This is a genomic window from Phenylobacterium sp. (assembly GCF_004799515.1).
Taxonomy (GTDB): domain Bacteria; phylum Pseudomonadota; class Alphaproteobacteria; order Caulobacterales; family Caulobacteraceae; genus Phenylobacterium.
On record NZ_SSMX01000003.1, the window covers coordinates 1 to 54,893 of the forward strand.

Annotated in this window: 57 protein-coding genes (1 of these 57 running past the window's edge); 21 read left to right on the forward strand and 36 right to left on the reverse strand. The window is 70.1% G+C overall.

The window, feature by feature from the left end; genetic code table 11:
- Window positions 1-316: 316 nt before the first annotated feature.
- The 3 genes from E8A49_RS00735 to E8A49_RS00745 all read left to right on the forward strand — a co-directional run bounded on the left by E8A49_RS00735 (window position 317) and on the right by E8A49_RS00745 (window position 3,468).
- Entirely contained in the window at window positions 317-2,242 is a 1,926-nt protein-coding gene (locus tag E8A49_RS00735; RefSeq protein WP_293375318.1) for a PQQ-binding-like beta-propeller repeat protein, read from the forward strand.
- Window positions 2,243-2,476: 234 nt separating this feature from the next.
- A complete protein-coding gene (locus E8A49_RS00740; RefSeq protein WP_293375320.1) occupies window positions 2,477-3,049 on the forward strand; it encodes a tetratricopeptide repeat protein in 573 nt (190 codons plus the stop codon).
- 50 nt (window positions 3,050-3,099) lie between these two features.
- Window positions 3,100-3,468 carry a hypothetical protein gene (locus tag E8A49_RS00745; protein WP_293375322.1) on the forward strand — a complete coding sequence of 123 codons (369 nt, stop codon included), beginning with the start codon at window positions 3,100-3,102 and terminating at the stop codon, window positions 3,466-3,468.
- A 9-nt stretch (window positions 3,469-3,477) separates the two neighbouring features.
- Here the strand turns inward: E8A49_RS00745 and E8A49_RS00750 are convergent, their stop codons facing one another.
- Complete coding sequence (locus E8A49_RS00750) at window positions 3,478-4,068, reverse strand: DNA-3-methyladenine glycosylase (protein ID WP_293375324.1); 591 nt, start codon at window positions 4,066-4,068, stop codon at window positions 3,478-3,480.
- Between the two features lie 146 nt (window positions 4,069-4,214).
- Here E8A49_RS00750 and E8A49_RS00755 point away from each other — a divergent pair, with 146 nt between their 5' ends.
- A complete protein-coding gene (locus tag E8A49_RS00755) occupies window positions 4,215-5,267 on the forward strand; it encodes a class I SAM-dependent methyltransferase (protein WP_293375326.1) in 1,053 nt (350 codons plus the stop codon).
- Between the two features lie 108 nt (window positions 5,268-5,375).
- The gene (locus tag E8A49_RS00760; RefSeq protein WP_293375328.1) at window positions 5,376-6,587 is read left to right on the forward strand and encodes an amidohydrolase family protein; all 1,212 of its coding nucleotides are present in this window, start codon (window positions 5,376-5,378) and stop codon (window positions 6,585-6,587) included.
- On the opposite strand, the gene E8A49_RS00765 is transcribed toward E8A49_RS00760, so the two are convergent.
- The 4 genes from E8A49_RS00765 to E8A49_RS00780 form a co-directional block, all read right to left on the reverse strand.
- Window positions 6,584-8,446, reverse strand: a complete 1,863-nt coding sequence (locus E8A49_RS00765; protein ID WP_293375330.1) for an ATP-binding protein — start codon at window positions 8,444-8,446, stop codon at window positions 6,584-6,586. The genes E8A49_RS00760 and E8A49_RS00765 overlap by 4 nt on opposite strands.
- Window positions 8,447-8,529: 83 nt before the next feature.
- Window positions 8,530-10,284, reverse strand: a complete 1,755-nt coding sequence (locus tag E8A49_RS00770; RefSeq protein ID WP_293375332.1) for an acyl-CoA dehydrogenase — start codon at window positions 10,282-10,284, stop codon at window positions 8,530-8,532.
- A gap of 39 nt (window positions 10,285-10,323) precedes the next feature.
- A complete protein-coding gene (locus E8A49_RS00775) occupies window positions 10,324-11,430 on the reverse strand; it encodes a membrane dipeptidase (protein WP_293375334.1) in 1,107 nt (368 codons plus the stop codon).
- Window positions 11,427-12,797, reverse strand: coding sequence for an amidohydrolase family protein (locus E8A49_RS00780; RefSeq protein WP_293375336.1), 1,371 nt, complete (start codon window positions 12,795-12,797; stop codon window positions 11,427-11,429). The genes E8A49_RS00775 and E8A49_RS00780 overlap by 4 nt, the downstream gene beginning before the upstream one ends.
- 163 nt (window positions 12,798-12,960) lie before the next feature.
- Between E8A49_RS00780 and E8A49_RS00785 the strand changes: the two genes are divergently transcribed.
- The 5 genes from E8A49_RS00785 (at window position 12,961) to E8A49_RS00805 (ending at window position 18,143) form a co-directional block, all read left to right on the forward strand.
- Window positions 12,961-13,572 carry a YceI family protein gene (locus E8A49_RS00785; protein ID WP_293375338.1) on the forward strand — a complete coding sequence of 204 codons (612 nt, stop codon included), beginning with the start codon at window positions 12,961-12,963 and terminating at the stop codon, window positions 13,570-13,572.
- Window positions 13,573-13,605: 33 nt separating this feature from the next.
- Window positions 13,606-14,928, forward strand: a complete 1,323-nt coding sequence (locus tag E8A49_RS00790) for a YceI family protein (protein ID WP_293375340.1) — start codon at window positions 13,606-13,608, stop codon at window positions 14,926-14,928.
- Between the two features lie 73 nt (window positions 14,929-15,001).
- The gene (locus tag E8A49_RS00795; RefSeq protein ID WP_293375342.1) at window positions 15,002-15,754 is read left to right on the forward strand and encodes a methyltransferase; all 753 of its coding nucleotides are present in this window, start codon (window positions 15,002-15,004) and stop codon (window positions 15,752-15,754) included.
- 32 nt (window positions 15,755-15,786) lie between these two features.
- Window positions 15,787-16,710 (forward strand): L-threonylcarbamoyladenylate synthase, encoded by a 924-nt coding sequence (locus tag E8A49_RS00800; RefSeq protein WP_293375344.1) that lies wholly within the window; start codon window positions 15,787-15,789, stop codon window positions 16,708-16,710.
- A gap of 23 nt (window positions 16,711-16,733) precedes the next feature.
- A complete protein-coding gene (locus E8A49_RS00805; RefSeq protein ID WP_293375346.1) occupies window positions 16,734-18,143 on the forward strand; it encodes an FAD-binding oxidoreductase in 1,410 nt (469 codons plus the stop codon).
- 223 nt (window positions 18,144-18,366) lie between these two features.
- Here E8A49_RS00805 and E8A49_RS00810 read toward each other — a convergent pair whose 3' ends face one another.
- On the reverse strand, window positions 18,367-18,966 hold the full coding sequence (locus E8A49_RS00810; protein WP_293375348.1) for a hypothetical protein: 600 nt from the start codon (window positions 18,964-18,966) through the stop codon (window positions 18,367-18,369).
- A 42-nt stretch (window positions 18,967-19,008) separates the two neighbouring features.
- Between E8A49_RS00810 and yaaA the strand changes: the two genes are divergently transcribed.
- Genes yaaA through E8A49_RS00830 form a run of 4 tightly spaced genes read left to right on the forward strand, consistent with a single transcriptional unit; the run spans window position 19,009 to window position 22,447 of the window.
- Window positions 19,009-19,833, forward strand: coding sequence for a peroxide stress protein YaaA (gene yaaA, locus E8A49_RS00815; protein WP_293375350.1), 825 nt, complete (start codon window positions 19,009-19,011; stop codon window positions 19,831-19,833).
- A 2-nt stretch (window positions 19,834-19,835) separates the two neighbouring features.
- Entirely contained in the window at window positions 19,836-20,633 is a 798-nt protein-coding gene (locus E8A49_RS00820) for a 3-hydroxybutyrate dehydrogenase (RefSeq protein WP_293375352.1), read from the forward strand.
- 44 nt (window positions 20,634-20,677) lie between these two features.
- Complete coding sequence (locus E8A49_RS00825; RefSeq protein ID WP_293375354.1) at window positions 20,678-21,457, forward strand: SDR family NAD(P)-dependent oxidoreductase; 780 nt, start codon at window positions 20,678-20,680, stop codon at window positions 21,455-21,457.
- 12 nt (window positions 21,458-21,469) lie between these two features.
- Entirely contained in the window at window positions 21,470-22,447 is a 978-nt protein-coding gene (locus E8A49_RS00830; protein WP_293375356.1) for a nitronate monooxygenase family protein, read from the forward strand.
- A gap of 92 nt (window positions 22,448-22,539) precedes the next feature.
- Here E8A49_RS00830 and E8A49_RS00835 read toward each other — a convergent pair whose 3' ends face one another.
- The 5 genes from E8A49_RS00835 to E8A49_RS00855 form a co-directional block, all read right to left on the reverse strand.
- Window positions 22,540-23,151 carry a PEPxxWA-CTERM sorting domain-containing protein gene (locus E8A49_RS00835; protein WP_293375358.1) on the reverse strand — a complete coding sequence of 204 codons (612 nt, stop codon included), beginning with the start codon at window positions 23,149-23,151 and terminating at the stop codon, window positions 22,540-22,542.
- Window positions 23,152-23,461: 310 nt separating this feature from the next.
- Window positions 23,462-23,914, reverse strand: a complete 453-nt coding sequence (locus E8A49_RS00840) for a hypothetical protein (protein WP_293375360.1) — start codon at window positions 23,912-23,914, stop codon at window positions 23,462-23,464.
- Window positions 23,911-24,780 carry an alpha/beta hydrolase gene (locus E8A49_RS00845; RefSeq protein ID WP_293375362.1) on the reverse strand — a complete coding sequence of 290 codons (870 nt, stop codon included), beginning with the start codon at window positions 24,778-24,780 and terminating at the stop codon, window positions 23,911-23,913. The genes E8A49_RS00840 and E8A49_RS00845 overlap by 4 nt, the downstream gene beginning before the upstream one ends.
- A gap of 38 nt (window positions 24,781-24,818) precedes the next feature.
- Window positions 24,819-25,721 carry a hypothetical protein gene (locus tag E8A49_RS00850; protein ID WP_293375364.1) on the reverse strand — a complete coding sequence of 301 codons (903 nt, stop codon included), beginning with the start codon at window positions 25,719-25,721 and terminating at the stop codon, window positions 24,819-24,821.
- A gap of 49 nt (window positions 25,722-25,770) precedes the next feature.
- Complete coding sequence (locus E8A49_RS00855) at window positions 25,771-25,953, reverse strand: hypothetical protein (protein WP_293375366.1); 183 nt, start codon at window positions 25,951-25,953, stop codon at window positions 25,771-25,773.
- A gap of 141 nt (window positions 25,954-26,094) precedes the next feature.
- Here E8A49_RS00855 and E8A49_RS00860 point away from each other — a divergent pair, with 141 nt between their 5' ends.
- On the forward strand, window positions 26,095-26,589 hold the full coding sequence (locus tag E8A49_RS00860; protein WP_293375368.1) for an FKBP-type peptidyl-prolyl cis-trans isomerase: 495 nt from the start codon (window positions 26,095-26,097) through the stop codon (window positions 26,587-26,589).
- Between the two features lie 159 nt (window positions 26,590-26,748).
- Window positions 26,749-27,567 carry a CPBP family intramembrane glutamic endopeptidase gene (locus E8A49_RS00865; RefSeq protein WP_293375370.1) on the forward strand — a complete coding sequence of 273 codons (819 nt, stop codon included), beginning with the start codon at window positions 26,749-26,751 and terminating at the stop codon, window positions 27,565-27,567.
- A 27-nt stretch (window positions 27,568-27,594) separates the two neighbouring features.
- On the opposite strand, the gene E8A49_RS00870 is transcribed toward E8A49_RS00865, so the two are convergent.
- Complete coding sequence (locus E8A49_RS00870; RefSeq protein ID WP_293375372.1) at window positions 27,595-28,170, reverse strand: YbjN domain-containing protein; 576 nt, start codon at window positions 28,168-28,170, stop codon at window positions 27,595-27,597.
- Between the two features lie 115 nt (window positions 28,171-28,285).
- Here E8A49_RS00870 and E8A49_RS00875 point away from each other — a divergent pair, with 115 nt between their 5' ends.
- From E8A49_RS00875 to E8A49_RS00885, 3 genes are all read left to right on the forward strand, one after another.
- Complete coding sequence (locus E8A49_RS00875; protein WP_293375374.1) at window positions 28,286-29,296, forward strand: SPFH domain-containing protein; 1,011 nt, start codon at window positions 28,286-28,288, stop codon at window positions 29,294-29,296.
- 3 nt (window positions 29,297-29,299) lie between these two features.
- Window positions 29,300-29,761 (forward strand): NfeD family protein, encoded by a 462-nt coding sequence (locus E8A49_RS00880; RefSeq protein WP_293375376.1) that lies wholly within the window; start codon window positions 29,300-29,302, stop codon window positions 29,759-29,761.
- 180 nt (window positions 29,762-29,941) lie between these two features.
- A complete protein-coding gene (locus tag E8A49_RS00885; RefSeq protein WP_293375378.1) occupies window positions 29,942-31,252 on the forward strand; it encodes a hypothetical protein in 1,311 nt (436 codons plus the stop codon).
- A gap of 68 nt (window positions 31,253-31,320) precedes the next feature.
- Here the strand turns inward: E8A49_RS00885 and E8A49_RS00890 are convergent, their stop codons facing one another.
- The 10 genes from E8A49_RS00890 to E8A49_RS00935 all read right to left on the reverse strand — a co-directional run bounded on the left by E8A49_RS00890 (window position 31,321) and on the right by E8A49_RS00935 (window position 39,863).
- Window positions 31,321-32,862, reverse strand: coding sequence for an acetolactate synthase large subunit (locus E8A49_RS00890; protein ID WP_293375380.1), 1,542 nt, complete (start codon window positions 32,860-32,862; stop codon window positions 31,321-31,323).
- Window positions 32,859-34,637, reverse strand: coding sequence for a feruloyl-CoA synthase (locus E8A49_RS00895; protein ID WP_293375382.1), 1,779 nt, complete (start codon window positions 34,635-34,637; stop codon window positions 32,859-32,861). The genes E8A49_RS00890 and E8A49_RS00895 overlap by 4 nt, the downstream gene beginning before the upstream one ends.
- Before the next feature lie 53 nt (window positions 34,638-34,690).
- Window positions 34,691-35,938 carry a DUF6596 domain-containing protein gene (locus tag E8A49_RS00900; protein ID WP_293375384.1) on the reverse strand — a complete coding sequence of 416 codons (1,248 nt, stop codon included), beginning with the start codon at window positions 35,936-35,938 and terminating at the stop codon, window positions 34,691-34,693.
- Window positions 35,939-35,942: 4 nt separating this feature from the next.
- Window positions 35,943-36,299, reverse strand: a complete 357-nt coding sequence (locus E8A49_RS00905; protein ID WP_293375386.1) for a YciI family protein — start codon at window positions 36,297-36,299, stop codon at window positions 35,943-35,945.
- A gap of 109 nt (window positions 36,300-36,408) precedes the next feature.
- Entirely contained in the window at window positions 36,409-36,759 is a 351-nt protein-coding gene (locus E8A49_RS00910; protein ID WP_293375388.1) for a YciI family protein, read from the reverse strand.
- 94 nt (window positions 36,760-36,853) lie between these two features.
- Complete coding sequence (locus E8A49_RS00915) at window positions 36,854-37,579, reverse strand: DUF599 family protein (protein ID WP_293375390.1); 726 nt, start codon at window positions 37,577-37,579, stop codon at window positions 36,854-36,856.
- Complete coding sequence (locus tag E8A49_RS00920; RefSeq protein ID WP_293375392.1) at window positions 37,572-38,894, reverse strand: MFS transporter; 1,323 nt, start codon at window positions 38,892-38,894, stop codon at window positions 37,572-37,574. Before E8A49_RS00920 ends, E8A49_RS00915 begins: the two co-directional genes overlap by 8 nt.
- Before the next feature lie 49 nt (window positions 38,895-38,943).
- Complete coding sequence (locus E8A49_RS00925; RefSeq protein WP_293375394.1) at window positions 38,944-39,096, reverse strand: DUF3309 family protein; 153 nt, start codon at window positions 39,094-39,096, stop codon at window positions 38,944-38,946.
- A 92-nt stretch (window positions 39,097-39,188) separates the two neighbouring features.
- Complete coding sequence (locus E8A49_RS00930) at window positions 39,189-39,503, reverse strand: DUF983 domain-containing protein (protein ID WP_366928770.1); 315 nt, start codon at window positions 39,501-39,503, stop codon at window positions 39,189-39,191.
- Window positions 39,504-39,725: 222 nt separating this feature from the next.
- Complete coding sequence (locus tag E8A49_RS00935) at window positions 39,726-39,863, reverse strand: entericidin A/B family lipoprotein (protein WP_293375398.1); 138 nt, start codon at window positions 39,861-39,863, stop codon at window positions 39,726-39,728.
- Window positions 39,864-39,966: 103 nt separating this feature from the next.
- On the opposite strand from E8A49_RS00935, the gene E8A49_RS00940 reads away from it, so the two are divergent.
- Entirely contained in the window at window positions 39,967-40,368 is a 402-nt protein-coding gene (locus E8A49_RS00940) for a DUF2784 domain-containing protein (RefSeq protein ID WP_293375400.1), read from the forward strand.
- Here the strand turns inward: E8A49_RS00940 and lepA are convergent.
- The gene (gene lepA, locus E8A49_RS00945) at window positions 40,337-42,142 is read right to left on the reverse strand and encodes a translation elongation factor 4 (protein ID WP_293375402.1); all 1,806 of its coding nucleotides are present in this window, start codon (window positions 42,140-42,142) and stop codon (window positions 40,337-40,339) included. The genes E8A49_RS00940 and lepA overlap by 32 nt on opposite strands.
- 145 nt (window positions 42,143-42,287) lie before the next feature.
- Here lepA and E8A49_RS00950 point away from each other — a divergent pair, with 145 nt between their 5' ends.
- Window positions 42,288-42,962: a DUF1134 domain-containing protein gene (locus E8A49_RS00950; protein ID WP_293375404.1), complete on the forward strand. Its 675-nt coding sequence runs from the start codon at window positions 42,288-42,290 to the stop codon at window positions 42,960-42,962.
- Between the two features lie 3 nt (window positions 42,963-42,965).
- On the opposite strand, the gene pheT is transcribed toward E8A49_RS00950, so the two are convergent.
- From pheT to E8A49_RS01015, 13 genes are all read right to left on the reverse strand, one after another.
- Window positions 42,966-45,335 (reverse strand): phenylalanine--tRNA ligase subunit beta, encoded by a 2,370-nt coding sequence (gene pheT / locus E8A49_RS00955; RefSeq protein ID WP_293375406.1) that lies wholly within the window; start codon window positions 45,333-45,335, stop codon window positions 42,966-42,968.
- Between the two features lie 11 nt (window positions 45,336-45,346).
- Entirely contained in the window at window positions 45,347-46,459 is a 1,113-nt protein-coding gene (pheS, locus tag E8A49_RS00960; RefSeq protein ID WP_293375408.1) for a phenylalanine--tRNA ligase subunit alpha, read from the reverse strand.
- A 114-nt stretch (window positions 46,460-46,573) separates the two neighbouring features.
- On the reverse strand, window positions 46,574-46,930 hold the full coding sequence (gene rplT / locus E8A49_RS00965) for a 50S ribosomal protein L20 (RefSeq protein WP_293375410.1): 357 nt from the start codon (window positions 46,928-46,930) through the stop codon (window positions 46,574-46,576).
- 13 nt (window positions 46,931-46,943) lie between these two features.
- The gene (gene rpmI, locus E8A49_RS00970; protein WP_293375785.1) at window positions 46,944-47,147 is read right to left on the reverse strand and encodes a 50S ribosomal protein L35; all 204 of its coding nucleotides are present in this window, start codon (window positions 47,145-47,147) and stop codon (window positions 46,944-46,946) included.
- A gap of 123 nt (window positions 47,148-47,270) precedes the next feature.
- The gene (locus E8A49_RS00975) at window positions 47,271-47,966 is read right to left on the reverse strand and encodes a hypothetical protein (RefSeq protein ID WP_293375412.1); all 696 of its coding nucleotides are present in this window, start codon (window positions 47,964-47,966) and stop codon (window positions 47,271-47,273) included.
- Window positions 47,967-48,136: 170 nt separating this feature from the next.
- Window positions 48,137-49,285, reverse strand: coding sequence for a hypothetical protein (locus E8A49_RS00980; RefSeq protein WP_293375414.1), 1,149 nt, complete (start codon window positions 49,283-49,285; stop codon window positions 48,137-48,139).
- A gap of 17 nt (window positions 49,286-49,302) precedes the next feature.
- On the reverse strand, window positions 49,303-49,638 hold the full coding sequence (locus tag E8A49_RS00985) for a helix-turn-helix transcriptional regulator (RefSeq protein WP_293375416.1): 336 nt from the start codon (window positions 49,636-49,638) through the stop codon (window positions 49,303-49,305).
- Window positions 49,639-49,746: 108 nt separating this feature from the next.
- Window positions 49,747-50,415, reverse strand: coding sequence for a maleylacetoacetate isomerase (gene maiA / locus E8A49_RS00990; RefSeq protein ID WP_293375418.1), 669 nt, complete (start codon window positions 50,413-50,415; stop codon window positions 49,747-49,749).
- A gap of 11 nt (window positions 50,416-50,426) precedes the next feature.
- Window positions 50,427-51,656 carry an MFS transporter gene (locus tag E8A49_RS00995; protein ID WP_366928771.1) on the reverse strand — a complete coding sequence of 410 codons (1,230 nt, stop codon included), beginning with the start codon at window positions 51,654-51,656 and terminating at the stop codon, window positions 50,427-50,429.
- Window positions 51,653-52,915, reverse strand: a complete 1,263-nt coding sequence (locus tag E8A49_RS01000) for an MFS transporter (RefSeq protein ID WP_293375420.1) — start codon at window positions 52,913-52,915, stop codon at window positions 51,653-51,655. The genes E8A49_RS00995 and E8A49_RS01000 overlap by 4 nt, the downstream gene beginning before the upstream one ends.
- Before the next feature lie 109 nt (window positions 52,916-53,024).
- The gene (gene bla / locus E8A49_RS01005) at window positions 53,025-53,897 is read right to left on the reverse strand and encodes a subclass B3 metallo-beta-lactamase (RefSeq protein WP_293375422.1); all 873 of its coding nucleotides are present in this window, start codon (window positions 53,895-53,897) and stop codon (window positions 53,025-53,027) included.
- A gap of 11 nt (window positions 53,898-53,908) precedes the next feature.
- A complete protein-coding gene (gene infC / locus E8A49_RS01010) occupies window positions 53,909-54,430 on the reverse strand; it encodes a translation initiation factor IF-3 (RefSeq protein WP_293375424.1) in 522 nt (173 codons plus the stop codon).
- 134 nt (window positions 54,431-54,564) lie between these two features.
- Window positions 54,565-54,893, reverse strand: the 3' end of a protein-coding gene (locus tag E8A49_RS01015) for a glycosyltransferase family 9 protein (protein ID WP_293375426.1). The gene runs 658 nt beyond the window's last position; the window shows 329 of its 987 coding nt (coding positions 659-987); the start codon falls outside the window, past its right edge — the gene reads right to left on this strand; the stop codon is at window positions 54,565-54,567.

Here is a 54,893-nt window from a genome sequence, read left to right on the forward strand (position 1 = left end):
CGCCCTGGGGCGGCGAGTACGACTTCGCGCCGCTGCAGGGCATCGTCTACGAATACGCCTGCCACGAGGGCAACTACGCCCTGCCGGCCATCCTGGCCGGCGCGCGTCGGCAGGAGAAGGAAAAGGCCGCGTCCGGAACCACCGGCGGCGGCGAATAAGGCCCGGCGCGGGGCCCGGCCGTCTTCGGCGGCTGGGCCAGCGTCTCCCGACGACGACAGGTGACCGCCGCGCCCATTCGGTGCAGGGTGGCTTCACCGTTGAATCGGGAAAATAGGACCCTGTCACAGGGAAGAATAAGCACTCGGGGGAGTTCAAGGTGTCGTCCATTCGGTCCTGGCTTTTCGGGGCGGCCTTCGCCGCCGCCTCAGCCCTTTCGTTCGCCGCCCATGCGCAGGGCGCCTCCAATGGCCAGGCCATCTATGAGAGCCGCTGCAAGGCCTGCCACGAGGGTGGCGCGGCGCGGGCCCCCAGCAAGGCCGACCTCGGCCAGCGCGCGCCGGCCGACATCGTCACCGCGCTCACCAGCGGCATCATGCAGCCGATGGCCCAGGGCCTCAGCGACGCCGACAAGCAGGCGGTGGCGGCCTATCTGACCTCGACGGGCGATCAGGCCTCGGCGCAGGGCGGCCGGCAGGGCCGGCCCACCGGGACCGAGATGCCGCAGGTCGAGCTCAAGGGCGCCGTGGCCGGCACAGACCCGATGTGCACGACCAACAACCCGATCAAGCCCGGTCCCAGCGACTGGGCCGAGATGGGCGTGCATCCGAACAACGACCGCTTCCAGAAGGCCCCCGGCCTGACGGCGGCCGACGTGCCGCGGCTGAAGGTGAAATGGGCCTTCTCCATGGCCGGCGGCGGCCAGCCGGCGGTGGTCGGCGACTGGATGTGGGTCACCAACCGCTCCGGCAAGTTCTACGCCCTCGACACCAAGACGGGCTGTGTCCACTGGGTGGTGAACGACCTCGTCTCGCGCACCACGCCGATGATCGTGAAGTCAACTCTGGCGCCCTCCGGCTGGGCGACCTTCATCAGCGAGAGCGACCGGCTCGTCCGCGCCTTCGACGCCCAGACCGGCAAGGAGCTGTGGCGCAGCGCGAAGATCGAGGATCACCCGGTCTCCGTGCTGACCGGCACGCCGATGATCGCCGGCGACCGGCTGATCGTGCCGATCTCCTCGATCGAGGAGGCGGCGGCCATGAGCAAGGCCTACTCCTGCTGCACCTTCCGCGGCTCGGTGGCGGCGCTGGACCTCAAGACCGGCAAGCTGCTCTGGAAGACCTCGATGATCGACGGGCCCATGAAGACGGTCCGCGACAAGGACTCCGGCGGCAAGGTGCAGGGCCCGGCCGGCGCCGCGGTCTGGGCCGCGCCGCTCGTCGATATGAAGCGTGGCCTAGTCTATGCGGTGACCGGCGACAGCTACACCGACATCGACACCGACGGCGACGACGCCATCGTCGCGCTCGACCTGAAGACCGGCAAGTTCAAGTGGCGCCGGCAGGTGAGCGAGCACGACAACTTCGTGATGGGCTGCGGCCCGACCTCGCAGTCCGGCAACTGCCCGACCCCGCTAGGCCCGGACTACGACTTTGGGGCCGCGCCAGTGCTGATGACGCTGCCGAGCGGCAAGCAGGTGCTGATGGCCGGCCAGAAGTCCGGCATCGTCTACGGGCTCAACCCTGACACCGGCGCCCTGCTGTGGAAGACCATCGTCGGCGCGGGCTCGGCCCTGGGCGGCGTGGAATGGGGCATGGGCGCGGACAGCAAGCTGCTCTTCGTGCCGATCTCGGACCTGACCTACCTGTTCAACCCGGCGACCAAGGCCAAGGGCAAGCCGGGGATCTACGGCCTGGATCCGGCGACCGGGAACATCGTCTGGTCGGCGCCGGCGCCGGACGCGCCTTGCGTCTACGCCGCCGACAAGGGCAAGCCCAGCCGCTGCGCCAAGGCCCAGCCGGCCGCGCCGGCGGTGATCCCGGGCCTGGTCTTCGAAGGCGGCCTGGACGGCTGGATCCGCGCCTACGACGCCAAGACCGGCAAGATCGCCTGGGAGGACTCCACCACCTCGCGGACCTACGACACCGTCAACGGCGTCAAGGGCCAGCCCGGCGGCGGCATCGACGGCATGGGCCCGACCATCGCCGGCGGCATGATGTTCATCACCAGCGGCAACAATGGCGCGGCCCGCGTCGGCTCAAACGGGGTCAATGTGCTCTTGGCCTACTCGGTCGACGGCAAATAACGGCGGCGGACCGAGGCGGGTCGCCGGCCAGCTTCGCCGGTTGACCCGCCGCATCGGGCGGTGCTGCGCTTTCGTCGCGCTGGGGCGACCGCTTGACGCAAATCCGCCGAGCGCCTGCCTGACGCGACGTCAGCTTCGCGTTGACAGCCGCCGGTTGCGGGAGGACGCTTCGCTTCGAACGCCGATATGCGGCTCGAATCCGCGACGGCGGGGAACGCATAGGGAGCGATCCAGATGAAGCGGACGATCTTGGCGGCGACGGCTGTGGCCGCCGCAGCGATGGCGGCGCAGGCCCACGCGGGTTCGGTGACGGTGATCGGCGGCGGCCTGGCGGAGACCTGCTCCAAGGCCGCGCTCTCCGGCAAGTCCGATCGGCGGCTGGAGGACTTCTGCACCGACGCCCTCGACAAGGAGATGCTGAACAGCCGCGACCGCGCGGGCACCTTCGTCAACCGCGGGGTGCTCCGCCTGCGCCGCGCCGACTGGAGCGGCGCCAACGCCGACTTCAACGCCGCCGTGCATGCGAAGCCCGACATGGGCGAGGCCTATGTGAACCGCGGCGCGGTCGCCGTCGGCCAGCACAAGTACGCCGAGAGCCTGGCGGACCTGAACAAGGGCTTGGCGCTGGGCGTCGAGGAGCCGGCCAAGGCCTATTTCAACCGCGCCCTGGCCTACGAAGGCCTCGACGACGCCAAGTCGGCCTATTTCGACTACCAGAAGGCCCTCGAGCTCAGCCCCGACTGGGCCGCGCCCAAGGCCGAACTGGCCCGCTTCCATGTGGAGCGCAAGGAGGACGCCGCGCATTAGGCTGGTGATGGGGCCCTTCGCCGCGAGGGGCCTTTAAGCCAGGAGCCGCCATGCGCGCCGCCGTCTTGATCCTGATCCTCGCCGCGGCGTCGCCGGCGGCGGCCCAGCCTATCCTTGGCCAGCCCTACTACGGCCTGACCCTGAACCGCGATCCCGTCCTCGACGGGCAGGCCGAGGCCGCCCGCCAACGCGCGATCGGCCTCGACGCGCGGACGACGCGGTTGGAAACTCAGGGGCAGACGAATGCGGCGCTCGCCAACATCGCCGCCGCGCGGGTCAATCCGGGTCTGCCGACCGTCCCGCTCGGCGCCTACGCCAAGCCGCCGATCATCGATGTGAGCCAGCTTCCGAAGATCCCCGACGCCACCCTGGCCGCCTCCAACGCCCGCATCCTGGCGGCGGCCAACAACCGCCATTGACCCACGCGCTCAGGCCTTCGGAAAGGGCTTGGAGAGGAACCGCGAGCCCGCCTCGCCGAAGCGCCAGGGGACGTCCACGGCCTTGGTGATGCCGATGCGCGGGCCGACCGCGATCTTCCCCGCTGGGCCGGGCGTGAGCGCGAAGGGCGGCTCGAACGCCTTCATCCCGTTCTGCGCGCGGGTCACGCCCAGGGCCTGGCAGAGCCGCCCGGGGCCGGAGCACAGCAGCCGCGGCGCCTCCAGCCCGCGCCGGGCGATCATCAGGTCCAGGCCCTCCGTGGGCTCCAGGGCGCGCAGCAGCACCGCGCTGCCGGGCTCATCGCCGCAGACCAGGTTCATGCACCAGTGGATGCCGTAGGAGCGGTAGACGTAGATCACGCCTGGCGGGCCGAACATCACCGCGTTGCGCGGCGTCGGCCCCGAGAAGCTGTGCGAGGCGGGGTCGCTGTAGTGATAGGCCTCGGTCTCGACGATCCGTCCGCCCACGCCGTCCAGCGCGATCGTCCAGCCGATCATCATCCGCGCCGCCAGATGCGAGGGCGAGGTGAAGAGCTCAGCTTGACGCGCCGCGAGATCGGAGGGCGAATAAGGGGCAGCCATCGGGCGAAGACTTCGCATGACGCGCGCCGACGGCCAAACCCTCCGCGGCGCCCGTTTCCAGGATACGCCGGGCGCCACACGACTGTGTCGGGCCGCGTCCAGTATCCGTCGCCGCGCTCCGTGTCCGCGCGATAGAGAGAGCGACCATGGATCATCCCCCGATCTTCGCCTGCCCGGTCACGCGCGAGCCGCTGAACGCGCTCACCGAGGCCGAGGTCGCGGGCCTCAAGGCCGAGATCGCCGAGGGCGCGCGCCTGCATGCTGACGGCAGCCCGCTGAAGGGCGGTCTGGACGGAGCCCTTGGCACGCCCGACCGCAGCTACATCTACCGGGTCGACGGCGGCATCTATGCGCTGCTGCCCAGCCTGGCGGTCGTCACACCGGAGAAGGCGACCCTGGGAGAACTGGAGAGCGACAAGCGGATCGTCCAGTCGTTCTATGACGAGTTCGGCTGGGTGACCAACGCGGACGGCGCGTACAAGGACACCGAGGTCTTCACCGTCGAGGACCAGGTCGCCAAACGCTACGCCTACCGCTGCGACGACCGCATCGCCGCCCAGCTCGGCCGCGGCGACTACCTGCTGGACGCCGCCTCAGGCGCCATCCCGGGCGACAGCTACATGCGGTTCTCGAACAACTACGCCCGACGGGTCTGCGTCGACTTCTCGATCCGGGCGCTGCGCGAGGCGCAACTGAAGCTGGGCGACCGTGGCGTCTATGTGCTGGGCGACGTGACCTGCCTGCCCCTAGCCGAGGGAGTGATAGACGACGCCATCTCGCTCCACACCATCTACCACGTCCCGCGCGACCTGCAGTCGACGGCGATCGACGAGCTGGTCCGGGTGCTGAAGCCGAAGGGCAAGCTGGTGGTGGTCTACACCTGGGGCGCCTCGCCGATCATGCGCATCATCCATCGCCTGACGGGCCGGCACGAGGAACGGCGCGAGCCGGAGAAGCCCGACCTCTACTACAGCCCCCAGGGCAAGGACTGGTTTCGCACCCTGGCCGCGAAATACCCCGCCAAGCTCAAGGTCTGGAGCGCCACGGACCTGAAGTTCAACGCCGCCTTCATGCGCGACAACGCCGCCGGCCGGCTGATGGCCAGCCTGGTTGTCCTGGCCGAACAGCTCTTCGACCCCTTCCTGGCGCGCTATGGCCAGTACCCGCTGTTCGTCTTCAGCAAGGCCTCGCAGGGCTGATCCCCTTGGCCGCTCCGCGGCTGCCGATTGACGGCGGTCCCGCCGCGCTGTTCCCTGGAGGCCGCTCAAGGACGCGCCCCAGACGCGCCGCGCCAGAGGAAACCAGCCATGACCGACCCGGCGACCCGGCAGACCTACGTCTCGCAATCGGGACTGACTACGGCGCACGACGCCGACAGCCATGTGATGGAGCTGCCGGGGACGATCAACCGCTACCTCGACCCCAGGGTCCGCGAGGCCTTCGTGGAGAAGACCGGGCGCAAGGACGTGCTGCCCGAGTGGTTCGCCAAGGCCGCCGCCCAGATGGAGAACCCGGAGTTCTTGGCCGGCGCCGAGGCCAACATCCTGCTCCGCAAGAACTACGAAGCCCTGGGCGCCTTCAAGGCCGCCGACCGGCCCAAGACCCTGGACTACCTGGGCTTCGCCAGCCAGCTGGTCTTCACCACCGCCTGCCTCTCCAACTTCGGCCTGGAGCAGATGGGCGAGGTCGAGCTGGCCGTGGAGGCCGCCCGCGCCCACAACCGGATGATGGCCGAGTTCTGCGCCGTGGACCGCCGGCTGCTGGCCACCGGCTATGTGCCGCTGATCGACCGGGCCCGCGCGCCGCAGATCGCCCGCGAGGCCATCGAGATGGGCTGCAAGGCCCTGGTGATCCCCTCGCGCCACCCGCCCGGCTTCTCCCCCAGCCATGTGGAGCTGGACCCGCTATGGGCCTTCGCCCAGGAGGCGCGGGTCCCCGTGCTCTTCCATGTGGGCGGCGAGGAGAAGATGGCCCACGACTACATCGAAAACGGCCTGCCCTTCGTGAAGGACTTCCACGGCGGCGACGAGAACTTCACCTCGCTGACCTTCATGGCGATCCCGCTCTCCATCTGGCAGACGCTCTCGGCCCTGGTGATCGACGGGGTGTTCGACCGTTTCCCGAACCTGAAGTGGGGCGCGATCGAGCTCGGCGCCTCGTGGCTGCCCAGCCTGATGCAGTTCCTGGATTCCGGCGTCGCCGCCTTCGGCCGCGAGGAGCGGCTGCAGAGGCTTTCAGGCAAGCCCAGCGAGATCCTGCGCCGCCAGTTCCGCGCCACGCCCTATCCGCACGAGAACACCCGCTGGATCATCGAGAACTCTGGCGAGGACATGCTCCTGTTCTCCTCCGACTTCCCGCACATCGAGGGCGGCCGTAATCCGCTGAAGCGCTTCAACGAGAGCCTGGACGGCGTCTCGGAGTCGGTGCGGAAGAAGTTCTACCGCGACAACTTCATCGACCTGATGGGCGCGGGCCTCGACCCGGCGCTGCACGACCTGGCGAACCTGCAGGCGGCTTAGGCCGCCGCCTGGCGTCTGGCGCTTGGCGCCGACATGGCGCGGCCGATGGCGTCGACCAGCTCCTGGATCTGGATCGGCTTGGGGCAATGCTCGGTGAAGCCCAGCTCGAGGTAGCGCTGCCGCCCGCCTGAGGTCACATCGGCGGTGAGTGCGACGACAGGCGCGTCGCGGTTGGGGCCCTCCGCGGCGTGCAGCCGTTGCAGCACCTCGACACCGGTCATGCCGGGCATCTGGATGTCCAGCAGGATCAGATCGAAGGGACGTTCGGCCAGCGCCTCCAGGGCCTCGGCCCCGCTGGAGGCCTTGGCAACCTCGTGGCCGAAGCTGGAGAGCAGCTGGTCGAGCACCAGGAGGTTCACGGCGTTGTCGTCCACCGCCAGCACCTGCAGGGCGCAAGGCGCCTCGGCCGGGCCCGCGTCGTTCCGCGCCACGGTCAGGGCCGGGCCATTGGCCAGGGCCAGCGGCAGCTTGATGTGGAAGACCGAACCCTGGCCCAGGGTGCTCTCCGCCCAGATCCGGCCGCCCATCAGCTCCACAAGCTGCTTGGCGATGGCCAGGCCGAGGCCCGTGCCGCCGAACTTGCGCATCTCGGATTCGTCGGCCTGGGTGAAGCGGGTGAAGAGCTGAGGCAGGTTGTCGGCGGCGATGCCGATACCGGTGTCGCGCACCGCCAGGTGCAGCAGCACCGCGCCCTCGCCGTTGGGCGAGGCGTCGGCGGCGACGGTCACCGAGCCTTTGTCGGTGAACTTCAGCGCATTGCCCACCAGGTTGAACAGCACCTGGCGCAGGCGAAGCGCGTCGAACAGGGCGAAGGCCGGGGCGTTCGGCGCCACCTCCAGCACCAGGGCGACCCCCTTCTCGTCGGCGCGCGGGCCCCAGAAGCCCACCAGCCGCTCGAGGAACTGCGAGAGGTCCTCCGCCGCCGGTAGGATGTCGAGCCGCCCGGCGTCGATCTTGGAGACGTCGAGGATGTCGTTGAGGATCGACAGCAGGTACTCGCCGGAATCGATCAGCACATCCAGTCGCGCCTTCTGGGCGGCGTCGGTCTCGTCGCGCTGCAGCAGCTGGGCCATGCCGAGCACTCCGTTCATCGGGGTGCGGATCTCATGGCTCATGGTGGCCAGGAAGTTGGCCTTGGCGCGGCCGGCCTGGCGGGCCTCCTCCCGCGCGGCGTCGGCGGCGGCGCGTTCGGCCACCGCCTGGTCGCGGGCGGCCTTCAGTTCGGGGATCATCGCGACATTGTCGTTGAAAGCGCCGTGCAGCACCTGAACCGTGCGGGTGATGCCCTCCATCATCAGGCCGGTCAGCGCTGTCAGGCTGGCCAGGGCCAGGAAGGCGGCGGCCGCGACCCAGGGGGTCAGGGTGAAGGCGATCAGCACGCCCAGCGCCCCGACGATGGGCAGCAAGAAGGCCCAGAAAATCCGCCGCCCCATCAAGCTGGCCGAGATCGCGACCGCGACCAGGGTGGCCGCCTGCAGCAGGAACAGCGTGCTCTCGCCGCGATGGCCGTTCAGCGCGACCAGCAGGGTCGGCAGCACATAGCCGGTCATCCGCGCCGCGCACAACGGCGCCAGGCGTCGGAAGCCATCGTCATCAGGGGTGTCGGCCGCGGTCTCTATCCAGCGGCGCACCATGAACTGGTTCGCCACGTCGACTGCGCAATAGATGGCGAGGGTCGCGGCGGCGGCGATCGGATGGCCGAGCATCACCATGCTGAGGGCGACAATGGCGTTGAAGGCGAAGTGGAACGCCAGCGGCTGGACCAGGCTGGTGAGCGTCAGGTGATAGGCGCTCATGCCGATCTCGCCGGTGGCGCGCGCCGCGCGCTCGCGGGCGAATTCCCAGACCTTCGGTTTCATGCGCCTTCACCCCGCGACGGGGCACCTTGGCCGCAAAAAAATGAACGTTCGAAGAATCCGGTACGTAGATTTGCGGAGGCGGCCTAGGAGGCCAGGGCCGCGGCGGGCGTGGCTTCCAGGTCGGCCCCGCCGTCCATCAGGCCTTCGGCCACGCCCGGCGCCTGGGCCAGCACCTGGCCGGCGAACACCCGCGCCAGCGCCGCCTTGCTCTTGAGCCAGGGGTCGCTCGCGAAGCCTGGATCGGCGGCGGCGGCCAGCGCCTGGCGGCCCAGCATGGCGCCGCCGATCACGTCGCCGGCCAGCCGCAGATAGGGCGTGGCGGCGGCCAGGCTGTCCGGCCCACGGTGGGCGAGCAGCCAGTCCGTGGCCTGCTCCAGCGCCGCGACGCCGGCGGCCAGCCGGCGGCCTACGGACGCCAGATCGGGAACCTCGGTCAGCTCTTCGGCGGTCAGCGCCAGTTCGGCGCACAGGGCGCGCATGACGCCGCCGTCCTCCATGCCGACCTTTCGGCCGACCAGGTCGATGGCCTGGATGCCGTTGGTGCCCTCGTAGATCGGCGCGATGCGGGCGTCGCGGTAGTGCTGCGCCGCGCCGGTCTCCTCGATGAAGCCCATGCCGCCGTGCACCTGCACGCCCAGCGAGGCGACCTCGACGCCGGTGTCGGTGGACCAGGCCTTGGCGATGGGCGTCAGCAGCTCCTGGCGCGCCTTGGCCGCGGCGCGCTCCTCCTCGCTGTCGGCCAGGCGGGCGAGATCGGCCAGGACGCCGGTGGTCAGGCAGATGGCCCGCGCCGCCTCGATCCGCGCCTTCATCAGCATCAGCATGCGCCGAACATCCGGATGGCCGTAGATGGTCCCTTCGGCTTCCCAGACCGTGCGGCCCTGCTTGCGCTCCTGGGCGAAGGCCAGCGCCTGCTGGAAGGCCCGCTCGGCGATGGCCACGCCCTGCACGCCCACCTGCAGGCGCGCGGCGTTCATCATCACGAACATGTGCGGCAGGCCCTGGCCCAGCTCGCCCACCAGCTCAGCCTCAGCGTCCTCGTAGAGCATGACGCAGGTGGGCGAGCCGTGGATGCCCAGCTTGTGCTCGATGGAGGCCGGCCGGAAGCCGTTGCGCCCGCCGAGCCCGCCGTCATCCTTCACCTCGAACTTCGAGGCCAGGAACAGGCTGATGCCCTTGACGCCGGGCGGGGCGTCGGGCGTGCGGGCGATGACCAGGTGGCAGATGTTCTCGGCGGCATCGTGGTCTCCCCAGGTGATGAAGATCTTCTGGCCCGACAGCCGGTAGCCGCCGTTTCCGTCCGGCCGGGCGATGGAGGTCAGCGCGGCCAGGTCGGAGCCGGCCTGCGGCTCGGTCAGGCACATGGCGCCGGTCCATTCGCCGCTGACCAGCTTGGGCAGCACCAGCCGCTTCTGGCGTTCCGTGCCGTGCAGGTCCAGGGCCTCGATGGCGCCCTGGGTCAGCATGGGGCAGAGCCCGAAGGCCATGTTCGAGGCGTGCACCATCTCGAACACCGCCAGCTCCATGGCCTTCGACAGGCCCTGGCCGCCGTGCGCCGGGTCGGCGGAGAGCGAGTTCCAGCCGCCTTCGACGAATTGCCGGTAGGCCTCGGCGAAGCCCGGCGCGGCGGTGACCTTGCCGTTCTCGTAGCGCGCGCCCTCAAGGTCGCCCTTGCGGTTCAGCGGCGCCAGCACGTCGGCGGTGAAGCCGCCAGCCGCCTCCAGCACCGCGGCGACGGTGTCGGCGTCGAGGTCCGGATAGGCCCGCGCGATCAGGGCGTCGTGCCCCACGGTCGAAAGGGCGAAGGCCAGGTCGCGGACCGGCGCGCGGAAGGTCATGGCGGGGCTCTCCGGTAGGTTCGGCGGTGGTGTTTAAGCCTAAGCGTCCCAGATGTCGTGGGCGTAGCGGACGAAGTTACCGCCGAGGATCTTCTCGATCCGCGCGGTCTTGTGGCCCCGGGCGGCCAGCAATCCGGCCAGTTTGCGGAACTGGTCGGGGCCGCGCAGGTCGTCGACAAAGGGGTGGGTGTCGGCCCGCTCGCCGGGCGCGGAGATGCCGGCCTTGACCCGATCCTCGTGCTCCTTGGCGAGCGCGGCCTTGTAGGCCTCGAGGTCGTCGATCTGGGTCGTCCCGCCGTCGGTGCCGATGCCCACGTGGTCCTCGCCGCAGACCTGCAGGGCGTGCTCGATGTGGGCCACCACGTCGGCGGCCGTGGCGTGGCCGGAGAGGTTCAGGAACGGCATGAAGTAGATGCCGACGAAGCCGCCCTTCTCGGCCACCAGCCGCAGCTCCTCGTCGGTCTTGTTGCGGGGCAGGTCGGTGACCGCGCGGCAACCGGTGTGGTTGATCGAGATCGGCTGCTTCGAGGCGCGCGCGGCGTCGAGGCAGATCTGCCGGCCGGAGTGCGACAGGTCGACCATGCAACGGTTGGCGTTGATCCGCTCGACCACCTCGCGGCCGAAGGGCGTCAGGCCGCGGCCCTGCGGCGCCATGGAGCCGTCGCCCAGCTGGTTGGCGTCGTTGTAGGTGAGCTGGAAGACCCGCACGCCCGCCTTGGCGAAGCCGTCCACGCGGCCTGCGTCCTGGCCCATCATGGCGCAGTTCTGGAAGCCGTAGATCAAGCCGATCTTCTTCTCCGCCTTGGCGCGGGCGAAGTCGGCGACGCTCAAGACCTTCAGCAGGTCCGCCGAATGGGCGCGGATGTCGGCGTCGTTCTCGGCGATCTCCTTCAGGGTCAGCTGATAGGGATCGCCCGGGCCGAAGACGTAGCCCAGGGTGATGTTCACCGCCGTCTCGCCTGAGGCGTGGGCGTCGGCCAGCATGCGGGGCGTCACCGAGGCGGCGCCTGGGTGGTTTGGGTCATTGAGGCCGCCGAGCGCGTTGATCACCGTCCAGCCCGCGATCGGATCGGACGGGGCGCCCAGCGCGGGCGAGGCGACGGCGGCGGCGCCCAGGGCGAGGGCTGCACGGCGGTTCAGGCTCATGGGGCGTCCTTCAGGTCGGCGGCCGTGGGCGGCTTGAAGTTGGCGCGCGGGTAGGCGCGGCCGCGCTTCACGGTGAGCTCCAGGCTTTTCAGATTGGCGATGTCGGCGGTGGGGTCGCGCGCCAGCACGATCAGGTTGGCGAGCTTGCCCGGCGCGATGGTCCCCATGTCCTTGTCCTGGGCGGCGGCCTTCGCGCCGACTTCGGTGGCGGCGTGGATCGCCTGGGCCGGCGTCAACCCGGCCTTGTCGACCAGCAGCGCGATCTCCTCATAAACCGTGGGCCACGGATCGCTGGCGGGCGCGATGCCGTCGGTGCCGGTCGACAGCGGCACCCCGGCCTGGAAGGCCTGGCGGGTGAGGGCGGCGGCCAGGTCCAGGTCGCACATCGGCGGCTTGCCCTTGGGGTTTGCGGCGAACCGCTTGGCGTCCTCGGCGTAGACCCTCAGCGTCGGGTCGAGGAGCGTCCCTTGCGCCTGCATCCGCGCGAACAGGCCGGCCATCACCGGGTTCGGGGCGCCGCCTGAAGCATTCGGGAAGGGCTTCGGATCGATCCGCACCCGGGCCTGGTAGGACGCGGGCACGCCGACCACCTGATAGGCCATGTAGCAGGTGTGGGAGATCACGTCGGGCCGGGCGTCCAGCACCTCGGCCGGCGTGGCGGGGAAGATGGCGCTGTGGGTCCAGACGGCCATGCCCTGGCGGTGCGCCTCGGCGGCGATCTTGGCCACCAGGTCGCCCGGCAGGTTGGCGTAGATCTTGATGGCCGTCGCCGAGGTCCCCTTGGCCAGGGTGACGGCGGTCTTGAGGTCGGTGGTCTCGTCGATAGCCTGCGCCCACGGCGAGTGGCCCGGCTCCACGCCCAGGCTGATCGCATGCGTGCGCGGGTCGACGAAGAAGGACGGGCCGGCCATCACGGCGGCGTAGAAGATGTCCGGCGCCGGAACCTCGCCGGCGCGGGATTCGCGGGCCAACTCGCCCACCGAGCGCAGGTCGTCGGCCATGTCGCGGATGGCGGTGACCCCGCCATAGAGGTCGCGGCGCATGTTGGCCTCGGCCGTGCGGCGGTTGGGCGGAGTGGCCAGGTGCTCGTGGCTGTCGATCAGGCCGGGCGTGAGGTACTTGCCGGCCAGGTCGACGATCCTTGCGCCCGGCGGCGCGGCGAGCCCGGCGTCGGGCGCCACCGCCGCGATCCGCTCGCCGGACACCAGCACCGACATGCCCGGCCGCACCGGGCCGCCGGTCCCGTCGATCAGGCTGGCGTGGCGATAGAGGGTCTGCTGGACCGGCGCCTCAGCCGCCAGCGCCGCGCCGCAGAGCGCCATCGCCCCCACGGCTCCAAGCGCCGCCTTCACACCCGATCGGATCACACAGACGTCCCCCGCTGACGCTGTAAGCGATAGGTCGTGGACGGACAGCCGACAAGTCCGCCCGGCTTTCGGCCGCCATACGCCGTAAATCCGCACCGGCGGCCTTTGCGCTAGGGTCCGCGCCCACCATCTGGGCGCAGGGGACAAGCGGAGCCTTGAGAATATGATCCGAAGCGTCGCGGCCGCCCTGGTGGCCGGTCTTGTCTTGTCCGCCGGTCCGGGGAGCGCCGCGTGGGCCGCCCCGTCCACCACCGACCCCGCCAAGGTCCCCGCCGGCGCCTATGTCCTCGACAAGCGCCACGCCAGCCTGACGGTGAAGATCGTCCACATGGGCTTCTCGCACTACACGATGCGGTTCGACGGCCTGGACGGGAGTTTCACCTACGACCCGGCGAACTGGTCGGCCACCAAGGCCACCATCACCGTCGACGCCAAGTCCGTGGACACCCACGACTCCGCCTTCGACAAGCAGATCGCCGGCTACTTCGAGGCGGACAAGTACCCGACCATCACCTTCGTCTCCACCAGCGTCCAGGGCGGCGCGGACGGCAAGGGGACCCTGACCGGCGACCTGACCTTCCACGGCGTGACCAAGCCGGTGACGCTGGATGTGACCTTCGACGGCGCCGGCCATGGCGTCACGCCGCTCGGCACGCGGCTGGGCTTCTCCGGTTCGGGCCGGATCAAACGCTCGGACTTCGGGGTCAACAACATGCTTCAGTTCGCCAGCGACGACGTCGATCTGGCCTTCGAGGTCGAGTTCGAGAAGAAATAGCGCCTAGGCGAAGCTTCGGAGGAAGGCCCAACGATGACCGCCACTGTCCATCGGCTGCCCCTCAGCGGCCGCGGCCGCTACGCCACCGTGGCCATCGTGCTGCACTGGCTGATCGCACTCGCCATCGTGGCGCAGATCAGCCTGGCTTGGCGCTTCGAGGGCGACCACAGCCCGACCGGCTTCGCGCTGACCCAACTCCACAAGTCGATCGGCATCACCGTGCTGATCCTCAGTCTGTTCCGCCTCGCCTGGCGGCTGATGAACCCGCCGCCGCCGGAGCCTGCGGGCGTCAAGCCCTGGGAGCGCGCCCTGGCGCTCGCGGTCCACTGGGGCTTCTACGCGATCATGATCGGCATGCCGCTGACCGGCTGGATCATGGTCTCGGCCAGCAAGACGGCGATCCCGACCCTGCTCTTCGGCGCGGTCCCCTGGCCGAACCTGCCGGGCTTCGCGGGCATGGCGCCGCACTTCAAGGCGGCCTGGCACACGATCGGCGAGAAGGGCCATGGCCTGCTCGCCTGGGGCGCCTATGGCCTGATCGTGCTGCATGTGGCCGGCGCGCTGAAGCACCAGTTGTTCGAGCGCAACGTCCCGGTGTTCAGCCGCATGGCGCCGGGCGCCGTCTCCGGCCGTTGGTGGGACTGGCGGCTGATCCTGGCGCTCGCCGCGGTGGTCGGCGCGGCGGCCTTCGGCAAGTTGGTGAACCCGCCGCATCCAGCGTCCGGCCCGCCGCCCGTCGCCGCCCAGGCGGGCCAGCCCTTCCTGCCGCCGAGCCCGGCCGTGCTTCAGGCGACGGCGGCGGATCCAGCCGGCGAGAACGCCGCGGCCGCCGCGGCTCCGGCTGCCAAGGGCGGCCCGCTGGCCTGGAAGGTCGCGCCGGGCTCCAGCCTCGACTTCCAGACCAGCTGGAGCGGCGATGCCGTACAGGGCCGGTTCAACAGCTGGAAGGCCGACATCCTGTTCAGCCCCGACGCGCTCGACAAATCCAAGGTCACCGTGACCATCGACATGACCTCGGCCAAGACCGGCGACGAACAGCGCGACGCCTCGCTGCCGGCCTCCGACTGGTTCGACGCGGCCACCCATCCGAAGGCGGTCTTCACCGCTGCGAAGTTCGAAAAGACCGGCGCTGAGGCCTATGTCGCCCGCGGGACGCTCAGCCTGCGCGGGGCGACCAAACCCCTCGACCTGCCGTTCAAACTGAAGATCGTCGGCGACAAGGCGCAGATGAGCGGCGAGACCAGCCTCGACCGCACCGTCTTCGGCGTCGGCCAGGGCGAGTTCACCGCCACCGATCAGGTGCCGGCGAAGGTCACGGTTCGCGTCCAAGTGAACGCCGTGAGCGACAAGCGGTAGGCTGCGTCGATTGACAGGTCGGCTCATGGGCCGAAGCTTCGCCGCAAACCGAACTGTCCTCTGGAGGACGCCGATGAAGACCCTCATACTCGCCGCCTGCGCGGCCGCCGCCCTGGCCGCCGGCGTCGCCGCCGCGCCCGCCATCCCCGCCTATGTCACCGCCGCCGTCGCCGATCCGGGCCGCGCCGCCGACCGTGACGCCGACGCGCGCCGCCACATCGCCGAGGTGGTGGCCTTCTCCGGGGTGAAGCCGGGGGACAAGGTCGTCGACCTGATCCCGGGCTCCGGCTACTTCACCAGGGTGTTCTCGAAGATCGTCGGGCCCAAGGGCCACGTCTACATGATCTGGCCGGACGAATACGCCAAGGAAGCCCAGCCCGACCCGATCAAGAACCAGGCCCTGGCCACATCGGGCTATCCGAACACCTCGGTGATCCTGCAGCCCGGCGCGGCCTTCGCCACGCCCGAGCCTGTCGACCTGGTGTTCACGGTCCAGAATTATCACGACTATCCGGACAAGTTCATGGGCAAGATCGACCCGATGATCTTCAACCGGGCGGTGTTCAAGGCCCTGAAGCCGGGCGGGACTTTCCTGGTGGTCGACCACACCGCCGAGGCCGGCTCCGGCATGCGCGACACCGACACCCTGCACCGCATCGACCCGGCCATCGTCAAGAAGCAGGTGACCGACGCCGGCTTCGTCTTCGAGGGCGAGAGCGCGGTGCTGCGCAACCCGGCCGACACCCTCCAGCTGGTGGTGTTCGACAAGGCGATCCGCGGCCACACCGACCAGTTCATCTACAAGTTCCGCAAGCCGAAGAAGTAGGCCGCTTGGGCTTGGCGGTGTAACGGAGCGCCGTGGAGCTGACGCCGTCCCAGATCGACGAGGCCGCCGCCGCGCTCAGGGCCGGCGGCCTGGTCATCCTGCCGACCGAGACGGTCTATGGCCTGGCCGCCGACGCCGCCAATGCGCGCGCCGTGGCTGCGGTCTATGGGGCGAAGGGCCGGCCGAGCTTCAATCCGCTGATCGCCCATGTGGCCGAGGTGGCGGCGGCGCGGCGCATCGCCCGCTTCGACGACCGCGCCGAGCGGCTCGCCGCGCGGTTCTGGCCAGGGCCGCTGACCCTCGTGCTGCCGGTCCTCGACACCGCCGCCGTCTGCGACTTGGCCCGAGCCGGCCTCGACACCGTGGCCGTCCGCAGCCCCGCCCATCCGCTGGCCCGGGCCCTGTTGCGCGCTTTCGGTGGGCCCGTGGTCGCGCCCTCGGCCAACCGTTCCGGCCGGCCCAGCCCCACCACGTTCGCCGACGCCCTGGGCGAGACCGGCGCGGCCGCCGCCGCCGGACTGGACGGCGGCCCGTGCGACATCGGCCTGGAATCGACGGTGGTCGCCCTGCTGGACGTCCCGCGCCTGCTGCGGCCCGGGGCCGTCACTCGCGCGGCGCTTGAGGCGGAGATCGGGCCGCTGGCAGAGGCCGAGGCCGACGCCCGGCGCTCGCCCGGCCGTCTGGCGCGCCACTATGCGCCGGAGCTGCCGCTGCGGCTGAACGCGACCGAGCCGCGCGAGGGCGAGGTCTGGCTGGGCTTCGGCCCGGGCTTCCCCGAGCCCTTGAACCTCAGCCCCACCGGCGACCCCGCTGAGGCCGCCGCCAACCTCTTTTCCTATCTGCGCGCCGCCGACCGCTCCGGCGCGCGGGCCATCGCCGTCGCCCCGATCCCGGAAGAGGGCCTGGGCGAAGCCATCAACGACCGCCTGCGCCGCGCGGCGGGGTTTGTCGGCTAGCCCCGCGGCGCTACACTCACCCCATGACCGCGCCCGTGCCCGCCGACGTCCTTTCGCGCCTCAAGGCGGTGCTGGGCGAGGGCGGCTGGAGCCAGGACCCGGAGCGGCTGGCGCCGAAGCTGCTGGAATGGCGCGACCGCTGGAGCGGCCAGACGCCGTTCCTGGCGCTGCCGAAGACCACGGCCGACGTGGCCGCCATCGTCGGCATCTGCGCGGAAAGCGGCGCGCCGATTACCACCCAAGGCGGCAACACCGGCCTGGTGGGCGGCCAGATCCCGCAGGGCGAGGTGCTGCTGTCCACGGAGCGGATGCGCGCCATCCGCGAGGCCGACGCCTTCGACGACGTGCTGGTGGCCGAGGCCGGGGTGACGCTGAGCGCCGTCCACGAGGCCGCAGCGGGCCTCCGCCGCCGCTTCCCGCTGGGCCTGGCGTCGGAGGGCTCGGCCACCGTCGGCGGCTTTGTCTCCACCAACGCCGGTGGGACCCAGGTGCTGCGCTATGGCATGACGCGAAACCTGGTGCTGGGCCTGGAGGCGGTGCTGCCGAACGGCGAGGTCTGGAATGGGCTCAAGCACCTGCGCAAGGACAACACCGGCTATGACCTGAAGCAGCTGCTGATCGGCGCGGAGGGCACGCTGGGCGTGGTCACCGCCGCGGCGCTGAAGCTGTTCCCGGTGATGGCCTCGCACGCCGTGGCGATGATCGGGGTGGAGAGCCCGCAGGCCGCATTGAACCTGCTGGTCCGCGCCAAGGACGAGACCGGCGGCGCCGTGGAGGCCTTTGAGCTGATGGGCCGCTTAGGCGTCGAGTTCGCGCTGAAGAACATCGCCGGCACGCGCGATCCGCTGGCCGAGGTCCATCCCTGGTACGTGCTGGCCGAGTTCTCCTCCGGCGAGCCGGGCTCGGCGGAGGCGGCCATGGAGCGCTTCCTGGCCGCGGGGCTGGAGGCCGGGCAGATCCGCGACGCGGTGGTGGCCCAGACGGACACCCAGGCCAGGGCGCTCTGGGCGATCCGCGAGAACCAGTCGCCGGCCCAGAAGCCGGAGGGCGCCACCTGGAAGCACGACGTCGCCGTGCCGGTGAGCCGCGTCGCCGACTTCCTGGCGCAGGCCGACGCCGCCATGCGCGCGTTTGTCCCCGACTGCCGCATCGCCGCCTTCGGTCACATGGGCGACGGCAACATCCACTATGATGTCCTGCGCGGCGACGGCCAGCCGGACGCCCCGCACGCCGCACGCCGCGACGAGGGCAGCCGCATCGTCCACGACATCGTGGCTTCGATGGGCGGCTCGATCAGCGCCGAACACGGCCTGGGATCGATGAAGACTGAGGAAGCCCGCCGCTACAAATCGCCCGTCGAGATCGAAACCATGGCCGCCATCCGCCGCGCGCTCGACCCCAAGCGGATCATGAATCCCAGGGTCCTCTTCTAGGCGCGTATCCAGCTTTCGAATCCTCACCTCCAACGTCCTCCTCCCCTTGTAGGAGGAGGTGGCCCGCGGAGCGGGTCGGAGGTGGGGTCTCCCGGCCTATCGGTGCTGTTCGGAGTCAGTGTCGCGCGGAGAGGTGAGCGCGACCCCACCTCCGTCGGCCGTTCGGCCGCCACCTCCTCCCACAAGGGGAGGAGGATCGCCTAAGGCGTCTTACCGTCCGGGCTCAGCGCTTGAGCTTGGCGACCAGGCTGTCGCCCCATTCGCCGATCGCCTTGGCGTTGAAATAGTAGGTCGCCTGCAGGGACGCCGGCGGCTGATTGGGGGCGAGGCCGACGCGCCGGAGCAGCCAGGCCGAGGCCGTGGGGTCGGTGCAGCCCGTACCGTTCGGATAGAAGGCCAGCCGCCCGTTGGCGCGCACACAGGCCGCCACATTGGGCGGCGCCGCGGCCCAGGCGGCATCGAGCTTCGGCCGGTCCAGGCCTCGTCCGGACAGGGCCGACGCCACATAGGTCTGCACGGCCTCGGCGCCCGCGAGGGTCGGGACCCAGTCGGCCGGGATGTCGCGGCGCTTGGCGCAGACCGCCGCGCCGGCCTTCAGCTTGCCGCTGAGCTTGTCCAGGGCCGCCGCGCCGGAAGCCATGTCGTGCGCGTAGGCCGCCAGGACGCGGCTGTGCTCCGCCGGTGAAAGCTTTCCCCAGATGCAGGCGCTGAGCGGTTCGGCCCGCGCGGACCCGCCCAGCGAGACCGCCGCCGCAAGGCCGATGAAGAGCGCACGCTTGGAGGCCATCGCCGATGTGATGGCCGACAACGTCTGGGTCGGCAAGATCGCTTGGCGCCGGCGGCGGGACACGGCAAAGCATCGGCGATGCTGATCGTGCTCTCCCCGGCCAAGGCGCTCGACTTCTCGCAGCCGCCGCAGGCCGCACCCCTGACCCAGCCGCAGATGGCCGATCACACCGCCGAGCTCGCCAAGGCCGCCAAGAAGCTGCGCGCCGCCGACCTGAAGCGGATGATGGCGCTCTCCGACGCCCTGGCGACGCTGAACCGCGAGCGGTTCCAGGCCTTCGATCCCCAGAGCGAGGACGGCCTGCAGGCGGCCTTCGCCTTCAATGGCGACGTCTACCTGGGCCTGCGCGCGCGGGAGTTGGACAAGAGGGCGCTCGCCTGGGCGCAGGAGCGGGTGCGCATCCTTTCCGGCCTGTATGGCGTGCTGCGGCCGCTCGACGCCATCCAGCCCTATCGCCTGGAGATGGGCGTGCGGATCAAGACCAGGCGCGGGGCCAGTCTCTACGACTTCTGGGGTCCGCGCGTCGCCGAGGCGCTGGACGCGGCGCTGGCCGGCCACAAGGACCGCACGGTCGTCAACTGCGCGAGCCAGGAGTACTTCGGCGCCGTCGACCGCGACGCCTTGAAGGCCCCGGTGATCGCCTGCAAGTTCCTGGAAGAGAAGGGTGGCGAGGCGCGGATCATCTCCTTCTTCGCCAAGCGCGCCCGCGGCGCCATGGCCCGCTACGCCATCGACAACCGCATCGAGCGCGCCCACGACCTGAAGGCCTTCGACCGCGACGGCTATCGCTTCCAGCCCTCGCTTTCCAACGACAGCGAGTTCACCTTCGCCCGGCCGCAGCCGCCCCCGCCGTCGGCGAAAAAGCTGGCCGCGCGGCGGGCCCAATTGAAACAGGAGGCCTGACCATGGCCGTGGACTATCATCTCGAAGGCCAGGTCGCCGTGATCACCGGCTCGACCAGCGGCATCGGCCAGGCGCTGGCCACGGCGCTCGCGGAGCAGGGCGTCAACGTCGTGCTGAACGGGTTCGGCGACCCGGCAAAGATCGAGGCCGACCGCGCCGCCATCCAGGCCAAGACCAACGCCGCCGTCCGTTACCACGGTGCGGACATGACCAAGCCCGCCGAGATCGCCGACCTGATCGCCTATGCGCACAAGGAATTCGGGCGGCTGGACATCCTGGTCAACAACGCCGGCATCCAGCATGTGGCCCCGGTCGACGAGTTCCCGGACGAGAAGTGGGACGCGCTGATCGCCGTGATCCTGTCGTCCACCTTCCACGCCACCAAGCACGCCGTGCCGATCATGAAGGCGCAGGGCCGTGGCCGGATCGTCAACATCGCCTCGGCCCATGGCCTCGTCGCCTCGGCGTTCAAGTCGCCCTATTGCGCCGCCAAGTTTGGAGTGGTGGGCTTCACCAAGTCCTGCGCCGTGGAGCTGGCGCGCACCGGCATCACCGTCAACGCCATCTGCCCGGGCTATGTGAAGACGCCCCTGATCGAGGCCCAGATCATCGACCAGGCCAAGGCGCGCGGCATCCCCGAGGACCGGGTGATGGAGGACGTGATCCTGGCCGCTCAGCCGAACAAGACCTTCGTGGAGTACCAGAACCTGGCCGGGATGCTGCTCTACCTGGTCTCCGACATGGGTTCGGCGGCCACCGGGGCGGCGCTCAGCGTCGACGGCGGCTGGACCGCGGCCTGACGCTGGATCAACAACGCGATCAACGAGAAGAGGAGGAGGCGGTCATGGCCTATAAGCCGTTCGACCTGACGGGCAAGGTGGCGCTGATCACCGGCGGTAATGGCGGCATCGGCCTGGGCATGGCCGAGGGCCTGGCCGCGTCGGGCGCCAAGGTCGCCGTCTGGGGCCAGAACCCCGGCAAGAACGCCAAGGCCGAGGCCGCGCTTAAGGCGCATGGCGTCGAGGTGTTGGTCCAGGCGGTCGACGTCGCCGACGAGGCCGCCGTCGTGGCCGGCGTCGCCGAGGTCATCAAGACCTTCGGCCGGCTCGACTTCTGCGCCGCCAACGCCGGCATCGGCGGCGGCGGGACCTTCGACGAGATGACCACCGAGAAGTGGCGGCGCGTGACCACGGTCAACCTCGATGCCGTCTTCTGGACCTTCCGCGAGGCGGTGCGCCACATGAAGGCCCGGGCCGAGGCCGGCGACGCCGGCGGCTCGCTGGTCGTCACGTCGTCGACCAGCGCCATCCACGGCGCCCCGCGCAACGAGGCCTACGCCTCCACCAAGGGAGGGGTGCTGGCCATGGTGCGCGGCATCGCGGTCGAGTACGCCCGCTATGGCGTCCGCGCCAACTCCATCCTGCCGGGCTGGATCGCCACCGACATGACCGCCGGCGCCCAGGGCAACGACAAGTTCAACGACCAGGTGATCCGCCGCGTGCCCTTCCGCCGCTGGGGCGAAGGCGAGGATTTCGCCGGCATCGCGGTCTACCTGGCCTCGGACGCCTCGCGCTTCCACACCGGCGACAGCTTCGTGATCGACGGCGGCTACACGATCTTCTGAGGAGGAACGCCCATGACCCTGCACACCAAGCTCTGTGACCTGCTGGGTGTCACGCACCCGATCATGCTGGCCGGCATGGGCGGGGTGTCCTACGCGGAGCTGGTGGCGGCGGTGTCCAACGCCGGCGGCTATGGCGTGCTGGGCATGGCCGGCCGCTCGCCGGACTTCATCCGCGACGAGATGCGCAAGGTCCGTGGGCTGACGGACAAGCCGTTCGGCGTCGACCTGCTGGCCGCCAGCCCCGACAGCCTCACCGCCGCGGTGGAGATCATCATCGCCGAGGGCGCCTCATCCTTCGTGGCGGGCCTCGGCGTGCCGATGCCGATCATGGCGCGGCTCAAGGGCGCGGGCCTGAAGGTCATGGTGGTCTGCGGGGCGGTGAAGCACGCGGTGAAGGCCGAACAGGCCGGCTGCGACGCGGTGATCTGCCAGGGCGGCGAGGGCGGCGGCCACACTGGCCTGGTCGGCACCCTGCCGCTGGTCGCCCAGGCGGTGGAGGCGGTGAAGATCCCGGTGGTGGCCGCAGGCGGCCTCTACGACGGCCGAGGCCTGGCCGCGGCGCTCAGCCTGGGCGCGGTCGGCGTCTGGATGGGCACCCGCTTCATCGCCAGCGAGGAAGCCCACGCGGGCCAGATGTACCGCGACGTGATCGTCGACGCGACCGACGAGGACACCGTCCGCACCCGCTCCTATTCCGGCAAGCCGATGCGGGTGAAGAAGAACGCCTGGGTCGAGGACTGGGAGGCGCGGCCGGCCGACATCCAGCCCTTCCCGCAGCAGGCCATCCTCTCCAGCCGCGCCGGCGCCATGGGCGGCATCGGCGGCCAGGTCGAGGGCCTCGACATCGACAAGTCCGCCTTCGCCATGGGCCAGTCCGCCGGCGGCGTGCGCGACGTCCTGCCGGCCGGCGAGATCGTGACGCGGATCATGGCCGAGGCCGAGGCGGCGATCGACCGGGTGGGAGCGTTGCGGGCGCGGGAGACGGCCTAGGCCAGGCGGCGTCGGCGACGCCTCTATCGCGGGAAAGCCGCAGGGTGGCCGCCAGCGTCGTCGCCGGCGGCCAGGTTTGCGAAGCAATCAGCTCAGGCCGCCGCCGACGCGACCATCCTGCGGCGCGAGCGCAGCGTGACGCCCAGCCCGCCGAAGCCCAGGATCATCAGCCCCCAGGTCGCCGGCTCGGGGACGCCGCCGACCGCGAAGGTCCCGTTGCCCGGCACGAACTCCGAGAAGGCGGAGAAGCCGCTGCCCGCCACCGGCCACAGGCTGATGCCGAACTGCTGGGGATTAAGCACGACGTTCTTCAAGGACGAGATCGCCACGATGTCGGTGATCGTGTCGCCTGAAACCGTGACACCTGCCGCATGGGCCGCCGGGTTCACCGTGATCGCGTTGTTGAAGAGGACGCCGCCGAACCCTTCGGAGGCGAAGGGCGCGGGCGCGCTCGCCCCGACGGTGTTGATCCCCCACACATAGACCGCGCCCGGAGTCGTGCCGATCGGCGCGTCGGCGGTCGCGCTCAGCACCAGGTCGGCGCCGTTGATGGTCGCCGAGGCGCTCGAGATCTCCAGGTCGCCGTTTTGCGGGCCGACGTAGGTTGGCAGGAAACCCGTAGAGGTGGTGACGGTCGCGGCGAAGGCCGGCCCCGTGGCCAGTATCGCGGCAAACGTCAAGCCGCCGGCAAGAATGGATCTCATCCTTACATCTCCTTTATCAGCCGTTATGAGGATATCGTGTGGTCCCAGGGTGTTTTCGGAAGCTCTGGGCGGATCACAGCTCGGCGATAAGCTTTATTTCGTCAACCATAACTCTATATTAGACGGCGTATATTCAATTTTAAATTGTAAATGATACAGCATCGTTGCGCGTACATCGTAATATTCGATGGAACTCTGCGGCGCTACGGCCCCCGACACCCTGCGTTTCGTCGGAGCAGGTTACAACTTATAGATGATTTAGACGCAGGCGCGCCTGGACGGCGTGCTCGCCATTCCGCCTCGATCTCGTCTACTGCGGACCGTTGGCGCGCGACGAGGGCTGGCGATCCTGGCCGCCCTTCTGCGCCTGCGGCGGCCCGCACCAGCGGAAGATGGACCCGCTGGCTTCCTGGTCCTGGCGCACCTCGACCTCGGTGGGCGAGCGGATCGCGTAGGTGGTGAGCGCCGAGGTCTCCTTCGCCGGGCTGCCGTCGCCCAGCGCCGAGCAGGCCGTCCAAACGTGATAGACGCCCTCGCTGTGCGAGCGGACCAGGGAGCGGCAGCCGGCGGCGTGAGCGGAGGAGAAGGCCTTGCCGTCGTAGGTGAACACTCCGGCCAGGGCCGGGTCGCGGCACGACTGGCCGGCCAGGACATAGGTTCCGGGCTTCAATGGAAGGCTCGCGGCGGCGACGCCGGCGCCGGCGCTGAGCAGCAGGATGGGGATCGAAAGGCGGGTAGGGATCGTGGCTTTCTGGGGGGTCATGGCTTGAGGTCCTGAATCCACCACAGGAATTCGTCCAACCAGTGGTCGCTGGTCGACCCCTGGCGGTTCATGCCGAAGCCGTGGCCGCCGCGTTCGAAGATGTGCAGCTCGGCCGGGCGGCCCGCCGCCTTCCAGGCCTGGAACATCGGCGCGGCGTAGGCCTTGACCAGCCCATCGTCGGCGGCGGTGGCGATGAAGGCCGGCGGGGCGTCTTTGGGCACGGGGTTGCGCAGGGCGCCGTAGATGATCCCCACGAAGTCCGGCCGTCCGGCCGGCTCGCCGGTGGCGATGCTGGCGGCGGTGATGGCGCCGGCCGAGAAGCCGACGAAGCCCACCCGATGCGGGTCCACCTGCCACTCCGCGGCGCGGCGGCGGACCAGCTTCACCGCCTCGGCGGCGTCGGCGGCGGCCAGGCCCTCGGTGGGGAACGGCGGCGGCAGCGCCTCGCCGCGGGCCGCCATCGCGCTGAGTTCGCCCATCTTGCCGCCGAAGTACTTCATGAAGGCCGCGGGCTCGCTGGGCGTCGGCCCGACCCGGTACTTCAACACGAAGGCCGTGACGCCGGCGTCGGCCAGCCGCCGCGCGACCGCCATGCCCTCGTTCTCCCAGGACAGCACCAGAAAGCCGCCGCCGGGCGCGACGATCACCGCCTGGCCGTTGGCCTTGCCGGGCGCGGGCAGCACCGGCGTCAGCGAAGGCTGGCTGACGTTGTGCAGCAGGCCGTTGTCCATGTGCTCCGGCGCCGCGCCGGCGGGCAAGGCGCCCGGCGCATAGAGCGGGATCGCCGGCAGGTCCGCGGCGAGCGCTGGCGCCGCCCAGATTGCGGCGGCGAAGGCCAGGGCCGCGAGGTCGAACTTCGTTCGCATCTTTCGTCCCTCTTCGATTTAATCCGCGCGGCGGGGGCCTACTTCGGCATCGGGATCGACCAGACCTTGCCCGCCCCGCGCTCGCTGATCCACAGGGTGTCGCCGGCCGGCTCCACCCCGGTCGGCGTCTTCAAGCCGTCCTTCAGGACCGTGACGTGGGCGGTGTCGCCGGTGACGGTCAGCGCGTCCACCCGGCCGCCCCCGTTCTCGGCGACGAACAGCTTGCCCCCCGCCGCCCGCATGCCGTCGGGCCCCTTCACCGGCGCATCCATCCAGATGTCCACCGGCGCGCCCGGCTTGCCTGCGGCGTCCACGGGGATGCGGTAGAGCTTGTTGAACGAGACGTTGTTCACATAGAGCACGCCGTTCAGGAAGGTGATGCCGTCCACGCCGTTCAGCAGGCGGTTGTCGAGGAACAGCTCCGCCTGGGTCGCGCCGGGCGCCAGGCGGTAGAGCTTCGCGTTGGCGGTGTCGGTGATGTAGAGCGCCTTGTCCGGCCCAACGGCGAAGTCGTTGCAGGTCGAGTTGTCGCCCGGCAAGTCCCAGCGCAGCTTCTCCTTGCCGGTCTTCAGGTCGAACCCGCGCAGGCTGGTGTGGCGCTTGACCGGCGTCGAGCCGGGCGTGGGCGTCAGTTGGCAGGTCCAGAGCGTGCCGGCGGCGCCGTCCGCCAGCTGGCCGAAGAAGAAGGTGCCCGGGCCCTCGGCGCTGGCGTCGACGAAGCGCTCGGCCGTCGTCGCGCCCTTCTTGACCCGGTAGACGAAGGGCGAGCTGGCGCTGCCGGCGATCACGGACCCGTCCGGGGCGACGGTCAGGCTTTCCGGCTGCGACTTCTCGTCCTGGATCAGGATCTCGGCGGCGGCCGCCCGCCCGGCGAGGCCGCCCAGGGCCAGGGCTGGGGCCAGGGCCAGCGCCGCCAGGGCGGCCGTCTTCGCAAAGCTCATGATCGCTCCCCTCATGTTCGTTCCCCTTTGGCCGTGCGGCCTGGCGTGGCTAGGGCCGGTTCGCCAGGGCGTCCTCGATCTCGCGCAGTTCCTGCTCCAGCGCCGCGACCACGCTGCGGCTGTCCGGCGCGCCGCCGATGCTGGAGGGTGCGCGCAGGATCTCCAGCTCCCGGCGCAGCCGGTCGCGGGCTTCGATCAACTGGTCGCGGAGCGGGGCGTCGGGATCGGACATCGGCCCACTCTAGGGCGTCCGGCCGCAACGCCAAGCCCGCGAGGGACTGTTCGCGCCGCCGCAGGCGGACTAAGGCGTGACGGGACGGCGCGCATCGCGCGGCGCCGCCCACCTCTACAACAGCTCCAGGACGCCCTCACGATGAGACTGAATTGGCTGGGGGCGCTCGCCCTCGCAGGCGCGTGCCTGACGCCGCTCGCCGCGGAAGCTCAGGCCCCGGCCGCCGCGGCCCCTGTCGGGGCCATCCCGCAGAACCCGGTCGACTACCTCGCGGCCAACGCCAAGCAGCCGGGCGTCCAGACCCTGCCGTCCGGCCTGCAGTACAAGGTCATCCAGTCCGGGCCGCCGGGGCCGTCTCCCAAGGCCGGCGACGTGATCAAGGTCCACTACGAAGGCGCCCTGACCACCGGCCAGGTGTTCGACTCCTCCATCGCCCGCGGCAAGCCGCTGATCATGCCGCTGGCCAACCTGGTCCCGGCCTGGATGGAAGCCCTGCCGCGCATGCACGTGGGCGACGAGTGGATGCTCTATGTCCCGCCGGCCCTAGGCTACGGCCCCGACGGCTCCGGTCCCATCCCGCCGAACGCCGTCCTGGTGTTCCGGGTCAAGCTGCTGGGCATGCTCAGCGCCGACTGAGGCCTCCGGCAAGGCGGTTTGGCGAAATAGTGCGACGCGAGGCCGACCAGGCCCTATCGCTGGTCGATGGTCGACGTTCCCAGCTAAGCCGCCGTCCAGCCTTCCGCGCCTCGCAGCGTCTGGGGAGCGATCCGCCGCTTTGCGCCGCTGCGCCTGCTGGTGATCGGGTTCATCCAGCTGACCGCCCTTGGGTTCACCCTGGCGTTCCACTTCGAGTACCCCAAGGCGCACAAGGGCCTGCCCTATCTGCCGGCCATCGACTGGATCGGGACGCTAGGTCTGTGCCTGGGACTGATGGGGCTCTACGCCCTCTTGGTGCGGCTGTTCGAGGCGCGTTGGCCCGGCGAGGTCAGGCCGCGGCCGCTGCTGCTGGGCTGCGGCGCGCTGCTCGGCCTGGGTCTCTTCTGCACGGTCTACGCCATCTACGCGATGATGGGCGTGGCTAGCTTCCGGGGCGTCAACGGCCTCGATGGCGTTGGCGGGGTCCTGCTGGTCGCCATCGTCGCCGGGTTCGGCGAGGAGATCCTGTTCCGCGGCGTCGTCTTCCGTGTGCTGGAAGAGAGCCTCGGCACCCTGCTGGCGGTGACCCTGTCGGCAGCCCTGTTCGGCCTGATGCACGCGGGGAATCCCGGCGCCACGACCTTCAGCAGCGTGGCCATCGCGATCGAGGCCGGCGGCATGCTGGCCTGCGCCTACATCTGGAGCCGGAGCCTTTGGCCGCCGATCGGCATCCACCTGGCCTGGAACTTCACCCAGGGCGGCCTCTTCAGCCAGCCGATCTCCGGGCAGGCCGCGACCGGCCTCCTGAACTTTCCTCTGTCGCCGATGGCGAACCCCTTGATCACCGGCGGCGCCTTCGGCCCGGAGGCCTCCGTCGTTTCGCTGGCCGTGTGCGTCAGCCTGGGCGCGGTGTTCCTGGTCCTCGCCATCCGCGCGGGACGCTGGCGGCCGCTCAGCTTCCGGCTGCTGCTCGACTAGACGCCGGCGCCGCCCGAGCCGGTCGCCCTAGGGCGCGGACGCCAGGTAGGCGTTCGGGTCTTTCAGGAAATCACGGAAGTCAGCCACGCAGGCCAACCAGGCGGTGATCTGGCTCTTCATCCGATCACGGCTATCCTCGGCGAACAGCAGGGTCGAATAGACCACATGCGGCTTGCTCTGCCGGTCCTCATAGCCGCGGCACATCGCTGAGCTCTGGTTGTAGGCGTTGAGCTGGGCGAAGGACGGCCCCGCCTGGTCGACCAGGTTGTCGAACAGCACCGCCTTGCAGCCACGGCCCTGGGGACTGCAGCCGGCGTACTGGGCGGAAAAGGTGGCCGCCGTCGAGGCCACCGTCACCATCGTCGTCCCATCCTCCCGGCGCACAACCTGGGTCTTGGCGCCGGCGCTGGAGAGCAGCGCCGCCAGGCTTGCCGGATCACGGGCGTCGAACTCGGCTTCTGCGGCCTTGGCGGCGGGCGCGGCGGGCGCGGGCGCCTTGGGCGCAGCGGCGGCCTTGGCGGGCGCCGGCGCGGGAGCGGCGGCGGCGGCGGGCCCCAGGGCCAGCACGGCGGCGATCGTCAGGAGGGAGATCTTCCACAACATGGCCGAGCGCTAGCAGACCTGACCGGCCGGCGCGAGCTTGGCCGTGCGGCATGGGTTTCCGTGGCGTCCGGACCCGCGCCGTTCTAGGCTCCGCGGCAAAACCGGGGAGGGTTTCATGATCGTGGCCGTGGGCGTCGTTGTCGTCCTGCTGTTGGCGCTTGTGGTGGCGCTGGGGGCGATCAAGATCGTGCCGCAAGGCCGCGAATACACGGTCGAGCGGTTCGGCCGCTACACCCGCACGCTCAAGCCCGGCATCAGCTTCCTGACCCCCTTCGTCGAAGGCATCGGCCAGAAGATCAACCTGATGGAGGAGGTGCTGGAGGTCCCGCAGCAGGAGGTGATCACCAAGGACAACGTCACCGTCCAGGTGGACGCCATCGTCTTCATCCAGGTGATGGACGCCGCGGCCGCCGCCTACCGGGTGACCAACCTGCACTTCGCCATCACCCAGCTGACCATGACCAACCTGCGCACCGTGGTCGGCAACATGGAGCTGGACGAGGTGCTTTCGCAGCGCGACCACATCAACTCGCGGCTGCTGGAGGTCATCGACGCGGCGACCAACCCCTGGGGCGTCAAGGTGGCGCGCATCGAGATCAAGGACCTGCAGCCGCCGCCGGACATCACCAACGCCATGGCCCGCCAGATGAAGGCCGAGCGCGAGCGGCGCGCGGTGATCACCGAGGCCGACGGCGAGAAATCCGCCGCCATCGCCCGCGCCGAGGGCTCCAAGCAGTCGGCCATCCTGGAGGCCGAGGGCCGCAAGGAGGCCGCCTTCCGCGACGCCGAGGCGCGGGAACGCTCCGCCCAGGCCGAGGCCAAGGCCACCGAGATGGTCTCCACCGCCATCGCCCAGGGCGACGTCAACGCCATCAACTACTTCATCGCCCAGAAGTACGTGGAGGCCTTCGGCAAGCTGGCCGAAAGCCCGCAGCAGCGCACGGTGATCGTGCCCGCCGACATGGCCTCGCTGGTGGGCTCCATCGCCGGCATCGGCGAGCTGGTGAGGACCGCCCAGGCCGAGCAGCCGCCGGTCCCGCCGCAGCGGCCCCGTGCGCCGCCGGCCCCGCCGCCGCCGCGGGGCGGCCCGGCCGTGCCGCCCACCGTCCCGCCGAGAGCAGGCTGAGCCATGGCGGACCCGATGAGCCTCTATCTGGCGCATCCCCTGTGGACCTGGCTCGCGGTCGGGGCCCTGTTCCTGGCGGTGGAGGTGATGACCGGCTCGAGCTGGCTCTTGTGGCCGGCGGGCTCGGCGGCGGTCACGGCCTTCCTGGCCAAGTACGCGGGCCTCAGCCCCAGCGAGGCGGCCCTGGTCTTCGCGCTGCTCACCATTTCCTCGGCGCTGCTGGCCCGGCGCTATCTGCCGAAGTCCTGGCTGCGCCGCACCGGCCAGGACATCAACGACACCACGGCCCGCCTGGTGGGCCGCCAGGGCCGTGCGGTCACCGCCTTCGCCGCCCGCTCCGGCCGGGTGTTCGTCGATGGCAAGGAATGGCCGGCGGAGCTGGAGGATGGCGAGGCCCTGGCCGCCGGCGCGCGCGTCGAAGTGACCGGGGTCGCGGGCGCGCACCTGACGGTCCGCGGCGCCTGAACCTTGGGCCCTTCCGCCCGCGGAGCGTCAACCGGTGTTCGCTAAATCCTTGGAAGTTCGCCGAACTTCGCCCTCATTACGCCCTCATCTTGACCCCCGGGAGGTTCATGGCGCTTATGTGCGCCGAACGGGCGGAATGCCCCCATGGAACGTCCAGGAGAAGCTGAAGTCATGAGGCCAATGAGATTGGGGCTGCTGGCCGCCCTCATCGTCGCGGTGATGGCGCCTGTCACCGCCATGGCGGCCGCGAAGGCCCCCACCGTCGACGCCGACTCGCGCAAGGCCGGCATGGCCGCCGCTCCAGCCATCGTCCAGGCCGCCGGCGTAAGCTGCCAGGTCTCCGACGCGCGTCTGGCCGGCAAGTCGCCGCCCGACAAGAAGACCGGCTCGCTCGGCGCCACCGTCTATGAGGTCGCCTGCGGCTCCACGGGCATCGGCTTCCTGATCCAGGCGCCGGCCACCGGCGCGCCGACCATCTTCAGCTGCCTGGTGGCCAACTATCCGGCCGACATGGGCACGCCGCCCAATCCCTGCATCCTGCCGGACAACCAGAACCTGAAGGGCGGCATCGCGGCCCTGGCCACCAAGGCCAAGGTGCCCTGCGCGCCGGACAAGGTCCGCGGCATCGGCCAGACCGCCACCAACACCGTGATCGAGATGTCGTGCCCCAGCGGCTCCGGCTACATCGTCCTGGCCGCGGCGCCCCTCGATCTGACCAAAGACGCCACGTCGATGAACTGCCTGGCGTATGACGCGGCCAACTCCAACGTGAAGTGCATGTTGAGCCAGCCGGCCCAGCGCGTCGCTGTCGCGGACAAGATCGCCTCCCAGGCCCAGCCCAACTGCACGGTCAAGGACCGCCGCTTCGTCGGCCTGCTCACCGACGGCACCGAGGGCTACGAGTTCGCCTGCAACGACGGCAAGGGCTACATCGTCAAGGTGAACAGCCAGGGCGCGGTCGCCGAGACGCTGGATTGCGCCAAGCTCTCGGGCAGCAGCTGCACGCTGACCGACACCCGCGCGGCCACCGCCGAACAGGCCGGCCTCTACACCAAGCTGGCCAAGAACGCCGGCTCCAACTGCACCGTCAGCCGCTATGCGATCTTCCCGGCGCAGGGCGACAAGGAAGTGGTGGAACTGGTCTGCTCCGACGGCAACGGCGCCATCGGCATGTTCCCGGCCACCGGCAAGGGCGCGGTCCTCGACTGCGGCCACGCCCTGATCGCCGGCTACCGCTGCACGCTCGGCAAGGCCGATCTGGAAGGCCTGACCGCCGACCTGAAGAAACTCGACAAGAAGGACTGCACGGTCTCTTCGACCGGCTCGCCGCTGAAGGCGCCGGACGGCTCGATCCGGCTGGAAGTGGCCTGCGCCGACGGCCTGCCGGGCTACATGATGACCTTCGCCGACCCGACGGCGCCGGCGAAGGAAGCCACCGGCTGCGCCTTCGTGGGCACCTGCGTCCTGCCGACGAACAAGAAGAAGGGCTAAGGCCCGGGCTTCATGGCTGACCGATCAGGCCCGCGGGGTTCGCACCCCGCGGGCCTCTTCATGTCCGGCTAGATCACCGCCTCGATGAAGGTCGGGCCGGTCTGGGCCATGGCGGCGGCGAAGGCGGCCTCGAAGGCTTCGGCGGTCTCGCAGCGGACCGCCGGCACGCCCATGCCCTGGGCCAGCGCGACGAAGTCGGTGCGGGGATCGCCGAGGTCCAGCAGCTTCTTCGCCGAGGGTCCGGCCTCGCCGGCGCCGGTCCGCTGCATCTCCACATTGAGGATGCGGTAGGTGTAGTTGGCGAACACCACGACGGTCACGTCGAGGCTCTCGCGCGCCATCGTCCAGAGCGACTGGATCGTGTACATCGCCGCCCCGTCGCCGTTCAGCGAGATCACCTTGCGGTCGGGCGCGGCCACCGCGGCGCCGATGGCCAGCGGCAGGCCCGCCCCGATCGCCCCGCCGGTCAGCGCCAGCACCTCGTGCGGCCGCGCCGTGGCCGCGGCGGCGGCGACGCCCGCGCCGGAGGTGACCGAGTCGTCGCAGACGATCGCGTCTTCCGGCATGTGGCGGGCAATGGCGGCGCCGGCCGCATAGGCGTTGAGCTTCCCGGCCTGCGCGGCGTCAGGCAGCTTCAGCGGCTGGACCGGGCCATGGGTGGGCGCGTTCAGGGCGTCGGCCAGGGCGGTCAGGCCCACGATGGCGTCCTCCGACCGCGCCGCCAGGGTCAGGGTCTCGCAGCCCTCGGGCGCGAGCACGCTGGGCCGGTTCGGATAGGCGAAGAAGGCGACGGGCAGGGTCGTGCCCACGAAGACCATCAGGTCGACGCCCTCCAGCTCGGCCAGGGCCATCTCGCCGAAGTACTGCATCCGCTTGGGCGCGAAGACGCCGGCGCCGCGCGAAGTGCGGGCGATGAAGGTGTCGCTGTAGACGGTGACCTCGGCGGCCTGCAGGCGCGCCGCCTCGGCCAGGCCCTCGGCGAGGCAGGCCTGGCCGCCGATCAGGACGACCGGCTTCTTGGCGGCGCGGATCGCGCGGGCGGCGGCCTCGACCGCGTCGCCCGAGGGCGCGGGACGCACCGGCTTCTGGGCGATCACCGGCCGGCCCTCGGTCTCCAGCCAGGCGGAGTCCGCCGGCAGGATCAGGCTGACCGGGCCGCCCGGCGGGCCGAAGCTGGCGGCGACCGCCTCGGCGGCCAGGCCGGCCACGGCGTCGGGGCTGTCGGCGGACTTCACCCACAGCGAGTTGGGCGCGACGATCGCCGGGATGTCGGAGTTCAGCGGCGCGTCGTACTGGCGGTGATAGGTGGCGTGGTCGCCGATCACATTGACGATCGGGGTGAAGGCGCGGCGCGCATTGTGCAGGTTGGCCAGGCCGTTGCCGTAGCCCGGGCCCAGGTGCAGCAGGGTGCAGGCCGGCCCGCCGGCGATGCGGCCATAGCCGTCCGCCGCCCCGGTCGCCACGCCCTCGAACAGGCAGAGCACCGGGCGCATCTTCGGACTGCGGTCCAGGGCGGCGACGAACTGCATCTCGCTGGTGCCGGGGTTGGCGAAGCAGGCGGTCACCTCATTGGCGACCAGGGTCGAGAGCAGGGCGTCGGCGCCGTTCATGGAAACACCATCACGTCTGGAGGAGGTGGATCGGCGAACAGGCGCTGGATGGCGTCCGCCCGCCGCTGGCGCGCCAGCGCCTGGGCGATGTAGCCCTTGTCGGTGATCTCGCCGCTGACCGGGTCCGGCGCGTCGGGCAGGACCAGCGCGCGGGCCACCCGTCCGCCGGAGCCGCGGGCCCGGCCGTTGAACGCCTCCAGCCCCTGGCGGGCCGCGGCGGCGACGTCGCCGGCCGGCAGGCGCGGGTTCGGATAGAGCAGCAGGCCCACGGCCTCCTGGCCCTCGCCGCAGACCACCGCGTCGGTCACCGCCCCGCCGATCGCCGAGACCGCGCCGATGCGCAGGTCGCCGACGCCCACGAAGGTGCCGCTGGCCAGCTTGAAGTTCTCCGACAGCCGCCCGTCGAACACCATGCCCTGGGCGGGATCGTCCGGCTCCACGAAGCGCGCGGCGTCGCCCAGGATGTAGAAGCCCTCGTCGTCGAAGGCCTCCGCCGAACGCTCGGGAAGGCCCAGGTAGCCGCGGGTGATCTGCGGCCCCTTCACCCGGAAGTCGAGCTTGCCGGCCATGGGGACCAGCCGCACCGAGGTCCCCGGCACCGGCAGGCCGATCAGGCCCATGCGCCCGTTCGGCCAATGGACGTTGCAGGCCGTGGGGCCGGTTTCGGTGGCGCCATAGCCGGAGGCGAAGCTGATCTTCTCGCCGACCGTGCGGAGGGCCACGGCCTGGATGCGGTCGGCCACCGCCTGCCCCAGCGCCGCGCCGCCGTACTGCAGCACCCGCACGCGCTCGAAGAACCGCCGCGCCAGCGCCGGGTCGGCCTCCAGCTCGTCGACGAACAGCATCCAGCCGGCCGGCACCATGTTGTGATAGGTGGGCGAGACCTCGCGCAGGTTGCGCACCGTCTCGCCGAAGCGGTGGGCGGTGGGCTGGCCGTGGTCGATGTAGAGCGTCCCGCCCCGGTGCAGGCTCATGTGCAGGATGGAGTTGGCGCCCAGGCTGTGGCTCCAGGGCGCGGAATTCACCATCACCGGCGGGTCGGGATCGTCATAGCAGGCGTCGATCTGCGCCGAGTTCAGGCTGACGTTGGCGTGGCTGCAGATCACCGCCTTGGGATGGCCCGTGGAGCCGGAGGTCAGCAGGTACTTGGCGTGGTCCCCAGGCGTCGCCGTGGCCTCGGCGGCGGGACCGGCCAGGAGCTCAGCGAAGGCGATGTCGCCGGGACGCGCGGCGCCGGAGGCCACCACCGGCAGGCCGGCCAGGGCGGGCGCGGCCAGGCCGTCGGCGAACCGGCCGGGATCCTCGGTGTAGACCGCCGCCGGCCGCAGCACCTCGCAGGCGCGGGCCAGCCGTTCGAGGTTCGCACCCTTCAGGCCGTACTGCGGCGAGACCGGCGCCACGGGCATGCCCTGACTCATGGCCGCGTAGGCGATCAGCGCGTGCTCGATGCCGTTGTGCGCCAGGATCAGCAGCGGCCGGTCGCTGGTGAGGCCGCGGGCGCGCAAGGCCCCGGCGATGGCGCGGACCTGCTCGTGGGCCTCGGCGAAGGTCATTGTGCGCCAGCCTTCGCCGGAACGCTCGGCCAGCCAGACGCGGGACGGCGCGGCGTGGCCCCAGTGCGCCAGGGCCGCGGTCATCGTCTGGAAGCGGGTGGAATAGGGCGTGGGGTTGCCCAGCACGATCTCGCCGCCCGCGCGGCGTTCGATCTCCAGCCGGCGCGGCGCATAGCGCGGGTCGCGGAACGGGGCGGTGGCGAGCGAGGTCTCGGCGTCCATCGAGGAGCCTTATTCCAAGCGCCGGCCCGCTTGGGAAGCTCCGTGGGAAAGGCTCAGTGGGAAAGCGCGCCCAGCCGCCGGGCCAGGAACAGGCGCTCGGCGGGCGCCGGATGCAGCTTGAGGGCCGCGCGCAGGGCCTCGGCGGCTTCGGCGTCGCGGCCGGCCTTGCCGTAGAGGCCGGCGCGGGCGGCCTGGTAGGGCAGCCAGCCGGCGAGGCGCTCCGCATCGGCGATCCCGGCCACCTCGGCGAGCGCGGCCAGGCCCGCCTCCGGCCCGACCGCCTCGCCCAGGGCCACGGCGCGGTTCACCTGCGCCACCGCCGAGGGCCGCACCATGAGCAGCACGTCGTAGAGCGCCACCACGTCGCCCCAGGCGGTGACGCCGGTCTCCATCCGCGCGGCGTGGGTGGCGTGGATCGCCGCCATCAGCTGGTAGGGGCCGCTGCGGCCCAGCGTGGCGGCGCGGCGCATCAGGGCGGCGGCCTCGCCGATCAGGCGGCGGTCCCAGACGCCCACGTCCTGCTCCGACAGCGGGATCATGGCGCCGCCGTCGTCCAGCCGCGCAGGCCGCCGCGCCTCGGTGAGCCGGACCAAGGCGGCCAGGCCCAGCACCTCCGGCTCCTGCGGCAGCAGGTCGGCCAGCAGGCCGGTGAGGCGCAGGGCCTCGCCCGCCATGTCGGCGGCGTCCGCGGCGCCAGCGGCGTCCTCATAGGCCTGGGCGTAGGCGATCTCGAGCGTCGTCAGCACCGCCTCCAGACGCTCTCCCCAACTGTCGGGCTCGGGGATCTCGAAGCGGATCGCCGCCTGGCGGATCTTGCGCTTGGCCCGGGTCAGCCGCTGCAGCATGGCGCTCTCGCTGGTCAGCCACGCCCGGGCGATCCGCGCCACCGACAGACCGCAGAGGGTGCGCAGCGTCAGCGCGATCCGCGCCTCGGGCGCCAGCGCCGGATGGCAACAGACGAAGATCAGCCGCAGCCGCTCGTCCGGGATCGGCTCGAACGCCGCCATCAGGAGGGTCTCCGGATCGGGCTCGGGCTCGGGAACGTCGAACACCGCAGCCTGGCGCACCGTCGCGCGCCGGCCAAGGTCGAAGGCTCGCCTGCGGCCCACCGCGTAGAGCCAGGCGGCGGGGTCGCGCGGCGGCCCGTCGCGGCTCCAGGTCTCCACGGCCCGCAGGCTCGCGAAGGCGAAAGCCTCCTCGGCCCGGTCGAGGTCGCGGAAGCGCATGGCGAGCGCGGCGCGGATGCGGTCGCCCGCGCGCCGCACCGCCTCGTCCAGGATGCGCTCGGCGTCCCCACTCATGGGATCACATCGTGTGGATCGGGCGGACTTCGACGGCGTAGTTCGGGCCGCCGGGGATCTTCTTGGCCCAGCCGATGGCGGCGTCCAGGTCCGGCGCCTCCACCAGGTAGTAGCCGGCCAGCTGTTCGCGGGTCTCGGCGTAGGGGCCGTCGTGCAGGCTCTGCACGCCGCCCTGGGTGCGCACGGTGGTGGCGGTCTCGGTGGGCTTCAGCCGGTTGCCGCCGACCATGGCGCCCTTCTCCTGCATCTCGGCGGCCAGGCGCATGTGGCTGGCGCTGATCTCCTGCAGGACGGCCGGATCGGTCCTGGTGTCCGGGGCCCAGATGGTCTCGTCGGAATAGATGATCAGCAGGTATTGCATGGCGAAAGGTCTCCGTTGGGGCCAGCTTGGCCGACGCGAAGGGCCGCGTCACCGAAGAGACGCGCGGCCCGCCGCGGATTCGACAGGCCGCCGCGCATTCCGCACGCCCCTAGTGGACGATCAGCGCGCGCACCTCGACCTTGCCGCCCTCGGGCATCGGGACGCGCTGGGCGATCTCCAGCGCCTCGTCGTCCGAGGCCGCCTCGATCAGGTAGAAGCCGCCCAGCTCCTCGCGGGTTTCGGCGAACGGGCCGTCGTGGACCGACCTGCGGCCGCTGCGCATGGTGACGGTCCGGGCGGTCTCGACGCCGCGCAGGCCCGCGCCCGCCTTCTGGACGCCCTTGGCGCGCAGTTCGTCGGCCAGGGCCAGGTGTCCGCTCACGATATCGGCCAGCAGGGCCTCGCCGGCCGGCCCCTCGTAGGCCCCGGCCGGTTCGTAGATCAGCAGCATGTATTGCATGTCGGTCCCCTTGCGCTTTCTCAAAGCTTCGCCGACGCGGAAGGTCGCGTCACCGGGGAGACGGGCGACGGCCGGCCCCATCGACATTCGCGCGCTATTTTTCCGGCGTGGCCTCCAGCAGCCGGCGCAGGTCGGCGATGGCGTAGGCGGCGGGCGAGCGGCGCTGGCGCCAGACCAAGAGGCCCACCGCGCCCAAGGTCGCGGCGATGAAGGCCAGCGGCCCGAACAGCCAGGCCGCGGCGGCGAGCGCGAAATAGTAGCCGCGGACGCCTGAGTTCACGGAATGCAGGGCGGGGTTCAGTAGGCGCCCGGCGATGTCGCCGAAGGCGTGGTGCGTGGCGTCGTCCGCCGCCTCCGGCGTCGCCCCGACGGCGGCGAGCACATAGTTGAGCTGGCGGATGCCCCAGATGAAGTCCAGCAGGCCGCGCGCCAGGGTCACCAACACCAGGGCCAGCTGCGCCTCGAACAGCACTCGCGAGGAGGTCTTGACCACCATCAGGCTGGAGACGTTGCGGAAGCTCGCCTGGCCGCCGAACAGCACGCCGGCGGTGGCGGCGATCAGGATCAGGTTGGACGAGGCGAAGAAGGACGATGAGCTCAGGGTCTGGGCCAGCAGCTGGGCGTCCATGAAGCGGCCCTGGCGCTTGGCCATATTGCGCATCCAGGCGCTGCGCACCACGGCCAGGTCGGTGTTGATCACCGCCCCGCCGCGCCGGCCCATCAGGTCGAGCAGCGGCTGGTAGAACAGCCAGCAGACCGCGAACAGGCCGAGCGCCGCAGCGTTCAGCGGACTGAGATAGAGCGGACCCAGATCAATCATCGGCGAGCAGGCTGGTCTTGTTGGTGTTGCGCAGGCGGGCGGCGGTGGCCGCGCCCACCAGCATGACGGCGCCCACGTAGAGGTAGAACCGGCTTTCCACGTGCGCCTGTTTCAGCCACTCGGCGACGTACTCAGCCGTGCCGCCGAAGGTGGCGTTGGCCAGCGCATAGGGCAGGGAGACGCCGATGGCGCGGATGTGCGGCGGGAAGAACTCGGCCTTCAGGACCGCGTTCACCGCCGAATAGCCGGAGTGGCAGAGCGCCAGGATCATGATCAGGCCGAAGGCTGCGGCCGGGGCCTGGGCGTGGGCGATGGCGCTCATCACCGGATAGGTGGCGAGCCCGCCCAGCGCCAGGCCGGCCGCCATGGTGGTCCGCCGCCCGACCTGGTCGGACAGCCAGCCGACCGCCGGCTGGATCAGCATGTAGGTCAGGAGCACCGCGGCGATGACCGCCGTGCCCACGTCCTTGGAGAAATGCGCCGTATTGACCAGGAACTTCTGCATGTAGGTCGTGTAGGCATAGAAGGAGAGCGAGCCTGCCGCGGTCAGCACGAAGATGATCGCGACTTCCTTGGGGTGCTCGCGCACCAGGTCGAGGGTGCGGCCGCGCCGGCCCTTGTCCACGTCCTCGGTGAGGTAGGCCCGGGTCTCGTCCAGGCCCGTGCGGATCCAGAACACCACGATGGCCAGGAGGCCGCCGATGGCGAAGGGGGTGCGCCAGCCCCAGGCCTCCAGCGCGGCCTTCGAAAGGGTGTGCTGCAGCACCACGACCACCAGCAGGGCCGCGACCTGGCCGCCGATCAGGCTGGTGTACTGGAAGGACGACCAGAAGCCGCGCCGGGCCTTGCCGGCCATCTCCGACATGTAGGTGGCGCTCGCGCCGTACTCGCCGCCCAGCGACAGGCCCTGCACCAGCCGTGCGGCCAGCAGGCCGAACTGGGCGAAGACCCCGATCTGGGCGTAGGTCGGCAGGACGGCGATGGCGAAGGAGCCGGCGCTCATGGCCGCCACCGACAGGGTCAGCGCCGCGCGGCGTCCCGCCCGGTCGGCGAAGACCCCCATCAGCCAGGCGCCCACCGGCCGGGCGATGAAGCCCGCGGCGAAGACAGCGGCGGTCTGCAGCTGCTGGGCGGTCGCATCGCCCTTGGGGAAGAACAGGGCGGCGAAATAGAGGCTGGTCGAGGAATAGGCGAACCAGTCGTACCACTCGACGAGGTTGCCGGCCGAGCCGCCGAAGATCGCCTTCACGCGCCGGCCCAGCGGCATGCGAGAAAGCGCGCCTTCGTCCGCCGCCGTCGTCTCGCCGCTCGCCATCACATCCCCCCGCGTCGCGGGGTGATGCTAGGCGAATTTCAAGCCAGCGCTATATGCGGCCGAGCAGGACCAGGACGATGATGATCACCAGGATCAGGCCCAGGCCGCCGCTCGGGAAGTAACCCCAGCTGCGCGAATAGCCCCAGCTCGGCAGGGCGCCCAGCAGCAGCAGGATCAGGATGATGATCAGGATTAGGCCCACGTCGTTCCTCCATGCCCCGCGACGGCTCACCCAACGGGCGGCCACGGTGGAGGTTCCGGCGTAACGGGTCGGGCGGAAGCTTTCGGGGACGCCTAGTCGGCGGCGTTGGCCGTGTGCAGCACTGCATCGGAGCCGCGCACGTCGAGGGCGTACATCAGCCCGACCCAGCCGCCCTTGACCCGCGGCAGCACCGCCAGGGTCAGCACCGCCAGCGCCGACAGGATGAAGGGCAGGGAGTAGAGCGGGTTGGACCGCCAGACGATGGGGAAGAACAGCATCGGCGCCACCACCAGGTGGCCGACCAGGAGGATGGTCAGATAGGCCGGGCCGTCATCCGCTGGATAGCGGGCGAGATCGGTGTCGCACGCCTCGCAACGGCCGTTGACCTTCAGATAGCGCCAGAACAACGGGCCCTTGCCGCAGGCGGGGCAATGGCCGGCGACCCCTCGGAAAACCGAGCGCCGAAGCGGGTGAGCGATCTCTGCCATGGCCGAGATATGGGCCTAAGGACGGCATAAGAAAAGGTGGCGTGGTCCATCCGCCGCGCCTTGAGCCGGCGACATTTTCGCGCGGCGTTTGTGAGTTTATGGCCGGCTCGCGGCCGCAGCCGGCCCGGAGGAAGCCAAGCCTCAGTGCTTGGCGTCGTCGGCGGTCTGGGTGACGGCGTGGCCCGCGGCCGAGACGTCCTTGCCGACGCCCGCGACGGTGTTGCAGCTGGCCACCAGCAGGGCGGACGCGGCGGCGACGAGAACGATCAGTTTGCGCATCAAAGTTTCCCCCTTCGGCAGGCCTTAGCCATGTCCACGATGGCGGCCCGACAGTCAAGCTCGTGCGCCTGTCAGGGGCGCCGGAAAGGCGTAGGCTGCCCGCATGTCGCCCAGCGCCGCCGCCCATCTCGCCCAGGCTGTCTTGGCGGCCCATCTGGCGGTGATCGTCTTCAACGTCGCGGGCCTTATCGCTATCCCGCTAGGCGCGGCGCTCCATTGGCGCTGGGTGCGGGTGCGTTGGTGGCGGATGCTGCACCTGGCGAGCTGGGCCCTGGTGGCCCTGCAGGCCGCGCTCGGCCGCGCCTGCTTCCTGACGATCTGGCAGGACCAGCTCACCGGCGCGCAGGGTGAGCCGCCGCTGATCGAGCGCTGGGTGGAGCGCGCCGTCTACTGGCCCCTGCCGATCTGGGCGTTCGCGGCGATCTACCTCGCGCTGTTCGTGACGGTCGTGGCGCTGTGGTGGATCGCGCCGCCTAATCCGCGTCCATCTTCAGCGCTGCGATGAACGCTTCCTGCGGGATCTCGACCTTGCCGAACTGGCGCATGCGCTTCTTGCCGGCCTTCTGCTTGTCGAGCAGCTTGCGCTTGCGGCTCATGTCGCCGCCGTAGCACTTGGCGGTGACGTCCTTGCGCAGGGCGCGGACCGTCTCGCGCGCGATGATCCGGCCGCCGATCGCCGCCTGGATCGGGATCTGGAACATGTGCGGGCTGATCAGATCCTTCATCTTCTCGACCATGCCGCGGCCGCGGGCCTCGGCGCGGTCGGCGTGGACCAGCATGGAGAGCGCGTCGACCGGCTCGGAATTCACCAGGATCGACATCTTCACCAGGTTGCCGACCCGATAGTCCTCGATGGCGTAGTCGAAGGAGGCGTAGCCCTTGGAGACGCTCTTCAGACGGTCGTAGAAGTCGAACACCACCTCGTTCAGCGGCAGGTCGTAGACCACCAGCGCGCGGGAGCCGACGTAGCTGAGCTCGCGCTGCGACCCGCGGCGGTCCTGGCAGAGCTTGATGACGCTGCCCAGGTACTCGTCCGGGGTCAGGATGGTGGCCTTGATCCAGGGCTCGGCGATGGTGGCGATCTTCACCGGATCGGGCATGTCGGCGGGATTGTGCAGCTCGACTTCCGTGCCGTCGGTGAGGCCGATCTTGTAGATCACGCTGGGCGCGGTCGCGATCAGGTCGAGGTCGAACTCGCGGCTTAGGCGCTCCTGGATGATCTCCAGGTGCAAGAGGCCCAGGAACCCACAGCGGAAGCCGAAGCCCAGGGCCGCGCTGGTCTCCATCTCATAGGTGAAGGAGGCGTCGTTCAGGCGCAGGCGCCCGATGGCGGCGCGCAGGTCCTCGAAGTCGGCGGCGTCCACGGGGAACAGGCCGCAGAAGACCACCGGCTGCACCTCACGGAAGCCGGGCAGGGCCTCGGCGGCCGGGCGGCGCTCGTCGGTGATGGTGTCGCCGACCGCGGCGTGGGCCACTTCCTTGATCTGGGCGGTGATGAAGCCGATCTCGCCCGGGCCCAGGCTCTCCACCTCGGTGCGCTTGGGGTTGAAGACCCCGATGCGGTCGATCAGGTGCGTCGAGCCCTGCTGCATCATCTTCACGCGCTGGCCGGACTGCAGGGTCCCGTCGATGACCCGGACCAGCACGATCACGCCCAGGTAGGCGTCGTACCAGGCGTCGACCAGCAGCGCCTTCAGCGGCGCGGCGGCGTCGCCCTTCGGCGCGGGCAGGCGGTGGACGATGGCCTCCAGCACCTCGTGGATGCCCTGGCCGGTCTTGGCCGAGGTCAGCACCGCGTCGGAGGCGTCGAGGCCGATCACGTCCTCGATCTGCTGGCGCACCCGGTCGGGTTCGGCGGCCGGCAGGTCGATCTTGTTCAGAACCGGTACGATCTCGTGGTTGTTGTCGATAGCCTGGTAGACGTTGGCCAGGGTCTGGGCCTCGACCCCCTGGCTCGCGTCCACCACCAGGATCGAGCCCTCGCAGGCGGCTAGGCTGCGGCTGACCTCGTAGGCGAAGTCCACGTGCCCGGGCGTGTCCATCAGGTTCAGGATGTAGGTCTCGCCGTTGTCGGCCTTGTAGGTCAGGCGGACGGTCTGGGCCTTGATGGTGATCCCGCGCTCGCGCTCGATCTCCATGTTGTCGAGCACCTGCTCGGTCATCTCGCGCTGGGTCAGCGCGCCTGTCTCCTGGATCAGCCGGTCCGACAGGGTCGACTTGCCGTGGTCGATGTGGGCGACGATGGAGAAATTGCGGATGTGATCGAGGGCGGTGCTCATGTCGCGGCTGCGTCTAGCACATTCGCGTGTGATCGCGAGGCGCCACGCTGCGGCGCAAACACGGTTAATCCACCGTTAAGCCGACACATTCCATTCAGACTCTGGGCCGGGCTGAAACTCGAGGACTACGGAGGACTTTGCGCCCATGGATCGTCGGACCCTTATCGTTTCGGGCTTGATCACCCTGGGCGCCGCCGGAGCCGCGCGCGCTCAGCAACAGCTACCGCAGGCGCAGCCGCGCGACGCCTACGCGCCGCCGCCCCAGGCGCCGCCGCCGCCGAACTCGACCCCGAGCTATCCGACCGCCGGCCCTTCGGGCCAGGTCCCCGCGCAGCAGCAGACCTATTCCGAGGACGAGATCGTCCACGGCGTGTCCGACTTCCTGGGCGTCACCGCCGAATCCGCTGGCGGAGCGGTGGAGCGCATCTTCAAGAGCAACGGCCGGCCCACCGCCTATATCGCGGGCGAAGAGGGCTCCGGCGCCATCGCGGTCGGCCTGCGCTACGGCCGCGGCCTGCTCTACATGAAGGGCCGCCAGCCGATGGAGGTCTTCTGGCAGGGCCCGTCGGTGGGCTGGGACTTCGGCGGCAACGCCAGCCGGGTGTTCACCCTGTGCTATTCGCTGGAGGATCCGCGCGACATCTACCAGCGCTTCCCGGGCGTCGACGGCTCAGCCTATTTCATCGGCGGCCTGGGCGTGAACTATCAGCGCGCCGAGTCGATCACGCTCGCGCCTATCCGCGCCGGCGTCGGCTTCCGCCTGGGCGCCAGTGTCGGCTACCTGGCCTACACCCGCCGCCGCAGCCTGATCCCGTTCTAGGGATCAGGAGCGCAGCTTCGCGCCCACGGCCTTTTCCGCCGCGGCGACGATGCGGGCCGACAGCGCCTCGATCTCCGGGTCGGTCAGGGTCTTTTCCGTCGGCTGGACGGTGACCTCGACGGCGACGGACTTCTGGCCCTCCGGCACGCCCTTGCCCTGGTAGACGTCGAAGACGCGGGCGTCGGCGATCAGGGCCTTGTCCGCGCCCAGGATGGGCCGCACCAGCTCGCCGGCCGGCGTCGCCTGATCCACGAGGAAGGCGAAGTCGCGGGTCAGCGGCATCAGCGGCGAAAGCTGAAGCGCCGGCTTGGTCTTGGTGGGCTTCTTCTTGGGCTCGGGGATGGCGCCGAGGTCGAGCTCGAAGGCCAGCATCGGGCCTTCGGCGTCGAGCGCCTTGAGCACGGCCGGGTGCAGCTCGCCGAACTCGGCGACCACGACCTTGGGCCCGAGCTGCAGGCGGGCCGAGCGGCCGGGATGCCACCAGGTGGGCGCGTGCCCCTGGGCGATCTGCAGATTGGGCGCGCCCATCTCGTCCAGCAGGGCCATCAGGTCGGCCTTCAGCGCGAACAGCGGGTCACCGCCGGCTCCGGCCCAGCTGCGCGAGGGGTGCGGCGCGGTCAGGCCGGCCACGATGGTGCGCTGGTCGCCCGGCTGGTCGCCGTCGAACACCGGCCCGACCTCGAACAGGGCCGCGTCGGCGAAGCCCTGGCGGGCGTTGCGGGCCGCGGCCTCGATCAGGTTGGGCAGGATCGAGGGGCGCATGCAGTCGAGGTCCGAGGCGATCGGATTGCTCAGCACGAGCTTCGGATCGCCGCCGCCGAACAGCCTGGCCCAGGCGGCGCGCATGAAGCTCCAGGTCACCGCTTCGGCGTAGCCACGCGCGGCCATGGCGCGCCGGGCGTTGCGCATGCGGGTCTGGCGCACGGTGAGCACACCGCCCGCTGCGCGGGACGTTTCCGGCAGGGGCGTGGCGGGCAGTGCGCCGAAGCCCTCGATGCGCGCCACTTCCTCGACGAGGTCGGCCTTGCCGTCGACGTCGCGCCGCCAGGTCGGCGGGGTGACCATCTCGCCGCGCACGGCGAAGCCCAGGGCGGTCAGGATGGCGTCGATGCGCGCGCTGGGCACGTCCAGGCCGGAGAGCTTGCGCACATAGGCGTGGTCGAACGCGAAGGCGGCCGGCGGCGCGGGCGGGGCGCCCGCGACGCGGACCTCGCAGGCCTCCCCGCCGCAGAGGTCCAGGATCAGCCTGGTCGCCAGCTCCAGGCCCTCGACCACGAAGCCGGGATCGACGCCACGGGCGAAGCGGTACTGGGCGTCGGAGGTGATGCCGAGCGTGCGGCCCGTCTGGGCCGTGCGGATCGGGTCGAACCAGGCGCTTTCCACGAAGACGTCGGTGGTCGCCTCGCTGACCTTGGTCGACTCCCCGCCCATGACGCCGCCCAGGCCCACCGCGCCGGAGCCGTCGGCGATGACGCAGACCTCAGGGCCGGCTTCGTAGGTCTTGCCGTCCAGGGCTTCCAGGGTCTCGCCGGGCTGGCCGAGCCGGGCCTCGATGAAGCCGCCGGTGAGCTTGCCGGCGTCGTAGACGTGCAGCGGCCGGCAGCGGTCGTAGGACATCAGGTTGGTGATATCGACGAGCGCGCTGATCGGCCGGAGACCCACCGAGATCAGCTTGCGCTGCAGCCAGTCCGGCGAGGGGCCGTTCTTCACGCCTTTGATCAGCCGCCCGGCGAACACCGGGCAGGCGTCGCCGTCCACCCGGATCTCGATGGTCGTCGGGCCCTTGCCGGGCACAGGCGCGACCGACAGGTCCTTCAACGTCCCCAGGCCCGCCGCGGCCAGGTCGCGGGCGATGCCGGCGACGCCCAGCCAGTCGGGCCGGTTGGGCGTCACCTCGAAGTCGATCACCGCCTCCAGGCCGAAGGCCTCGGCCGCCGGCGTGCCGACCGCCAGCGTGTCCGGCAGTTCGACGATGCCGTCGGACTCCTCGGCCACCTCCAGCTCGCGGGCCGAGCAGAGCATGCCGTTGGAGACCACGCCGCGCACCGGCCGCGCCTCCAGCGTGATCCCGCTGCCCGGCACGAAAGCGCCGAGCGGGGCGTAGATGGTGGTCAGGCCGGCCCGGGCGTTGGGCGCGCCACAGACGATCTCCTTGCGCCCGTCGACGGTGTCGACCTGGCAAACCCGCAGGCGGTCGGCGTTCGGATGCTGCACCGCCTCGACCACCTTGGCCACGGAGAAGGCCGCCAGCTTCGCCGCCGGGTTCTCCACATGCTCGACCTCCAAGCCGGCCATGGTCATGGCGTCCACGACCTGATCGGCCGTGGCGTCGGTGGCGAGATGCTCCTTGAGCCAGGAGAGGGTGAACTTCATTTCAGCTCTCCTCAGCTCAGGCCGGTGGCGGGATTCGGCGCGGCGAAGGCCGAGAAGCCGTAGTGCTCCAGCCAGCGGACGTCGCTGGCGAACATGTCGCGCAGGTCGGGCATGCCGTACTTCAGCATCCCCAGCCGATCGATGCCGAAGCCGAAGGCGAAGCCCTGCCAGACGTCGGGATCGAGGCCGCAGTTCCGCAGCACGTTGGGATGCACCATCCCGCAGCCGACGATCTCCATCCAGTCGTCGCCCTGGCCGATCTTCACGTCGCCGCCGGAGCGGTCGCAGCGGACGTCCATCTCGGCGCTAGGCTCGGTGAACGGGAAGTGGTGCGGGCGGAAGCGGGTCTCCACCACCGGCGTCTCGAAGAAGCGCGAGACGAAGGTCTCCAGCGTCCACTTCAGGTGGCCCATGTGGATGGCCCGGTCGATCACCAGGCCCTCCATTTGGTGGAACATCGGCGTGTGGGTGGCGTCGCTGTCCGAGCGGTAGGTGCGGCCCGGCACGACGATGCGGATCGGCGGCGTCTGGCTGGTGGCGATCCAGGACGGCAGCTTGTCGTTCTGGCCCTGCTGCATGGTGCGGATCTGCACGGGGCTGGTGTGGGTGCGCAGCACCTTGCGCTCGCCGCCCGCGTCTTCCGGCAGCCAGAAGGTGTCGTGCATCTCCCGCGCCGGGTGCTTGGGCGGGAAGTTCAGGGCCGTGAAGTTGTGGAAGTCGTCCTCAATGTCGGGGCCTTCCGCCAGGCCGAAGCCCATCTCGGCGAAGATGGCGATCATCTCATCCATCACCTGCATGGTGGGATGCACCCGGCCGCGGCGTTCCGGCGGCGGCGGAAGCGTCAGGTCGACGCGCTCGGCGGCCAGCTTGGCGTCGAGTTCGGCGGCCTCGAGCGCCGCCTTCTTCCCCGCGATGGCCGCGCCGACACGGTCGCGCAGGCCGTTGATCAGCGGCCCCCGCTCGCGGCGCTCGTCCGGGCTCATGGCGCCCAGGGTCTTCAGCAGCTCTGAGATCGAGCCGGCCTTGCCCAGCGCGCCCACGCGCACGGCTTCCAAGGCGGCCACGTCGGGCGCGGCGGCGACGGCGGCGGAAAGCTCCGCTTCGAGTTGGGTCAGATCGGTCATGGTGGTGGGTGTCCTACCCTGCGGTCTTCCTGCGGAGAAGAGGGCAGCAAAAAGCCCTCCGGCGTGTTCGGCCAGAGGGCTTTCAATGCGTGTCGGTCGAGACGACCTTCAGCCTTAAGCCAGCGCGGCGCGAACCTTGTCGGCGATGGCCTTGAAGGCGCTCGGATCGTTGCCCGCGATGTCCGCGAGGACCTTGCGGTCCATTTCGATCCCGGCCAGGTCAAGGCCGTGGATAAATCGGGCGTAGGTCAGGCCCTCGACCCGGGCCGCGGCGTTGATCCGCTGGATCCAGAGCGAGCGGAACTGGCGCTTGCGGACCTTGCGGTCGCGGTAGGCGTACTGTCCGGCCTTATCCACCGCGGCCTTGGCCGTGCGGATCGTGTTCTTACGGCGCCCGTAGAAGCCCTTGGCCTGCTCGAGAACCTTCTTGTGCTTGGCATGGGCGGTGACGCCCCGTTTGACGCGAGCCATCTGTCAGCGCTCCTTAGCTAAGGCCGTAGGGCAGGAAGATCTTGATGATCTTCGCATCGGAGGCGCTCATCACCTTCGTGCCACGGTTCTGACGGATGTACTTGGCGTTGTGCGACAGCAGGCGGTGGCGCTTGCCGGCCACACCCGCCTTGATCTTTCCGGTCGCAGTCAGTTTGAAGCGCTTTTTGGCGCCCGACTTCGTCTTCAGTTTCGGCATTTCACTGCGGAGCCGTGAAGCTCCGTCCTCTGGCGTATTGATGAGCCGCCCTGGCATGCCATGGGCCAGGCCGCTCCGAAGGGAGGGGCTGATACGCGAAAGAGGGGCGGAACGCAAGGTAGGCTAGAAGTGGAACACCGTCAGCCAATCCGATGGTCCGGTCATGTAGCCCTGGTGTACCGTAAGCTCGCGGATAACGGCCCGCATGTGGGCCGCGCCATAGACAATCGCGATCTTCGTCTTCGACTCTGCCGACAGTTGCTCGCGCAATCGATCCACAAGCCGTTCGTCACGAGACTCTAAAATAGCGTGGGTCAGCGCCCCGGTTTCAGGGCTCCAGTCTACGAGTTCCTTCTGGCTGGGCTGAACATCCATCGCGAGATCCTTGGCGATCGTTTCACGCGTGGCGAACCAGCGGCGCTGCAGACCGATCAGCGGCGAAAGTAAGTACACCGCCAAACGCACCCAGAGCTGAACCTTTCGCCACTCGACGGCAAACTCCGCCGCTGAGAGGTCCGCGTGGATGATCGTGGCGTGGCAAGTCCCAGGGTCGGGACTTTTCGGTTGCAAGCTGAGGTCAATCCGCTTTGACGCGAGAAGCCAACGATATGAACGCGTGATACGTGCGCTGATGGGTGATTTCACGCCTTCGACCAGCACGAGGTCATGCGCGAAGGCATCGTCGAAGGCGGCGCGATAGAACTCGGGCTGACCCACGTGGATCATGGGAAAGAGCGTCACCGATGGCTTTCCGCCGGGATGCTGAAACCGCAGTCGCGCGGATCGGACGCCCAGCACTGAACTCTCGATAATCTGCATCGGCCCAGGTCAGGTGAAGCTCTATCCGACTATGGCATAGCTTGTTGGGCTTCGTCCTTCGGACAGACCGGGCCATAGATCTCATGGAGGCCAAGGCTCGCATCTACCGTGAGATTTAGGGTGGGGAAGCATCACCTGATGCTTCCCCACGACACCCAGCGGGTACGGCGTCACCTCGCCGACCCGGAAAGCTCGTGCGGCCGCCCAGGCTCCCGCCCCAGACCGCCGGTGGCCAAGTCCCACAGGCCGCGCAGGAGCAGAAGGACCCCGCTCACCGCCAGGCTGACCACGAAGATGGTGACGATGGGCGCCAACGGCACGGGCGGGCTCTGCGCCAGCATGGCCATGCGCTGGGTGAAGTCGCCGAAGCTGCCGAGGCCCAGCGTGGCCGCGAGCGGCGAAGCGGTGTTGAGCCAGGCGCAGAAGCCAAGCAGCACCGCGCCCCGCGCCGCCTGCAACGCCCCCTGCGGCCGCCGCGCGCGGGGCCAGGCCAGCAGCAGCGCGCCCTGTACGACGAGGGCGACCAGATAGGCCAGGACCGCCCAGAAGATCACCCCCTTGAAGGCGCTCCAGCGCACCGTGCCCAGGTCGCCGAGGGAGATGTCGAACCGGCGCAGATCGTCGGCGCCGAGGTCGAGGCCCAGGGAGAGGACGCCGGTCCACCAGAGGATCAGCGCCGTCCCGACGACGATCAGCGCCAGGCCGCGGGCTACGGGCGAGGTTTCCCTCAAGGGATGCTGCGGCGGGGGCTCGGGGCGGTCGCGCCGGTGCTGGGCCTGCCGCGCGGCGATCCATTCGCGCAGCGTGCTGGTGTCCCAGGTGGCGATCTCCAGCAGGCGCAGGTCGCGCACGCGCCATCTGTCGAGGTAGTCGATGCGCGCGCCTCGCCGCTCCAGGATCCAGACCGCGCCCGTCACCGCGCCGAGGGACACCAGGACCCCAACCACGCCCGAGCCGATCGCCTGGCCCAGCACCTGCGGGAAGTTCCCGAAGACCACGGTCCGCACGATCACGGCCACGACCGCGGCGGCGATCTGCAGCAGGATCGCGGCCTTGAGGGCGAACAGCCAATAGGGATAGAGCGCCGGCCCCACCACATGCTGCGGCCCCTCGCGGTAGCGGGCGGCGATGACCAGCGGGTGGCCCACCTCGCGCAGCACCGCCTCGACCTCGTCGTCGGTGAGCGGCCGGCCGAGGTCGCTTTCCCGTTCCTCGATACGGGTCAGGATGGTGTCGCGCAGCTCGGCGATGATGTCCTCCCGCTGCGCCTTGGGCAGCAGGGCGGCGACCGAGCGCAGATATTCGTTCACGAGGTCCATGACGCCCTCCGGGTCCTTCAGATTTCGATGATCTTGTCGAGGGAGCGGCTGATCCGCCGCCACTCATCGAGCAGGCGCAGCAGCATCGCCTCGCCCTCGGCGGAGAGCTTGTAGAAGCGCTTCTTGCGCTTCTCCTCCTCGCGCCATTCGCTGACCAGGAGGCCCTGGGTCTCGAGCCGGCGGAGCAGCGGATAGAGGGTGCTTTCCTCCATCTCCAGCCCGTCCGCCGCCAGGGCCTGGCGCAGGGTGTAACCGTAGCGTTCCTCACGTAGCCGGGCGAGCACGCCCAGCGTCAACGAGCCGCGCCGAAGCTCCATCCTGAGGCTTTCGTAAAGATCGCCGTCCACGCCCAAGCCCGTAGCCTCCACGCCATACAGTGTGTGACATACAGTATATAGCGCACAGTGCTGGAGGCTGCAAGAGGTTCATCGAAGCGCGTTATCCGAGCAGCGCGGATGGGGTCAGTGAGCTTGGGCTGGCGCGCCGAGTTGGCGCAACGGGTGGGCCTTGGCGAAGGCGTCCATGTCCTCGCAGGCGGCGGTGATCCGCGCCACCGTCGGATAGGGGGACAGCTCGACGCCCAGGGTCCTGGCGGGGACCGCCAGGCTGGCCAGGCAGAGGTCGGCGAAGGTGACCATCTCGCCGTGACAGAAGGCGCCGGTCGCCGGATCGGCCGCCAGCCGGGTCTCCAGAGCGGTCAGGCCGCGGCCGATCCAATGGGCGGACCAGGCGTTCACCGCGGCCGCGTCGAGGCCGGCCTTCGCCAGATAGGCCCGCACCCTGGGCACGATCAGCGGATGGGTGTCGGCGACGACGAGGGCGGAGAGCGAGCGCACCCGGGCCCGCGCGCGCAGGTCCGCCGGCAGCAGCGGCGGCTCGCGGAACCGCTCTTCCAGATATTCCAGGATCGCCATGGACTGGGTCAGCGCGGGCTGGCCGTCCACGACCAGGGCCGGGACTGCGCCCTCCGGGTTGAGCGCCAGGAACCCGGGGTCGAACTGATCGCCGGCCAGGAGGTCGAGGGCGATTTCCTCGGCCTCCAGGCCCTTCAGCGCCAGGGCCACGCGCACCCGATAGGTCGCCATGGACCGCCAGAAGCCATAGAGCCGAAGCGTCGGTTGGTCGGTCATGGCGGCCTCCTTCAGGCGATCAGATGCACGCGTTTGCGGACCTCGCCGGCGAACCATAGGCCCGGCAGGATCAGGAGCGCGGCCATGGCGAAGGGCGCGCCGGGCGCGACGACGGAGAACAGCTCGCCGGCCGCCACCGGCCCGCCGATCCGGGCCAGCGCCATGCCGCTCATGTTCAGGCCCAGCATCTCGCCCTGCCGGTCGGGCGGCGCGGCCTGGGAGATCAGGTTGGGGAAGCAGATCGACTGGCCGATGCAGACGAGGGCGAAGCCGACCATGGCCACCGACCAGACCGGTGAGAGCCACTGGGTGATCAGGCCCAGCCCCATGAACACCAGCCCTCCGGTCAGGGTGCGCGGCTCGCCATAGCGGCGCACCAGCCGGCCCGACAGCCAGCCCTGGCAGACCGCGCCCAGGAGGCCGATGCCCATGAAGGCGAGGCCGATCTGCCTGGGGCCCCAGCCGAACCGCGCCTGCGTCCAGAGGCCATAGGTCGCCTCGATGCCGGCGAAGCCCACCACCACGATGAAGCTGATCAACAGGATGCGGCCGATGATCGTGTGGGCGAAGGCCTCCCTCAGCCCCTCGATCCGCGGGCGTTGCGCGGGCCGGGCGGCGTCGGGATCGGGCCGGCTCTCGCGCACGAAGACCACCACCGCCAGCGCCGAGGCCAGCGCGAAGCCCGCCGCCACCAGGAGCGGCAGCTGGAAACCCAGGGCGCCGCGGCTGGGCTGGGCCAGGAGGCCGCCGATCGCCGGGCCGGTGGTGAAGCCGGCGCTAAAGGCCGCGCCCATGATCCCCATCCGCGCGGCGCGCTTGGCCGGCGGAGTGATATCGGCCATGGCGCCCTGCAGAGTCGAGATGTTGCCGGCGAAGACGCCGGTGAGGAAGCGGATCGCGAACGCCACGGCGATGTTCGGCGCGAAGGCCAGGGCCGCGTAGCTCAGCGCCACGGCGGTGATGGTGATGATCAGCACGGGCTTGCGCCCGATCCGGTCGGAGAGCCGGCCCCAGAACGGCTCGCCCAGGAACTGGCCGAAGGAGAAGGCCGAGAACAGCAACGTCACCTGCCAGGCGGGCGCGTCGAAGGCCTTGGCGAAGAAGGGCAGCAGCGGGATCACCAGGCCGAAGCCCGCGATCATCAGGTAGATGACTGTGAGCAGGACGATCAGCGAGCGCCGCTCCTCCGCGGGCGTCGCTTTGGGTGCGGGTTGGGCCGGCGCGGGCGCGGCGATACTCAATGTCCGCCGCCGAACTCCGCCGGCTCCTCGATGGCGTGGCCCTGGACGGTGCGCGCCGGCGCCCGGCGCGCGGCGCTAAGCGCGAGCAGGATCGCCGGCGCGACGATCAGGGCGCCCTGAATGAAGGGCGCGTTGATGCTGATCAGCGCGAACCCCTGGCTGGCGCAGAACGGACCCACGAAGCGGGCGAAGGCCCCGCTGGCGTTGTTCAGGCCGAGGATCTGGCCCTGCCGGTGCGGGTCGGCGGTGCGTGAGATCAGCGCTCCGACATTGGGCCAGGCCACCGACTGGCCGACGGCGGTGATGCACATCAGGACCGTGGTCACCACCAGCCCGGTGGAGAACGGCTGCATCAGCGAGCCCAGGGCGTTCATCCCCATGCCGATGGCCAGCATGCGGCCTTCGCCATAGCGCTCCGACAACGGCCCGGTGATGAAGAACTGGGTGATCGCCGCCACCGCGCCTACCGCGGCGAAGCAGATGCTGATCTGGCGCGGGCCCCAGCCGAACTTCGCCTGGCCCCACAGGCCGAACATCGACTCGATGCCGGTGAAGGCGAAGCCCACCAGGAAGGTCAGCAGCATCAGCCGCCCGATCACCGGATGGCGGATCGCCTCGCCGATCGCCGCCCAGCGGCTGGGCCGGTGGCTGATCGACTGGTCGCGCACCCGGCTCTCGCGGATGAAGAAGATGATGCCGGTGACCGCCACAGCCGAGAGCGCCGAGGCGATGAACAGCGGCGTGCGGAAGCCCACGGGACCAATGTCGGTGTGGGCGAAGGCGCCGCCCACCGCCGGGCCGACGATCATGCCGACGTTCCAGGCCGCGCCCTGGCGCGACAACATCCGCGCCCGGCGCTCCGGCGGGGTCACATCGGCGATGTAGCCCTGGATCACCGCCCCGTTGCCGCTCATCAGCCCGCCCAGGAAGCGGATCACGAAGGCGGTCGCCACATTGGGCGCGAAGGCCAGCGCCAGGTAGCAGAGGCAGTTGCCGGTGATCGTCGAGATCAAGAGCGGCTTGCGGCCATAGCGGTCGCTCAGCCGTCCCCAGAATGGCTCGCCGAAGAAGCCGCCCATGGCGTAGGCCGAGAAGATCAGCGCGATCTGCCAGGCGGCCGCGTGCATCGACTTGGCGAAGAAGGGCAACAACGGGACGATGATCCCGAAGCCCAGCATGTTGATGAAGATGACGGCGATCAGCGACGGCGCCGCCCAGGGAGACGGCGCAGACGCCTCCCGTGGCGCGGTGTCGGACATGGCGCCGGTCCTAAGCCCACGCTCCGCGCGCGGCAAGGCTCAGCCGAGCCGTGTTCGCCCGTTCGCGCCGGATCGTTGGTGAGGGGCCACAGTGCGAGGCGCCCCCGCGCTACCCATTCTGCTTCTTCAGCTCGTCGCGGAAGTGGGCTTCGGCGCGGTCGACGAAGGCGCGGCAGCCGGCGGGATCGACGAAGGCGTCGGCCTTGCCGGCGTCGAGCTTGGCCCGCTTTTCGTGCAGGTCGAAGAACTGGCCGTGGCTGGCGATGAACACCTCGCACGGCAGCTTCTTCCAGGTGGCGAAGCTACGTTCATAGTCCGCGGTCTGGCCGGGATAGGTCTCGGTCTTCCCCAGCTTGTAGCCGGGCAGCACGGAGGCCGAGCAGAGGTCGAGCGCCTGCCGCGTCTTGCCCGCCACCGTCACCGGGAAGGTCCAGGTGGTGCAGCCGGGGGTGTGGCCGCCGGTGATGTGTGCGGTCAGGGTCATCCCGCCCAGGCTCACCGTATCGCCGTCCTTGACGATGACGTCGGGCTTCACCGGCTCGTAGGTGAAGCGTTCGCCCTTCAGGAAGGGATCGCCCACACCGCCGGCCGCCACGATCGCCCCGTCGGCGGCGCTGGCGTAGAACTTCACGTCGGGCGCTGCGGCGCGCTTCACCTCGGCCAGGCCCGCGGCGTGGTCGAAATGCTCGTGGGTGTTGAGCAGGATCTTGATGGTCCTGGGATCGAACCCCAGCGCCTTGATGTTGGCCACCACCTGCGGGCCCACCGGCTTGTCGCCGCCGTCGATGACGATCAGCCCGGCCTTGGTCACGATCAGGTAGGAGGAATAGTCCGAGGCGCCGACATAGTAGAGCTGGTCGGCGATCTTGAACGGCTTGTAGGGCCCGGCCGGGTCGTCGGGCGCGGCGCGGCCGGAGGCGGATACGAAAACGGCCGCCGTCAAGGCGACCGTTCCGAGGATGCCAAAGCGTGGCCGGATCATCCGAGATTCTTCTATCTCGGCGCCAGGATCATGATCATCTGGCGGCCCTCCATGCGCGGCTCGTACTCGACCTTGGCCACCGGCTCGAAGTCGACCTTCACCTGCTGCAGGAGCTTCATGCCCAGTTCCGGGTGAGCCAGCTCGCGGCCCCGGAAGCGCAGGGTCACTTTCACCTTGTCGCCCTCTTCGAAGAAGCGGTGCATGGAGCGGGCCTTCACATCGTAGTCGTGGGTGTCGATGTTCGGGCGCAGCTTGATCTCCTTGATCTCCTGCACCTTTTGCCGCTTGCGCGCCTCGTTCTTCTTCTTCTGCTCCTGGAACTTGAACTTGCCGTAGTCCAGGATTTTGCAGACCGGCGGATCCGCATTGGGGACGATCTCCACCAGATCGAGGCCTGCCTCCTCGGCGGCTTCCAGCGCGGCGGAGATCGGCATCACCCCCTGCTTTTCGCCGGTCTGGTCGATCAGCAGGACCTTAGGGACCCGAATGTCTTCGTTGATGCGGAGGCCGTCCTTGACAGGCGGCGTGTTCATGGGGCGGCGAATAGGCGAGGCTCCTGTGGTTGTTTCAGAGATCGGTCGGTTTGAGAACGGTTCAAGCGAAGCGCCGGCGCGCGCGAACGCGTTCCGTAGCTCCGAAGAGTATATGATTTAGCGCCCTGGCGCTATCAAGCCGCGCCGGTCGTTGACGGCAGCACCGAAGACGCCGCCTGCGCCACTTTCGCCACAGCCAGATCGGCCAACTGATCCGCTTGCAACACGGCCACCTTACCGCGCGGCGCCGAGAGCGCCGGGTCCGAGGCGCTGGAGAACAGGACCACGGTCGGCGCGCCGGCGGCGGCGGCTAGGTGCAGGGGTCCGGTGTCGTTGCCGACCGCCAGCGCCGCGCGGGCGCCCAGGATGGCGACGGAGCCGAAGTCGGTGCGCCCGGTCAGGTCGCGGGTGCGCGGCGCCTGGCGCTGGATCTGCTGGGCGAGCGCCGTCTCCTGCGGGCCGC

Bases quoted from the DNA above. Each gene is read 5' to 3' on its own strand.
- pheS (WP_293375408.1), bottom strand. From the start codon at position 46,459: ATGACCGATCTGACCCAACTCGAAGCGGAGCTTTCCGCCGCCGTCGCC.
- E8A49_RS00905 (WP_293375386.1), bottom strand. From the start codon at position 36,299: ATGCAATACCTGCTGATCATCTATTCCGACGAGACCATCTGGGCCCCG.
- E8A49_RS01000 (WP_293375420.1), bottom strand. From the start codon at position 52,915: ATGTCCGACACCGCGCCACGGGAGGCGTCTGCGCCGTCTCCCTGGGCG.
- E8A49_RS00940 (WP_293375400.1), top strand. From the start codon at position 39,967: ATGTCGCCCAGCGCCGCCGCCCATCTCGCCCAGGCTGTCTTGGCGGCC.
- E8A49_RS00835 (WP_293375358.1), bottom strand. From the start codon at position 23,151: ATGAGATCCATTCTTGCCGGCGGCTTGACGTTTGCCGCGATACTGGCC.
- E8A49_RS00860 (WP_293375368.1), top strand. From the start codon at position 26,095: ATGAGACTGAATTGGCTGGGGGCGCTCGCCCTCGCAGGCGCGTGCCTG.
- E8A49_RS00975 (WP_293375412.1), bottom strand. From the start codon at position 47,966: ATGCAGATTATCGAGAGTTCAGTGCTGGGCGTCCGATCCGCGCGACTG.
- E8A49_RS00825 (WP_293375354.1), top strand. From the start codon at position 20,678: ATGGCCTATAAGCCGTTCGACCTGACGGGCAAGGTGGCGCTGATCACC.
- E8A49_RS00790 (WP_293375340.1), top strand. From the start codon at position 13,606: ATGACCGCCACTGTCCATCGGCTGCCCCTCAGCGGCCGCGGCCGCTAC.
- rpmI (WP_293375785.1), bottom strand. From the start codon at position 47,147: ATGCCGAAACTGAAGACGAAGTCGGGCGCCAAAAAGCGCTTCAAACTG.
- bla (WP_293375422.1), bottom strand. From the start codon at position 53,897: ATGATCCGGCCACGCTTTGGCATCCTCGGAACGGTCGCCTTGACGGCG.
- E8A49_RS00795 (WP_293375342.1), top strand. From the start codon at position 15,002: ATGAAGACCCTCATACTCGCCGCCTGCGCGGCCGCCGCCCTGGCCGCC.
- E8A49_RS00910 (WP_293375388.1), bottom strand. From the start codon at position 36,759: ATGCAATACATGCTGCTGATCTACGAACCGGCCGGGGCCTACGAGGGG.
- E8A49_RS00775 (WP_293375334.1), bottom strand. From the start codon at position 11,430: ATGAGCCTGAACCGCCGTGCAGCCCTCGCCCTGGGCGCCGCCGCCGTC.
- yaaA (WP_293375350.1), top strand. From the start codon at position 19,009: ATGCTGATCGTGCTCTCCCCGGCCAAGGCGCTCGACTTCTCGCAGCCG.
- E8A49_RS00805 (WP_293375346.1), top strand. From the start codon at position 16,734: ATGACCGCGCCCGTGCCCGCCGACGTCCTTTCGCGCCTCAAGGCGGTG.
- E8A49_RS00870 (WP_293375372.1), bottom strand. From the start codon at position 28,170: ATGTTGTGGAAGATCTCCCTCCTGACGATCGCCGCCGTGCTGGCCCTG.
- E8A49_RS00915 (WP_293375390.1), bottom strand. From the start codon at position 37,579: ATGATTGATCTGGGTCCGCTCTATCTCAGTCCGCTGAACGCTGCGGCG.
- E8A49_RS00885 (WP_293375378.1), top strand. From the start codon at position 29,942: ATGAGATTGGGGCTGCTGGCCGCCCTCATCGTCGCGGTGATGGCGCCT.
- E8A49_RS00900 (WP_293375384.1), bottom strand. From the start codon at position 35,938: ATGAGTGGGGACGCCGAGCGCATCCTGGACGAGGCGGTGCGGCGCGCG.
- E8A49_RS00980 (WP_293375414.1), bottom strand. From the start codon at position 49,285: ATGGACCTCGTGAACGAATATCTGCGCTCGGTCGCCGCCCTGCTGCCC.
- E8A49_RS00880 (WP_293375376.1), top strand. From the start codon at position 29,300: ATGGCGGACCCGATGAGCCTCTATCTGGCGCATCCCCTGTGGACCTGG.
- E8A49_RS00875 (WP_293375374.1), top strand. From the start codon at position 28,286: ATGATCGTGGCCGTGGGCGTCGTTGTCGTCCTGCTGTTGGCGCTTGTG.
- lepA (WP_293375402.1), bottom strand. From the start codon at position 42,142: ATGAGCACCGCCCTCGATCACATCCGCAATTTCTCCATCGTCGCCCAC.
- E8A49_RS00785 (WP_293375338.1), top strand. From the start codon at position 12,961: ATGATCCGAAGCGTCGCGGCCGCCCTGGTGGCCGGTCTTGTCTTGTCC.
- E8A49_RS00935 (WP_293375398.1), bottom strand. From the start codon at position 39,863: ATGCGCAAACTGATCGTTCTCGTCGCCGCCGCGTCCGCCCTGCTGGTG.
- E8A49_RS00770 (WP_293375332.1), bottom strand. From the start codon at position 10,284: ATGACCTTCCGCGCGCCGGTCCGCGACCTGGCCTTCGCCCTTTCGACC.
- E8A49_RS00850 (WP_293375364.1), bottom strand. From the start codon at position 25,721: ATGAGCTTTGCGAAGACGGCCGCCCTGGCGGCGCTGGCCCTGGCCCCA.
- E8A49_RS00895 (WP_293375382.1), bottom strand. From the start codon at position 34,637: ATGGACGCCGAGACCTCGCTCGCCACCGCCCCGTTCCGCGACCCGCGC.
- infC (WP_293375424.1), bottom strand. From the start codon at position 54,430: ATGAACACGCCGCCTGTCAAGGACGGCCTCCGCATCAACGAAGACATT.
- E8A49_RS00840 (WP_293375360.1), bottom strand. From the start codon at position 23,914: ATGACCCCCCAGAAAGCCACGATCCCTACCCGCCTTTCGATCCCCATC.
- pheT (WP_293375406.1), bottom strand. From the start codon at position 45,335: ATGAAGTTCACCCTCTCCTGGCTCAAGGAGCATCTCGCCACCGACGCC.
- E8A49_RS00745 (WP_293375322.1), top strand. From the start codon at position 3,100: ATGCGCGCCGCCGTCTTGATCCTGATCCTCGCCGCGGCGTCGCCGGCG.
- E8A49_RS00950 (WP_293375404.1), top strand. From the start codon at position 42,288: ATGGATCGTCGGACCCTTATCGTTTCGGGCTTGATCACCCTGGGCGCC.
- E8A49_RS00920 (WP_293375392.1), bottom strand. From the start codon at position 38,894: ATGGCGAGCGGCGAGACGACGGCGGCGGACGAAGGCGCGCTTTCTCGC.
- E8A49_RS00760 (WP_293375328.1), top strand. From the start codon at position 5,376: ATGACCGACCCGGCGACCCGGCAGACCTACGTCTCGCAATCGGGACTG.
- E8A49_RS00765 (WP_293375330.1), bottom strand. From the start codon at position 8,446: ATGAAACCGAAGGTCTGGGAATTCGCCCGCGAGCGCGCGGCGCGCGCC.
- maiA (WP_293375418.1), bottom strand. From the start codon at position 50,415: ATGACCGACCAACCGACGCTTCGGCTCTATGGCTTCTGGCGGTCCATG.
- E8A49_RS00855 (WP_293375366.1), bottom strand. From the start codon at position 25,953: ATGTCCGATCCCGACGCCCCGCTCCGCGACCAGTTGATCGAAGCCCGC.
- E8A49_RS00755 (WP_293375326.1), top strand. From the start codon at position 4,215: ATGGATCATCCCCCGATCTTCGCCTGCCCGGTCACGCGCGAGCCGCTG.
- E8A49_RS00890 (WP_293375380.1), bottom strand. From the start codon at position 32,862: ATGAACGGCGCCGACGCCCTGCTCTCGACCCTGGTCGCCAATGAGGTG.
- rplT (WP_293375410.1), bottom strand. From the start codon at position 46,930: ATGGCTCGCGTCAAACGGGGCGTCACCGCCCATGCCAAGCACAAGAAG.
- E8A49_RS00750 (WP_293375324.1), bottom strand. From the start codon at position 4,068: ATGGCTGCCCCTTATTCGCCCTCCGATCTCGCGGCGCGTCAAGCTGAG.
- E8A49_RS00820 (WP_293375352.1), top strand. From the start codon at position 19,836: ATGGCCGTGGACTATCATCTCGAAGGCCAGGTCGCCGTGATCACCGGC.
- E8A49_RS00740 (WP_293375320.1), top strand. From the start codon at position 2,477: ATGAAGCGGACGATCTTGGCGGCGACGGCTGTGGCCGCCGCAGCGATG.
- E8A49_RS00845 (WP_293375362.1), bottom strand. From the start codon at position 24,780: ATGCGAACGAAGTTCGACCTCGCGGCCCTGGCCTTCGCCGCCGCAATC.
- E8A49_RS00830 (WP_293375356.1), top strand. From the start codon at position 21,470: ATGACCCTGCACACCAAGCTCTGTGACCTGCTGGGTGTCACGCACCCG.